General features: G+C 53.0%; 51 protein-coding genes and 1 pseudogene. 43 read left to right on the top strand and 9 right to left on the bottom strand.

Annotated features, from left to right (window positions below; all coding sequences use genetic code 11):
- Positions 1-395: 395 nt before the first annotated feature.
- The 3 genes and pseudogenes from CV944_RS06690 to CV944_RS06680 form a co-directional block, all read left to right on the top strand.
- Positions 396-881, top strand: coding sequence for a hypothetical protein (locus tag CV944_RS06690; protein ID WP_233204975.1), 486 nt, complete (start codon positions 396-398; stop codon positions 879-881).
- Positions 882-962: 81 nt separating this feature from the next.
- Entirely contained in the window at positions 963-1427 is a 465-nt protein-coding gene (locus CV944_RS06685; RefSeq protein WP_100660173.1) for a hypothetical protein, read from the top strand.
- A gap of 100 nt (positions 1428-1527) precedes the next feature.
- Positions 1528-1752 (top strand): annotated as a pseudogene (locus tag CV944_RS06680) (phosphodiester glycosidase family protein); the annotation flags it as partial.
- A gap of 51 nt (positions 1753-1803) precedes the next feature.
- Here the strand turns inward: CV944_RS06680 and CV944_RS06675 are convergent.
- On the bottom strand, positions 1804-2547 hold the full coding sequence (locus CV944_RS06675; protein WP_021321951.1) for a hypothetical protein: 744 nt from the start codon (positions 2545-2547) through the stop codon (positions 1804-1806).
- Between the two features lie 220 nt (positions 2548-2767).
- Between CV944_RS06675 and CV944_RS06670 the strand changes: the two genes are divergently transcribed.
- The 5 genes from CV944_RS06670 (at position 2768) to CV944_RS06650 (ending at position 9027) form a co-directional block, all read left to right on the top strand.
- Positions 2768-4000 (top strand): CAP domain-containing protein, encoded by a 1233-nt coding sequence (locus tag CV944_RS06670; protein ID WP_100659368.1) that lies wholly within the window; start codon positions 2768-2770, stop codon positions 3998-4000.
- 162 nt (positions 4001-4162) lie between these two features.
- Positions 4163-6121 (top strand): phosphodiester glycosidase family protein, encoded by a 1959-nt coding sequence (locus CV944_RS06665; protein ID WP_100663993.1) that lies wholly within the window; start codon positions 4163-4165, stop codon positions 6119-6121.
- A gap of 156 nt (positions 6122-6277) precedes the next feature.
- Positions 6278-6679, top strand: a complete 402-nt coding sequence (locus tag CV944_RS06660) for a hypothetical protein (RefSeq protein WP_100663992.1) — start codon at positions 6278-6280, stop codon at positions 6677-6679.
- A gap of 163 nt (positions 6680-6842) precedes the next feature.
- Positions 6843-7583, top strand: a complete 741-nt coding sequence (locus tag CV944_RS06655; protein WP_100663991.1) for a hypothetical protein — start codon at positions 6843-6845, stop codon at positions 7581-7583.
- A 31-nt stretch (positions 7584-7614) separates the two neighbouring features.
- Positions 7615-9027, top strand: coding sequence for a S41 family peptidase (locus tag CV944_RS06650; RefSeq protein ID WP_100663990.1), 1413 nt, complete (start codon positions 7615-7617; stop codon positions 9025-9027).
- A 172-nt stretch (positions 9028-9199) separates the two neighbouring features.
- Here the strand turns inward: CV944_RS06650 and CV944_RS06645 are convergent, their stop codons facing one another.
- Together CV944_RS06645 and secA2 are read right to left on the bottom strand one after the other, a co-directional pair.
- Positions 9200-10093, bottom strand: coding sequence for an accessory Sec system S-layer assembly protein (locus tag CV944_RS06645; protein ID WP_100663989.1), 894 nt, complete (start codon positions 10091-10093; stop codon positions 9200-9202).
- A gap of 38 nt (positions 10094-10131) precedes the next feature.
- On the bottom strand, positions 10132-12525 hold the full coding sequence (gene secA2, locus CV944_RS06640) for an accessory Sec system translocase SecA2 (RefSeq protein WP_100663988.1): 2394 nt from the start codon (positions 12523-12525) through the stop codon (positions 10132-10134).
- A 266-nt stretch (positions 12526-12791) separates the two neighbouring features.
- Here secA2 and CV944_RS06635 point away from each other — a divergent pair, with 266 nt between their 5' ends.
- The 13 genes from CV944_RS06635 (at position 12792) to CV944_RS06575 (ending at position 26825) form a co-directional block, all read left to right on the top strand.
- On the top strand, positions 12792-13874 hold the full coding sequence (locus tag CV944_RS06635) for a glycosyltransferase family 4 protein (protein ID WP_011232639.1): 1083 nt from the start codon (positions 12792-12794) through the stop codon (positions 13872-13874).
- A 235-nt stretch (positions 13875-14109) separates the two neighbouring features.
- Positions 14110-15228 (top strand): DegT/DnrJ/EryC1/StrS family aminotransferase, encoded by a 1119-nt coding sequence (locus CV944_RS06630; protein WP_021321960.1) that lies wholly within the window; start codon positions 14110-14112, stop codon positions 15226-15228.
- Between the two features lie 118 nt (positions 15229-15346).
- Entirely contained in the window at positions 15347-16084 is a 738-nt protein-coding gene (locus CV944_RS06625; protein ID WP_011232637.1) for a GumC domain-containing protein, read from the top strand.
- Complete coding sequence (locus CV944_RS06620; RefSeq protein WP_011232636.1) at positions 16081-17094, top strand: Gfo/Idh/MocA family protein; 1014 nt, start codon at positions 16081-16083, stop codon at positions 17092-17094. The genes CV944_RS06625 and CV944_RS06620 overlap by 4 nt, the downstream gene beginning before the upstream one ends.
- Before the next feature lie 15 nt (positions 17095-17109).
- The gene (locus tag CV944_RS06615; protein WP_011232635.1) at positions 17110-18423 is read left to right on the top strand and encodes a nucleotide sugar dehydrogenase; all 1314 of its coding nucleotides are present in this window, start codon (positions 17110-17112) and stop codon (positions 18421-18423) included.
- 17 nt (positions 18424-18440) lie between these two features.
- On the top strand, positions 18441-19172 hold the full coding sequence (locus tag CV944_RS06610) for an N-acetyltransferase (RefSeq protein WP_011232634.1): 732 nt from the start codon (positions 18441-18443) through the stop codon (positions 19170-19172).
- Position 19173: 1 nt separating this feature from the next.
- Complete coding sequence (locus tag CV944_RS06605; protein ID WP_100659361.1) at positions 19174-20622, top strand: lipopolysaccharide biosynthesis protein; 1449 nt, start codon at positions 19174-19176, stop codon at positions 20620-20622.
- Between the two features lie 32 nt (positions 20623-20654).
- Complete coding sequence (wecB, locus tag CV944_RS06600) at positions 20655-21713, top strand: non-hydrolyzing UDP-N-acetylglucosamine 2-epimerase (protein ID WP_011232632.1); 1059 nt, start codon at positions 20655-20657, stop codon at positions 21711-21713.
- Between the two features lie 12 nt (positions 21714-21725).
- On the top strand, positions 21726-23114 hold the full coding sequence (locus tag CV944_RS06595; protein ID WP_100659360.1) for an O-antigen polymerase: 1389 nt from the start codon (positions 21726-21728) through the stop codon (positions 23112-23114).
- On the top strand, positions 23115-24230 hold the full coding sequence (locus CV944_RS06590) for a glycosyltransferase (protein WP_100659359.1): 1116 nt from the start codon (positions 23115-23117) through the stop codon (positions 24228-24230). It begins immediately after the preceding gene.
- Positions 24227-25309 (top strand): glycosyltransferase, encoded by a 1083-nt coding sequence (locus CV944_RS06585; RefSeq protein WP_096226139.1) that lies wholly within the window; start codon positions 24227-24229, stop codon positions 25307-25309. Before CV944_RS06590 ends, CV944_RS06585 begins: the two co-directional genes overlap by 4 nt.
- Positions 25306-25572 carry a hypothetical protein gene (locus tag CV944_RS06580; RefSeq protein ID WP_020278882.1) on the top strand — a complete coding sequence of 89 codons (267 nt, stop codon included), beginning with the start codon at positions 25306-25308 and terminating at the stop codon, positions 25570-25572. Before CV944_RS06585 ends, CV944_RS06580 begins: the two co-directional genes overlap by 4 nt.
- The gene (locus CV944_RS06575; RefSeq protein WP_011232627.1) at positions 25569-26825 is read left to right on the top strand and encodes a glycosyltransferase family 4 protein; all 1257 of its coding nucleotides are present in this window, start codon (positions 25569-25571) and stop codon (positions 26823-26825) included. The genes CV944_RS06580 and CV944_RS06575 overlap by 4 nt, the downstream gene beginning before the upstream one ends.
- Before the next feature lie 144 nt (positions 26826-26969).
- Here CV944_RS06575 and CV944_RS06570 read toward each other — a convergent pair whose 3' ends face one another.
- From CV944_RS06570 to CV944_RS06545, 5 genes are all read right to left on the bottom strand, one after another.
- On the bottom strand, positions 26970-28304 hold the full coding sequence (locus CV944_RS06570; protein ID WP_011232626.1) for a SpoIID/LytB domain-containing protein: 1335 nt from the start codon (positions 28302-28304) through the stop codon (positions 26970-26972).
- 3 nt (positions 28305-28307) lie between these two features.
- Complete coding sequence (locus CV944_RS06565; RefSeq protein WP_041467907.1) at positions 28308-28985, bottom strand: SH3 domain-containing protein; 678 nt, start codon at positions 28983-28985, stop codon at positions 28308-28310.
- A 217-nt stretch (positions 28986-29202) separates the two neighbouring features.
- Entirely contained in the window at positions 29203-31650 is a 2448-nt protein-coding gene (locus CV944_RS06555) for an SH3 domain-containing protein (protein WP_100659357.1), read from the bottom strand.
- A 242-nt stretch (positions 31651-31892) separates the two neighbouring features.
- Positions 31893-32900, bottom strand: a complete 1008-nt coding sequence (locus CV944_RS06550) for an LCP family protein (protein WP_011232623.1) — start codon at positions 32898-32900, stop codon at positions 31893-31895.
- A 32-nt stretch (positions 32901-32932) separates the two neighbouring features.
- Complete coding sequence (locus tag CV944_RS06545; RefSeq protein ID WP_011232622.1) at positions 32933-33574, bottom strand: YigZ family protein; 642 nt, start codon at positions 33572-33574, stop codon at positions 32933-32935.
- Positions 33575-33790: 216 nt separating this feature from the next.
- On the opposite strand from CV944_RS06545, the gene CV944_RS06540 reads away from it, so the two are divergent.
- The 3 genes from CV944_RS06540 (at position 33791) to CV944_RS06530 (ending at position 36732) form a co-directional block, all read left to right on the top strand.
- On the top strand, positions 33791-34972 hold the full coding sequence (locus CV944_RS06540; protein WP_100659355.1) for a sensor histidine kinase: 1182 nt from the start codon (positions 33791-33793) through the stop codon (positions 34970-34972).
- Positions 34969-35643 (top strand): response regulator, encoded by a 675-nt coding sequence (locus CV944_RS06535; protein ID WP_100659354.1) that lies wholly within the window; start codon positions 34969-34971, stop codon positions 35641-35643. Before CV944_RS06540 ends, CV944_RS06535 begins: the two co-directional genes overlap by 4 nt.
- A gap of 243 nt (positions 35644-35886) precedes the next feature.
- Positions 35887-36732: a DegV family protein gene (locus CV944_RS06530; protein WP_100663987.1), complete on the top strand. Its 846-nt coding sequence runs from the start codon at positions 35887-35889 to the stop codon at positions 36730-36732.
- Between the two features lie 548 nt (positions 36733-37280).
- On the opposite strand, the gene CV944_RS17270 is transcribed toward CV944_RS06530, so the two are convergent.
- A complete protein-coding gene (locus CV944_RS17270; protein ID WP_155266788.1) occupies positions 37281-37454 on the bottom strand; it encodes a hypothetical protein in 174 nt (57 codons plus the stop codon).
- Here CV944_RS17270 and CV944_RS06520 point away from each other — a divergent pair.
- The 19 genes from CV944_RS06520 to CV944_RS06425 all read left to right on the top strand — a co-directional run bounded on the left by CV944_RS06520 (position 37454) and on the right by CV944_RS06425 (position 57328).
- Positions 37454-38845: an ATP-dependent helicase ComFA gene (locus CV944_RS06520; RefSeq protein WP_100663986.1), complete on the top strand. Its 1392-nt coding sequence runs from the start codon at positions 37454-37456 to the stop codon at positions 38843-38845. The two genes, CV944_RS17270 and CV944_RS06520, sit on opposite strands and share 1 nt — an antisense overlap.
- Positions 38842-39534, top strand: coding sequence for a ComFC family protein (locus CV944_RS06515; RefSeq protein ID WP_100659351.1), 693 nt, complete (start codon positions 38842-38844; stop codon positions 39532-39534). Before CV944_RS06520 ends, CV944_RS06515 begins: the two co-directional genes overlap by 4 nt.
- 72 nt (positions 39535-39606) lie before the next feature.
- Positions 39607-42921 carry a hypothetical protein gene (locus CV944_RS17580; RefSeq protein ID WP_232722030.1) on the top strand — a complete coding sequence of 1105 codons (3315 nt, stop codon included), beginning with the start codon at positions 39607-39609 and terminating at the stop codon, positions 42919-42921.
- The gene (locus CV944_RS06505; RefSeq protein ID WP_100659350.1) at positions 42918-43214 is read left to right on the top strand and encodes an EscU/YscU/HrcU family type III secretion system export apparatus switch protein; all 297 of its coding nucleotides are present in this window, start codon (positions 42918-42920) and stop codon (positions 43212-43214) included. Before CV944_RS17580 ends, CV944_RS06505 begins: the two co-directional genes overlap by 4 nt.
- A gap of 56 nt (positions 43215-43270) precedes the next feature.
- Positions 43271-43693 carry a flagellar export chaperone FliS gene (gene fliS / locus CV944_RS06500; RefSeq protein WP_100659349.1) on the top strand — a complete coding sequence of 141 codons (423 nt, stop codon included), beginning with the start codon at positions 43271-43273 and terminating at the stop codon, positions 43691-43693.
- 21 nt (positions 43694-43714) lie between these two features.
- Positions 43715-46108 carry a flagellin N-terminal helical domain-containing protein gene (locus CV944_RS06495; RefSeq protein ID WP_100659348.1) on the top strand — a complete coding sequence of 798 codons (2394 nt, stop codon included), beginning with the start codon at positions 43715-43717 and terminating at the stop codon, positions 46106-46108.
- Between the two features lie 83 nt (positions 46109-46191).
- The gene (locus tag CV944_RS06490) at positions 46192-46629 is read left to right on the top strand and encodes a YaaR family protein (RefSeq protein WP_100659347.1); all 438 of its coding nucleotides are present in this window, start codon (positions 46192-46194) and stop codon (positions 46627-46629) included.
- A gap of 206 nt (positions 46630-46835) precedes the next feature.
- On the top strand, positions 46836-47246 hold the full coding sequence (locus tag CV944_RS06485) for a TIGR03826 family flagellar region protein (protein WP_100659346.1): 411 nt from the start codon (positions 46836-46838) through the stop codon (positions 47244-47246).
- 71 nt (positions 47247-47317) lie between these two features.
- A complete protein-coding gene (gene flgM / locus CV944_RS06480) occupies positions 47318-47584 on the top strand; it encodes a flagellar biosynthesis anti-sigma factor FlgM (protein ID WP_063210690.1) in 267 nt (88 codons plus the stop codon).
- A 15-nt stretch (positions 47585-47599) separates the two neighbouring features.
- The gene (locus CV944_RS06475) at positions 47600-48067 is read left to right on the top strand and encodes a flagellar protein FlgN (RefSeq protein WP_021321667.1); all 468 of its coding nucleotides are present in this window, start codon (positions 47600-47602) and stop codon (positions 48065-48067) included.
- 12 nt (positions 48068-48079) lie between these two features.
- Positions 48080-49675, top strand: a complete 1596-nt coding sequence (flgK, locus tag CV944_RS06470; RefSeq protein WP_100663985.1) for a flagellar hook-associated protein FlgK — start codon at positions 48080-48082, stop codon at positions 49673-49675.
- 10 nt (positions 49676-49685) lie between these two features.
- Positions 49686-50579, top strand: coding sequence for a flagellar hook-associated protein FlgL (gene flgL / locus CV944_RS06465; RefSeq protein ID WP_100663984.1), 894 nt, complete (start codon positions 49686-49688; stop codon positions 50577-50579).
- A 34-nt stretch (positions 50580-50613) separates the two neighbouring features.
- Entirely contained in the window at positions 50614-51168 is a 555-nt protein-coding gene (locus CV944_RS06460; RefSeq protein WP_100663983.1) for a DUF6470 family protein, read from the top strand.
- 20 nt (positions 51169-51188) lie between these two features.
- Positions 51189-51623, top strand: a complete 435-nt coding sequence (gene fliW / locus CV944_RS06455; protein ID WP_100663982.1) for a flagellar assembly protein FliW — start codon at positions 51189-51191, stop codon at positions 51621-51623.
- Positions 51624-51636: 13 nt separating this feature from the next.
- A complete protein-coding gene (gene csrA / locus CV944_RS06450) occupies positions 51637-51876 on the top strand; it encodes a carbon storage regulator CsrA (protein WP_100663981.1) in 240 nt (79 codons plus the stop codon).
- A 186-nt stretch (positions 51877-52062) separates the two neighbouring features.
- Positions 52063-53046 (top strand): flagellin N-terminal helical domain-containing protein, encoded by a 984-nt coding sequence (locus tag CV944_RS06440; RefSeq protein WP_100663979.1) that lies wholly within the window; start codon positions 52063-52065, stop codon positions 53044-53046.
- Positions 53047-53218: 172 nt separating this feature from the next.
- Positions 53219-53803 (top strand): hypothetical protein, encoded by a 585-nt coding sequence (locus CV944_RS06435; protein ID WP_100663978.1) that lies wholly within the window; start codon positions 53219-53221, stop codon positions 53801-53803.
- A 28-nt stretch (positions 53804-53831) separates the two neighbouring features.
- On the top strand, positions 53832-54839 hold the full coding sequence (locus tag CV944_RS06430) for a UDP-N-acetylglucosamine 4,6-dehydratase family protein (protein WP_100663977.1): 1008 nt from the start codon (positions 53832-53834) through the stop codon (positions 54837-54839).
- Positions 54840-54862: 23 nt separating this feature from the next.
- The gene (locus CV944_RS06425) at positions 54863-57328 is read left to right on the top strand and encodes a 6-hydroxymethylpterin diphosphokinase MptE-like protein (protein WP_233204974.1); all 2466 of its coding nucleotides are present in this window, start codon (positions 54863-54865) and stop codon (positions 57326-57328) included.
- The last annotated feature ends 343 nt before the right edge of the window (positions 57329-57671 follow it).

The raw sequence follows: 57671 nt of genomic DNA, 5'->3' as shown, positions 1-57671 counted from the left end.
AATTCGGGAGTGTGGTATGCTTGTTCATAGAGAGCACCTCTTGGGTTTGTTTGTGTCGTTACTCACATTCTACAGGAAAGGTGCTCTTTTTTCTATACCCTTTGGATTTTATTGGATAATCAACACGCCTGAGTTCATATATATCCTTTGATTTATGAATACCCTCAAGCAGTTTCTCAAATTCTTTCGATTCCTCATCGTTTAAATAAATATACGGTAGTTGGCAGCGTCTATCTTTAGAAACAATGCGATCTGTTTAGTGCAAAATGAAAGTACAGAGTTCTGCAACAAAAAAGTGCAGAGCTTCATGGCATAAAAAAAGGCTTGCCAGTTCCTAACCTTTCCTCTACTGTGGAAGTTGTGAACGCATAACCAAACAGTGGAGGATGGAGAGGATGCTGACAATGCCTGAAGTTAATCGTAGCAAAAAATTGCGTGAAAAGAAAGGAGACGAAAAGATGAAGGTGCTCGAGTACCGCTTTGCCACTGCACCTCTGTTTCACTTCATTGCAAGCAAATCGATGGAAGCAGGCTTGCATGTATGTGATGGACGTGGAAAGCAAACCGTGCAGTTGTTTATGAATGATGCCGCTTCCGAGAAAGGGAAGAAGCGCATCGGGGCTATACAATATGAAGGAAGCAACGATTACGCAATGAAAGAGCCTTACATTGTCAGCTGGAGGTTCGAGCGAGCGCTGCTTCCGGATGGCCTCAAACGAGACTTGGAGGCGATCACAGCGTTTCGCAGAGATCGAAACGTAGGCCCGTCCATCAATCCAAACGCTCAGTCGATTGCTTTTAAGTTTGAAGCGTTGACGGATGGCGCCAAAGAAACGATTGAGGCGATTACCGCCGTTCTTAAGAAGCATGCAAGAAGTTGAAGTGGTTACGCGCCTGTCGCTTTTTGATGGATGGGACGGTGTGGCTAAGGCGGAGGTTGAAAGGGAAACGGGGGATTGGAAATGGCGCATGTATTTCAAATGAAAACGAAACCGCATGGGTTTCAGCGGTACGACGAATTCATTCGCGATCAAGTCATAGGGATTGGCTGGCCGCTGATCGGCAATTTAGACGGCATAAGCAAAGATGAACTGAGAGAGCGATTGCGCAACGTGTACCATTATTCGGGGGCGAAGCTTGGCAACGCTCTTGGCGCGATCTGGGCGTTTGTCAATACAATGGAACAAGGGGATATCGTGTTGGTTCGTAATGGAGCATGGCTCAGCATCGGGATCATTGGCCCCTATCGCTATGTGAAACATCTCGACAATGATATCGATGGGTTTTGCCATCAACGGTCGGTTGAGTGGAAGGTCATGAATGAAAACGTTCGCTTGTATAATGAGAAGGTGCATGAAACATTGCGGCACCGGGGAGTTGTGACAAAAAGCAAATATACGGTACACGAACTTCAACTAGGGATTTAACGGTGAAGCAGGAATGTTTGAGATATATATGAAATGGTTCAAAGGTCGAAAATCGTCATTTCGTCTCACTTCCTCGCGAAGAAAATCACGGTACAATCATCAAACGGTGCAAAAGCCGATCAATCTATGGAAACGGACGAAGGATGGGCGCCTTGTGTTCGTCCGCATCTTACAGCCTGGGGAAGTGTACCGCGTCTACGGGTATGATGCGCGCTTCGGCGGGCAGTACGCGGTCGGCGGCGGGTATTACGTAACAGACATTGACACGCACATCCGCTATGAAACGCCGTCAAAGGAGAAGTTGAAGTTGGTGAATGGGGAGTAAGCAAGAAAGCAAGGCTGTCCGAATGAATGGGGCAGCCTCGCTTTTTGCACGTTATTGTTCACTCGTGACCGTAACCGCCAACCCGTCCGCATCATAGGAAAGGGCAATCACAAGGCCGTCTTTGTGAAATGCGAGTGCAGGCGGGTAGCCTTGGCCAGAATCGGACTGTTCATACTGGTTTCCAAATAGCGTGATGAGCTGTTGTTTCAAATTGTTATAAATCGCTGTGAGCTGATCGTTTGTATACTCCTGGCCGGCATCGAACGAGTAGCCGTAGAAGGCAAGCTTTCCGTTCTCAAATCCATAGACGAGCAGCGTATGATATCCGAAAAGAGAAGTCGAATAGACCCAGGCTTGGCCGCCGTCTATATTTTCTTGTAGGATAAATTTTGCGGTTTCCAACTTCTTGACTTGAGAAGTGGACATGCCGAGTTTTACTCCACGGAACAGCTGTTCCATTTTAACTTGATTGAGTTTTGCTTTGGAAGGAGTTTCGTATTTTACCCGGGCATCGCGATCGACATAATATCCGCCGCCTAAACCTAACATGCCAGGTTTAAACGTGTAAATGCGATAGACTCCGCCGGCTTTTAACGTTTTTATGTAAACTTTCTTCTCTCCTTGTAACTTATAAAGCTCGGTATCTTTCAAAACAGTTAATTTGCCGATCTGTCCCTGCACCAATTCCATGCCATTCCACCAAACTTTTGCTTGCGCATCGTGGGCGTGAAATGGCGACAGAAGGATTCCGGCGCTTAGCGCTGAGACTGCTAGAAATTTTTTCATGATCTTCATAAAGTATGCTCCTCTCTCACGAAAATGGAAGAATAATATGATCCATTTTAACCTATATTTCGCCCCTTAGCCAAGTGGGTGCGAAGCTTGTTTGACGAAATTTCGACATTTGCACAGCCAAAGCGGCCTCTTTTTCGTTGAAATCATTCTTTTTTCTCTTTTCTTTTGACGGAAAGACCTCTATGATGAAAGAAAAAGAGAAAGGAAGGAGCGGGCGGAAGTGAGGAAATGGGTGCAGGCGGTGGCAATCGGAATGCTGTTGGCTGCGGCCGGATGGCTTTGGATGCCGAGTTCATCAATGGTCAAGGCGGAGGATTGCGGGGAGCTTGTCGGAACGGAAAAAGTGTGGTGGGACGGCGCTGAACTGAAGCCCGGACAAATCGGCCGGTTGACGGTCACAGCGCCGACAGAGCTATGGTTGTCGAACAAAGCAGTGAAGACGCTGCCAAGCGGCGCGGTGTATCGCGTGTACGCGCTAGGCGGCGGGTATTTCGAGGTCGGCCGAGGATATGCGATTAAGAACGATGCCCGCGTCCGCTATGAAACGCCGTCAAAAGAGAAGTTGGCCGCTGCTTTATGCGTGCAGCAGGCGAAGGCAAACATGGCGGATGTCACGATGAACGGGGTGGCGATCGGCGACTCACGCGCCAAGGTCGAAGCGATGTACGGCAAGGCGAAGCGGAAGACAAAAAACGCCTACGGCCTATATTGGGAGGCGTATGATCAGGGCGGTTACAAAAACTTTTTGATGGTGAGCTATGACCGTGATCGGGTGGCGGCGATGTACACGAATCAGCCGATTGTCCAAACGAAAAAAGGAACGGGCATCGGAACGGCGAAAACGGCGGTGGAAGCGCGCTACGGCCGGCCGCTCGCCTTCATCCAAAAAAAGGATGCCGTCTACAACATTCAAAATGACGAATACGGGATCTATCTTGTCAACGGCCGCTACGTCACCTTCTTTTATGACCGGTACAACAACAACCGGGTGGATGGCGTGCTTGTCGTCAATCGGGCGCTCGAGGATGAAAAGCCCGGGTTTTACGGAACGCCGACGGAGGAGCTGCGCACGGCCTATGAATATCAAATTTTTGATTTAGCAAACGCGGCGCGCCGCTTGCACGGGCTTCCGGCACTCGCGTGGGATGCGAAGGCGGCGGCGGCCGCCCGTGAACATAGCGAAGATATGGCGGTCCATCACTACTTCTCTCATACGAACTTGCAAGGCCTATCGCCGTTTGACCGCCTGAAGCGCCGTGGCATCGCGTATCGCGTGGCGGGAGAGAACATCGCCTACGGACAATACGATGCGATTTTTGTCCATGAAGCGTGGATGCACTCGCTCGGTCATCGGCAAAACCTTTTATATCCGGACTTTACCCGCCTCGGCGTTGGGGTGGCGTTCAATTCATTTCATCAACCCTACTACTCTCAAGAGTTTTATACTCCGTGACCGCGGATGATGTTTTCGCTTCTACAGGGCGTCCCAGCAGTGCTGGGACGTTCTTTTTTTTTTGGACTAAATAAATGGAAAATGATCCCCCTTTTTGTAGAAGTTTGTCGTATAATAGAATCGATTGCAACAAAATGATAGAAAGAGAGGAAAAGGGGACCAGTGGGAAAAGCGAAGAACATCATACGCATTGGGGTCGGGGCGGTGTTGGCCGCATGGACGGCGCTGCAAGCGCCAGAAGCGGATGCCGGAGCGAATGTCGTCTACTGGGAAGGCATGCGCCTTGTGCAGGGGCAAATTGGAAAATTGGAGATCGTGAAACCGATTAACCTATGGAAACGGGAAAACGGGGCGCTGACGTTTGTCCGCGTGTTGCAGCCTGGAGAACAGTACCGGGTGTATTCGTATGACGAGGCGTTTGGCGGCCAATACGGGGTTGGCGGTGGATATTACGTCACCAATATCAAAGGACATGTTGTGTATAAAACGCCGTCGAGGGAGAAGCTGAAGCTTGTCAATCCGGGGCGGTATGGAGCGAGGCAGTTGGCGGTCGGCACGGTGGTAAAGGAGGTGTCGACGCGCATCGCCTCTGGGGTGGAAAAAGAGGAAATGGAAGTCGTCGGAACGCGCGGCAAGCAGCACGTGTACAAGCTTGACATCGATACGTCGAATGAGAGGCTGGTCATTGAGACGGCGCTGTCCAATGATCAAGTGCTTGGCATTGAACCGGTGCTTGAGCAGGCAAAACGGTACGATGGCCGCGACGGAATCGTACTGGCGGCGGTGAACGGCGATTATTTCAAAGAGGATGGTTCGCCGACCGATTTGATGGTGCACCGGGGAGAGATCGTGATGACGAATACAACGCCGGCGGCGGAACGGACGATTTTTGGCATCAGCGCTGATGGAAAGCCGATGATTGGAAACCCAGATGTTCAAATTGGCGTTCGAATTGGAGAAGGAGGCTCATATCCCGTCGATGGCATCAACAAGCCGCGGCGTGCTCATCAGTTGATTTTGTACACCCCGTATTTCGCTGCCTCCACGAAAACGAACGCTCTTGGGACGGAAGTCGTGCTGACGAATGTACAAGGGGTGTTGAACGGGAATGGAACGGTCACCGGAACGGTGAAGAAAGTGGTAGTCGGTCAAGGCAATGAACCGCTTCAACCTGGAGAGCTCGTGCTATCGGGCCACGGCCGGGCGAGCGACTATTTGCGGCAGGCGAAAGAAGGGGATGCGGTGGAAATTTCCCTTCAGTATGACCAGCCCGAATGGAGTGGGGTGAGAGAAGCGCTCGGCGGCCGATACCGGTTGGTGGCGGATGGACAGGCGCAATCGTTTGCGATTGCTGGGGTGCATCCTCGCACAGCCGTCGGCATTGACCGCAACGGCAACGTCATGCTCGTCGTTGTCGATGGCCGCCAGCCTGCTCATAGCCAAGGCATGACGTTGAATGAGCTGGCCAAACTGATGCATGAGCTTGGCGCCGTCGATGCGATGACGCTCGATGGCGGCGGTTCTTCGACCTTTGTCGTCCGCCAGCCAAACGGGCAGCTCAAAGTCGAAAACAAGCCGTCTGATGGATTTGCGCGTCCGGTGGCGAATGCGCTTCTTGTTGTGTACAAAGAGACGCAAGAGAACGGGGAAAGCGAAGAAGTGCTTGATGATTTTGAGAACGAGTTGAAGTGGAATGCATCGGGCGTCAACTATGTGGGGGCTGCGGTCGAGCGGACGACAGAAAAGGTGAGAGAAGGAAAGCAGGCGCTGAAAATTTCATACGATTTCCGCGGGATGCCAGGGACATCCGGCGTCTATGCTAGTCGGGAGAAAGCGATTTGGATTTCGAAACGGCCGCAAGCGATTGGCATGTGGGTGTATGGAGACGGAAGCGGCCATTGGCTGCGCGCCCAGCTGCGGGATGGAAGCGGGCGCCGCATTTGGATCGATTTTGCCCGCCATGTCGATTGGATCGGTTGGAAATATGTCGAAGCCGCTGTGCCCAGCGATGTCGCGCTTCCGCTCATGCTGGAGATGCCGGTGCGTTATATGGAAACGGAAGCGGGACGGAAAAACGCCGGAGCGATTTATATCGACGGCCTTCGCGCCATCTTCCGCTGATGGGCGCGCCTCCCCTGCTTGCCTAGAAGAGGGAATGAACAAGGGATGTTGCTCACTAATCGAGAAAGTCCTTGCATGCTGTTCTTCTGGGCACTTGCATTTCTCTGAAAAGTATTGTATATATGTGGATAGGCAAACCGCAAGGGAGGCAAAAGCTTGACGATGGACGAACAAACGTTGTTGGAGCAGTTGCGGAAAAACCCGCCGAAGCTGGTCGGAGGATATAAAAAACAAGGATGGGCGATCAAGGTGTTGGAGAGAATCGCCAATCCGGATGTGGAAGAGGAAGGAGGCGGCCGGGTGACAGCCAAAGCAGTGCTGTGGGCGCAAGACGGCACGTATTACCCGGCTTTTTTGACAATTGACCTCAATCAACAAGGAAGAGTCGTCGGCGTCTATTTCATTGCCGAAAACAAGGAACAGTTCGATTTGATTCCGTTCGAATGGGCGAAAGAGTTTCTTGGAAAGCCAGAACAGGCCATCATTCCGTTTCGCTACCGGACGCTGAGCAAAATCGACGGGGATCAGCAGCAAACGAACTGGCCGGACTTTAGTTGATCAAGGCTGGCTCTGACAGTCAAAAAGGTGGCTGAAGAGTCGGCCTTATTTTATGCTTTGAAGGGCTTACGTTCGATTTTTTTCAGAACATATTTTCATTTTGTGTCTTTTCCAGTAAAATTGAAATACATGTTTACTATTTTCATAGATAGCAGGTGAAAGCGTGAGGAGAAAACGGAGAAAAGCATTTTCCATCATCGGATGGCTGGCGGTGTTTTGGTTGTCGTTTTCGCTGTTGGCTGTTCAGGCGGAAGCGGCCCCGTTCCCGAATGTGGAGCGGCTTGAACAGCATGCCGCCCAGCTTGAGCGGGCGATGAAAGCCAATCAATGGTCCAAGCCGTACCGTCTCTTCAACCAAATCAAACGCGATTATGAGGCGGCAAAAAAAGAAGTGGCGCGCGTGCGTCCACAAACGGCAAGGGCGCAGTTGGAAAAACGGATCGCGGCCGGAGAACAGACGATGAAAAAGGCTTCCGCCTATATCAGCGCGGTCGAAAGCGGGGAGCGATTGCGCGCCTTGACGGCCAACGTCGACCGGGCGCTGCGGACGGGGGATGTGGATGTTGTGTACGATTCCTACGGTCCGCTGGAATATCAAATTCGCAAAACAGCGATTCTCATCGGCCGCGTTCCGGGAGCGTCGCTGCGCGAAAAGATGGAAGGATGGTTTCAACGCCCGGCTTTGGCTGTCAAGCTGCGTGCCTATGATCCCATCAATATTATGAAAGCCATGGACAAGTTGCTTGATGCGTATGATGAAGGGGATATCGCGCGGGCGGAGCGGTTGCTGTCGCTTTGCGACCGGTGGCTGCCAAACGTGGTGGATGCGGCGACGCGCAAGCAGCTGGCGGTGTATATCGATGATTTTAAAGCGCCGGTTGTCTTAGATGTCGATATCGAATAAACTGGCGCATGTCGGGAGAGGAGAGACGGATATGAAGGTGATTCAGCGATGGGCGGCGGCTCTTCTATTGCTTGCGGCCTCATTTTCGGTTTGGAGTCCGCCGGCGGAGGCGGCGACGGCTCCGGCGTCAACGAAGGTGCTCGAAGAAGTGCGGGAAATTGTCCGCCAGTATTATGTGGAACCAGTGAGCGATCAAGTGCTGAAGGCGAGCACCCCGCAAGATATTGTCAAACAGCTTGACCCGTATTCTGCCTATATGACAAAGGAAGAATACGAGGAATTTTTGAAGTGGATTGATATGGAGTCTGTCGGCATCGGCGTGATGATTGAGGAAGATGAGGACGGCGTCCACATCATGTCTGTCTTGGACAATGGGCCAGCCGCCCGCGCCGGACTGCAGCCGGGCGATGTGATTCAGGCTGTTGACGGGCAGCCGGTAACGAATAAGACAATGGAAAAAGTATTGAGCTTGATCGCAGGGGAAGAAGGAACGACGGTGGCCGTAACCGTTTGGCGGCCGTCGACCGGGGAAACCGTCAGCGTCACCATCAAGCGGGAAAAAATCGACTGGCCGAACGTGGAGTTCAAACGGCTGGCAGGGAATATCGGCTATATTCAGCTATATAGTTTTGATGAGACAGCGCCTGGTGAGATCGAACGCGCCATTCGCTCGTTAAGCGGGGTGAAAGGGTGGATTTTTGACCTCCGAGACAATCCGGGGGGATATGTGGAAACAGCGCAGCAAATCGCCGGCTTTTTCCCGAATGTGAAACAGGCGTTTCAGTTGCGCGACCGTTCGAATCACCCAGAAGTGTATGCCGCTGTCAAACAGCCGGTGCAAATGACGGGACCGATCCGGCTGCTTGTCAACGCGTCGAGCGCGAGTGCGTCGGAAATGTTGGCGGCGGCGGTGAAGGAGCAAAAGGCGGCCGTTTTGTATGGGCAACGGACGTTTGGCAAAGGATCGATGCAGGAAATGTTTGAGCTGTCGGACGGCAGCATGTTGAAGTTGACCGTCGCCCACTTTTTCTCGCCAAAAGGGACGCCGATTCATCACGTTGGGGTGAAGCCGGATGTGCCGACGGTTGTTGGGAAAGAGCTGTATGCCGCTCACCGCGATTTGCTGATTGGCCAGCTGAAAGGGTATCAGTCGCTCGGCAAGCTGCGCAATGCGCCGGTCGATAAGACGTTTGTCGTCCGCTTCTCTCGTCCGCTCGCTAATACCGCGGTAAGCGGAGTAAAATTGTATCAATTAGGCGGACAGGAAGTAGCGGTGACGGCGCAAATCCGCCGGGGGACGGAGCTTTTGATCAAACCGGCAGCGAAGCTGGCCAAAGGGCAGAGCTATTTATTGGTCATTCCGCCGGTGTTGAAAAGCAAAGACGGCGTGGCGATGAAAAAAGGTGCTTACATGGAGATTCAAACCGCTGCTTCTACGAAATAAGGCCCTCCCGTCGAGATGGGTTGGATAGCTGTCGTTCTTGATGATGCAATGTTCGGCTGTTGCGTCTAAGGTTCAACGGACAACGGGAGCGCGGTCGTTTTGAACGGAACGATGCAAAGAAAGCTGGCCTCCATCGGTCGTTTGGCGACCATGGGGGCCAGCTTTTTGCCGGTTACTCCTCGCTTGATTGCGTTTCTTGCTTTTCGCTCTGTGCCGGGGAGGATGGGATCGTCACCTTCCAGGACGTCCAATCCGGTTCTGCTTTGCGCAGCAATTCCGGTGGGAAGAGGAACGTCCATGGTTTGCTGGTGTGGGCTTTCACTTCCAGATGGCACGGAAATAATCCGCGGGCGACGATATCGCCAGCATAATCCCGCACTTCAAGCGGGATTTGTTCAAAATGGATATGTTTGTCGCTGCCGTTGCGAATGAGCAACGTGACGCCTAGTTCACCGGAAGGCAGCTGTTTCGCTTCAATGCCCATGAAGTTCACCTCCCCGGGAGCGGGAGGCGGAACCGAGTCAACGAGGGCTTGCAGATGTTGGCGCTGCTTGGCCGACAGCGTCTGCTCCCAGCTTTCCTCTAGGTCGAGCCGATGCCGCGGTGTCAGTTCAAAGGCGATCTTCCATCCATCTTGAGGCAACTGATCGACGAGCTTGTCCTCGGCGGCGAACAAAAAACGCCACGGGCGGGCCGTCATCGGCGGCAGTTCGCCGAAAGCGCTCATATCAAACTCTTTGCGGGCGATCGCCGTGCCATCCTCGTCAAGCAGCAACAGGCGGATTCGTTCAAAGCGAACCGGCTTCGGCAGCGTGTTGCGCAAAATGGCGACAGCGACAAATCCATCGTTGTATTCGACCAGCTTGACGCCGGAAATGGAAATTTGGTTTGGCTGAAGCGGCGGCAGCTGTTCGTGGTAAAAGCGATAGACGTACGTTTCTTCCGGAGACAGCTGCCAGTCCGGATGAAACGACAGCGTCGTTTTCGTTCCGACCTCCGGCTGTTTGACATGTTGCGCCGGCAGCTCGGCCTCCGGTTGTGTGCGTTGTTTTCGTCGGAAAATCATAGGGAACCTCCTTTACGAGGCGGCGTGCTGCGCCGCGGTTATGGTTCGTTCGCGGCGACGGCCGCTTCGTCATCGATGACAAACTGGCTTTTCAAATAGTTCATGGCTGTGGTGCAAATGCCGGCGTCGATCGCTTGCTGCAGCGCGACGAATTCGCGGTAGGCGTCCATTTCAAAGGCGCGGTACGGATCCTCTTGGCCGTAGCTGCGCAAATGAATCCCCTCTTTTAATACATTCAGTTGATTTAAGTGGCGAATCCAGTGGGCGTCGATGGTTTCAACCATCAAATGCTTAAGCCGCATCGTTTGTTCTTCGTCGCACGGAAGATCGGCGAGCGCCGCTTCAAGCGATTGGTATTCGTCCCAAACAAGTTGGGCGATTTCTTCTTTTTGCTTATGGCGAAGATCATCAATCGGATAGGCAAACCGGAAAAAGGCACGGCGCAGCTCGTTGTGCAGTCCTTCGATGTTCCACTCTTCAAAAAAGACGTTTTCCGGACAATAACGGTCGATCGTTTGCGTGATATAACGCTGAATGTGCCGAAGGAGCTCGGACAGCACCTCTGCTTGCTTCAGCGCCAAGACGCGATCGCGCATATGGTAGATGACTTTGCTTTGTTGGTCGATCACGGTGTCCAATTTCAATAAATGCAATCGCGCCGAATAATGGGCGTTTTCGATCGTTGTTTGCACTTTTTGGACGAACTTGATCGGGTCGGGCGACACGATGAGCCCGGTTTCATCCGTCTTGACTTTGCTTTTCCATTTTTTCAATTCATCTTGATCATACAAGCGGAATAAATCGTCGTCGAGCGAAATGATAAACTGGGAAGACCCCGGATCCCCTTGGCGTCCTGCCCGGCCGCGCAGCTGCATATCAATGCGATGGCTTTCATGGCGCTCTGTGCCAATGATGTGCAGCCCGCCCAGTTCCTTGACGCCTTCCCCAAGCAAAATATCGGTCCCGCGCCCGGCCATATTGGTGGCGATCATCACTTGCCCTTTTTGCCCGGCGGTCGCGATGATGCGCGCCTCTTCTTCCTCCGTTTTGGCATTGAGCAGGTGGTGAGGGATGCCTGCTTTCGAAAACGCTGCTGACAACTGTTCCGACTGAGCGACCGATGTCGTGCCGATGAGAACAGGGCGGCCGATGGCATTCATTTTTTTCACTTCGTCAATAATTTTCCGTACTTTCGCCTCGTACGTCTGGTAGACGAGGTCGTCCCAGTCGGTGCGTCGGGATGGCTGGTTTGTCGGAATCGTAATAACGCGCAGCCGGTACGTTTGCCAAAATTCTTCTTTCGACGGCGTAGCGCTGCCGGTCATCCCGGCCAGCTTCTCATACATGCGAAAATAGTTTTGGATCGTAATCGTTGCTTGGATGTCGTTTTCTTCGGTGATTTCCACACCTTCTTTCGCTTCAATCGCTTGATGCAGGCCGTCGCTGAACGAGCGTCCTTCCATCACCCGGCCGGTGAACGGGTCAACGATCATCACTTTGCCGTTTTTGACGATGTAATCGACATCCCGCCGCATGATAAACCAAGCGCGCAGCGACTGCATCGCATGATGGAGCAGCACGTGATGCTCCCAGTCGTATAGGTTATCGATGCCAAACGCCCGCTCGATTTTTTGCGCCCCTTCTTCGGTGAGGAAAATTTGTTTTGTCTCCAAAGACCGTTCATACTCTTTTCCTTCTTCGAAGGTGCGGACGATGCGTGCCATAATCGGGAACAATTCGGCTCCGATTCCCGATTTATTGGCGATGATGAGCGGGGTGCGCGCTTCGTCGATTAAAATGCTGTCGATTTCATCGATGATGGCGTAATACAGCGGGCGCTGCACTTTATCTTCGAGGCGGTACACCATGTTGTCGCGCAAATAATCAAAGCCGAACTCGGTGCCGGTGCCGTACGTGATGTCGGCCGCGTACGCTTCTTTTTTCTCGCTGGCCGTCATTTGCGACACATTCAGGCCGACGGTTAAGCCGAGAAAGCGGAACACACGGCCCATTTGTTCGCAGTCCCGGCGCGCCAAATATTCGTTGGCCGTAATAATGTGGACGCCTTTTCCAAGGAGGGCGTGCAAGTAGCTTGGCAAAGTGGCCGCCAACGTCTTTCCTTCCCCGGTCTGCATTTCGGCGATGTTTCCTTCATGCATCGCCAATCCGCCCATCAGTTGCACGTCGTAATGGCGCAGGCCGAGCACGCGCCGCGCCGCCTCCCGGACGACGGCAAACGCCTCGGTTTTGATGTCATCGAGCGTCTCGCCGCGTTCGAGCCGTTCTTTGAAGACAACCGTTTTTTGGCGCAGTTGTTCATCGCTCAGCGAAGAAATGGTTGGTTCCCATTCATTGATTTGCGCCGCCAGCTTGGCAAGACGCTGCACGTCTCGCGCGCTTTCGTCAAATAGTTGCTTTACTTTTGCAAACATATGTCCATTCCTCTCCTAGACAGGCATGATTTACACCAAGTGCTCTAAACCTAATTATAGCACAAGATGTTTCCTGTGGAGGGAGGATGTAAAATGTGGAATCGTTCGCCGGATTGGCGCTCGAGCTTCTCGCGGCAAGGGAAAAAGAAATTTTTCATCCTTGGGGACAAAAAAGGGGTGTAAAAAAGGATTGATTTACTCATCGTATATGGTAACATAAAGATGATGTGTGTTTTCTCGATTCTACATGGCCAAGGTGATTGCTCATGAATATAGACGCGTTTGTGGCATGTCTAGCTTCTTTTATAACTGTACTGGTCATCACCCCGTTTGTGATCAAACTCGCGGTCAAAATTGGCGCGGTCGATCGGCCGAACGGGAGAAAAGTGCATACAAAAGTCATGCCAAGGCTTGGCGGATTGGCCATTTTTATCGGTGTCGCCGTCGGCTATTTTGTCGGCGGGGTGTATAAAGAGCAAGTGACGGGGATGACGGTCGGCGCCATCATCATCGTGCTCGTCGGGATGCTCGACGATTTGTACGAGCTGTCGCCAAAAGTGAAGCTGGCCGGCCAGCTGCTGGCGGCGTTCGTCGTTGTCGCTTCCGGGCTGAAGGTCGATCTTTTGACTGTCCCGTTTGTCGGCACGTTTGAGTTGGGGCTGTGGAGCTACCCGATCACCATATTTTGGATTATCGCGATTACGAACGCCATCAACTTGATCGACGGGTTGGACGGATTGTCCGCAGGCATTTCCGCCATTGGAATTGCGGCCATTGCCGTCATGGCGGGCATGGCGGGCAAAATGCTCATTTTCACGCTCTGCTTGATCATCTTGGGCAGCGTCATCGCTTTCTTGTTTTACAACTTCCACCCGGCGAAAATTTTCATGGGGGATACCGGCGCGTTGTTTTTAGGTTATGCCATTTCCGTCCTGTCGGTGCTAGGGCTTTACAAAAGCGTGACGCTCTTCAGCTTCGTCGTTCCGGTGATCATTTTGGGCGTGCCGATTTTCGATACGACATTTGCCATTATTCGCCGCATTGTGAATAAAAGGCCGATCTCGGCGCCGGATAAGTCGCATCTTCATCATCGACTGCTGGCTCTCGGCTTTTCGCATCGCAACACGGTCTTGCTCATTTATGCGTTTGGCCTGATGTTTGCCATCAGCGCGATTTTGTTCTCCGCCTCGACGTTATGGCAGTCCATTCTCATCGTCTTTGCCTTGATCGTCTTCGGGGAACTGCTTGCTGAACTGATCGGCTTGGTCAATGATCAGTACAAGCCGTTTATGACCTTTATTCGCAAGCTGCTTCGGGGAAGCCGAAAAGTATACGGAAATGACCGATAAATAGCAAATGGGCCGTTTGTGTCATGAAAGGGACAAACGGCTTTTTTCAGGAATTGCCCTTCTTTGGAAAATTATACCCTTCTTTTTCGTTGTTTATGCAGCTTCTGCCGTTCCTTCGCTGATTTTTTTTGCGGCAAGGCCAAGATTGCCACAAAACTGTCATTATATATTGACGCAAATGTGATAAACTAAACATGTTTATTCTATATATTTTTTGGATTTGGAGGAACTTGCGATGAACGTGCCAATGTTGGATTTAAGCGAACAGTATGAACAATTGAAGCCGGAGATCATGCGCGTATTGGATGAAGTGATGCGCTCCTCTCGCTTTATTTTAGGAGATTATGTCAAAAAGCTAGAAGCAGATATTGCTGCCTACAGCCGGGCGAAACACGGAATCGGCTGCGGCAACGGAAGCGATGCGATACATATTGCTTTGCAAGCGGCCGGCGTCGGGCCGGGCGATGAAGTCATCACAACGGCGTTCACCTTTTTCGCGACGGCAGGATCGATTGCGCGGGCCGGCGCCAAACCGGTGTTTGTCGATATCGATCCGGTGACGTTCAACATCGATCCGGCGCAAATTGAAGCGGCGGTGACGGAGAAAACGAAAGCCATCATCCCGGTGCATTTGTACGGGCAAATGGCGGATATGGAGGCGATCGCCGCGATTGCCAAGCGGCATGGATTGGTTGTCATCGAGGACGCCGCCCAGGCGATCGGCGCGAAATACAACGGGAAATGCGTCGGCGAGCTTGGGACGGCGGCGACGTACAGTTTCTTCCCGACGAAAAACTTGGGCGCCTACGGGGATGGCGGCATGATCATTACGAACGATGACGAACTGGCGGAAAAATGCCGGGTCATCCGCGTTCATGGCAGCAAGCCGAAATATTACCATCATGTACTTGGCTACAACAGCCGCCTCGATGAGATGCAAGCGGCGATTTTAAGCGTCAAATTCCCGCATCTGGATCGGTGGACGGAACAGCGGCGCAAGCATGCGGCGACGTATACGCGCCTGCTCGAGGAGGCGGTCGGCGACCTTGTTGTGACGCCGAAAGAAGTCGATGGGCGCTATCATGTGTTCCATCAATACACGATTCGAGCGCCGAAGCGCGACGAGCTGCAAGCGTTTTTGAAAGAACAAGGGATCGCGACGATGGTGTACTATCCGCTGCCGCTGCATTTACAACCGGTGTTTGCTTCGCTCGGGTATAAGGAAGGGCAGTTGCCGGAGGCGGAAAAAGCGGCGAAAGAAGCGCTGTCGCTGCCGATGTTCCCAGAGCTGAAAGAGGAGCAGCAACAGTACGTCGTGGAGAAAATTGCGGAATTTTACCGTCATTCCGCTTGATCGTCCAACCGGCCAAAGGAGACGTCACTTGCGCACAGCAATGGCGTTTTCTTTGGCGTTGGATCATTTGTTTTGTTCACAACACTTTGTTATTTTATGATAAGGGATGGTGGCCGGATTGACGGCGGAAAAACGACCGTTTGTGCTATACGAATATTTGCGCTTTTTTTGGCAGCGAAAATGGTGGTTTCTTCTCGTTCCGCTTGCAACGATCGTTTTGACCGTCATCGCAGGGTGGTTTTTGCTGCAGGGGGAGAAGTATACGGGGAAAGCTGTCGTGTTTACCGGATCGATTGACGTAAAAGAGTTGACGGATCCGAAAAATATAGAAGCGAAGTTTCCTGAGGTGAAAAACTTGGATGTCGTCGTTCCTGAGGAACAGTACGTGCAAATCACTGTCAAAGGCGACGATGAACAAGACGTGAGTCGAGAATTGAAGCTTGTTGTGTCGGAATACAGTCAGGAGCTCAAGCGCCATTCGCAAGAGCGGATTGATGTCACCACGAAATACTTGCATGCGCTGGAAGAACGGGAGCGCGCATTGCAGCAAAAAGTCGATTATTATAGCGAACAAATACAGTCGGGCCGCTTGAATCCAGAACAGCTCAATGACATCAGCGACTTGTTGGTCGAGTCGGAAAACAACTTGACCGAAGTGATGGAGCGCGTCAATCGCATCCGCGGCAATCTTGTCTTTTACGAAAAACCGGCCGTGTTGTCGGAAACGGTGGCGAAATCGAAAACGTATACGGGGCAGCTGATGGCCGTCGGCCTTGTCCTCGGCCTGTTTTTGACGGTCGTTTGGCTCGTGCTTTGGAAGTATATATTGGACGCGAGGAGGTACTATTCTTCATGATCCGTTTTGCCATTGTCGGCATGGGGCATATCGCCAAAAAACATATCGATGCCATTGAAAAGGCGGACGGCGCCGAGCTGGCGGCCGTGTGCGACACGAATCCGGAACGTTTGCGCGACGTGTCGGACGTTCCTGTTTACACTGATATGGAGACGATGTTGAAGGAGAACGAACAGATCGATGTCGTCAACATTTGTGTTCCGTCTGGATTGCACGCGCGGCTGGCCAAGCTGGCGGCCCGCTATCGCCGTCATATCATTGTGGAAAAGCCGATGGCGCTCCGTGTGAGCGACGCCGAAGAGATGATCCGCGCGGCGAAAGAATACGACGTGAAGCTCGCGGTCGTTCATCCGAACCGCTTTCGTCCGGCTATTCGGAAGCTGAAAGAGGCGATGGAGCGCGGGATGTTCGGAAAACTGAGCCATGCGAACGCCACGGTGCGCTGGAATCGAAATCAAGCCTATTATGACCAGGCGGCGTGGCGGGGGACGAAAGAGTTTGACGGTGGCGTCCTGATGAATCAAGCCATTCACAATTTGGATTTGCTGCTTTGGCTGATGGGGCCGGTCAAGGCGGTGCAAGCGATGGCGGCGACCCGTCTGCGCAAGATTGAGACGGAAGATGTCGCGGCGGCGGTCGTCGAGTTTGAAAGCGGGGCACTTGGCGTCATTGAGGCAGCGACGACGATTTATCCGCAAAACTTGGAGGAATCGATCGCCATTTTCGGCGAAACGGCATCAGTGAAAATCGGCGGCCGGACGGCCAACTTTATCGAAACGTGGGAAGCGGAAGGCGTCAGCGAGGAAGAACGGGCAAAGCTCATCGATGAGATCAACGCCGACCCGTTTGGCAAGCCGGGGCACCAATGGATCATTGAAGATATGGTGCAAGCGATTCGCGAAAACCGCGAGCCGATCGTCACTGGTTGGGACGGATTGGCTCCTGTTCGGCTGATCGAAGCGATTTTGCGTTCGGCGGAAACGGGGACAAGAGTGCAACTATCTGAGTAGAAAGGAATGAGAGGAATGAACTACGCGGAACGGCTGTTGCAAAAGTTTGAGAAACGCGACGCGGTCATCGGCGTGGTCGGGCTTGGCTACGTCGGGTTGCCGCTGGCAGTCGAAAAAGCAAAAGCAGGGTTTCATGTCATTGGCTTTGACATCCAACAAAGCCGCGTCGATCAAGTGAACAATGGGATCAACTACATCGGCGATGTTGTCGATGAAGATTTGCATGAGATGGTCAAGCAAGGGCGGCTCATGGCGACGACCGATTACGCCCGGATCGCGGAAGTCGATGCCGTGGCGATCGCAGTGCCGACTCCGCTCGATGAGCATCACCAGCCGGATACATCCTACGTCGAAAATTCGGCAAACGAAGTCGCCAAATACGCCCATGAAGGAATGCTTGTCGTGTTGGAGTCGACCACCTATCCGGGCACGACGGAAGAAATCGTGAAACCGGCGCTGGAGAAAAAGGGGCTCGTCGTCGGGGAGACGGTGTTCGTCGCCTATTCGCCGGAGCGGGTTGACCCAGGCAACAAGCAGTTTAAGACGAAAAATACGCCGAAAGTCGTCGGCGGCGTGACGAAAACGTGCACGAAAGTGGCGGCGGCGATGTATCGTGCGGTGCTTGAAGGCGATGTACACGAGGTGTCGAGCCCGGCGGTGGCGGAAATGGAGAAAATTTTTGAAAACACGTTTCGCCATATCAACATTGCGTTAGCGAACGAGATGGCCATTTTGTGCGAGCGGATGGGCATTGACGTTTGGGAAGTGATCGAGGCGGCGAAAACGAAGCCGTACGGATTTATGGCGTTTTACCCGGGCCCGGGGCTTGGCGGCCATTGCATTCCAATCGACCCGTTTTATTTGACATGGAAAGCGCGTGAATACAACTACCATACGCGCCTGATCGAGCTGGCCGGCGAAATCAACAACGCAATGCCGGAATATGTCGTCAACCGCGCGATGCTCATTTTGAACGAAGAAGGGAAGGCGCTGCGCGGTTCGAAAGTGACGGTGCTCGGCGTCGCCTACAAAAAAGACATTGATGATGTGCGCGAATCGCCAGTGTTGAAAATCGTCGAGCTGCTCGAGCAATACGGAGCGGAATTTGCGGTCGTCGACCCGTATGTTCCGTCGTTCCGGGCGTGCAACCGGGTGATTGAGACGGTCGAGCTGACGCCGGAACTGCTTGCACAGTCAGATCTTGTCTTGATTACGACGGATCATTCCAACATCGACTATGAAATGGTCGCTCGTCACAGCCGGGTCGTGTTTGACACACGCAATGCTATGAAAGATGTGTCGAAACCGGCAAAATACGTCAAATTGTAAGCGAAGGAGACGAAACCATGAACGTTGTCGATCCCTCTGTTGTTTGCGGTGAACGTGTCGAAATGGGCCATTTCACTGTCATCGAGGCGAATGTAAAAATCGGAAACGACGTTAAAATCGGACATCGCGTCACGATTCACGAAGGAACCGTCATCGGCGACGGCGTGACGATCGCCGACGGAGCGGTGCTCGGCAAACCGCCGAAGCCGGCGAAAACGAGCACCGTCAAGCTGTCGGGCGAGCTGCCGCCGCTTGTCATCGGCGACCATTGCACGATCGGCGCCAACGCCGTCATCTATCGAGGCGCGACGATCGGCGCCTACACATTGATCGCTGATTTGGCGAGCGTGCGCGAAAACGTGCACATCGGCCAATATGTGATCGTCGGGCGCGGGGTGTGCGTCGAAAACCACGTCCAAATCGGCGATCGGACGAAAATCCAGTCGAACTCCTACATCACGGCCTACACGACGCTCGAAGACCATGTGTTCATCGCGCCGTGCGTCACGACGACCAATGACAACTACATGGGGCGGACGGAAGAACGGTTCGCCAAAATCAAAGGGGCGACCGTCAAGCGCGGGGCGCGCGTCGGAGGCGGAGCGATTTTGCTGCCGGGCGTGACGGTGGCGGAAGAGACGTTTGTCGCCGCTGGGGCGCTCGTCACAAAAGATACGGAACCGAGGACGGTCGTGAAAGGATTCCCGGCGCGCTTCAGCAAAATGGTCGACGAGCGGGAGTTGTTATAAATTGTTCTCGGCATTCAAGCGTTTAGGAGCGGATTCGCTCCTTTACGCGTTTATGAACGTCGGCACGAAGCTGATTGCCTTTTTGATGCTGCCGATTTATACAAGCTATTTGTCAAAGGCGCAGTACGGGGCGGTCTACTTGATCGACCAATGGACGTCGATGCTGACATTTCTCGTCATTTTCGGTACGGATTCGGCGCTCTCTTTTTACTATTACGACACGGACGACAAAGAGAAGCGCCTTTTGTATGTGCGCAACGTCATGTACTTCCGGCTGTTTGTCGTCGCCATCTTATTTTTGGCTGTCGTTTTGGCCGGTCCGTGGATCGCAGGCGCGCTGTTTCAAGAACCTCGCTATGTCGATTTGCTGTACATCAGTATCGCGACGTTGCTGCTCGATACGATTTTCGTCATGGCGACGACGGTGCTGCGGTTTGAATTTCAGACGAAAAAAGTCGTGATTTGGACGCTCGTGAAAATGCTGCTTGTCGCTGTGCTGTCGTATGCGGCGCTCCGGTGGTTCGCGGCGACGCCGGAAGGGCTGCTCATCGGCCGGCTCGTGAGCAGCGCGCTCGTGTTTTTGTTGATGCTGCATTTGACCGTAAAGTATATGGTGTGGCGCGTGCGCTTTGACGTGTTAAAGGAGCTGCTTGCCTACGCCGCCCCGCTCGTGCCGACTTCGCTCGCCTTTTGGGTGATCGCCAACGTCAGCACGTTTTTCATCCAACGGTTTGCGTCGTTGGAGGAAGTCGGGGTGTTTGGGGTTGCCTTGCGTCTCGCGACCGTGATCACGCTCATCACGAGCGGCGTGCAGATGGCGTGGCGTCCGTATTCGATGTCGATGAAAGACCGGCCGGAAAGCCGTGCGCTGTTTGCGAAAGTGTATATGGCGCTTTTGCTCATTGGAGCGTTTGGGCTGCTTTTGATCGCCACGGCGAGCCCGTGGCTTGTGGAAACCTTTTTCAAACCGGAATATCGCGATGCAGCGTCCTATATCCCGTTTTTATCGGCCGTCACGTTTTTGAACTTTTATTATCTGATTGTTTCCACCGGCTTGTTTTTGACAAAGGAAACCGGCTATATTTCACGGGTGTTCACGCTAGCGGCGCTTCTTCATCTTGCGTTGAACGCCGTGTTGGTGCCGCTTTGGCTCAGCTGGGGGGCGGTCGCGGCCAGCCTCATGACGTATATTGTCGCTGTGGCTTTCATTTTTCGCAAAAGCCAGCAAGTGTATCCTGTGCCAGTGTCATGGAAAAAGATGGCTTTGGTTTTGGTCGGCACATTGCTCGCCCTCATCGTCATCGTCTACGTTCAGCAGGCGTCGCTTGCTGACGGCTGGGTGCTCGCTGGTTGGGGCTTGTTTGCCGCCACGCTCTTTGCCAGCCGGGTTGATCGTGATTTGCGCCGTCCGGTGCGCACGATCGAGGATGAAAATGCGCAAAATACTTGATAACCGCTCATCTGATCTAGGAGGTGTTTCGGATGAAAATCGCCACCGTGTTAGGCGCCAGACCGCAGTTTATCAAGGCTGCCCCCGTCTCGCGCGTCTTGCGAAAACAATATACCGAAGTGCTGATCCATACCGGGCAGCACTATGACCCGAATATGTCGGCCATTTTTTTTGAGGAGTTGAATATTCCGACGCCTGACTACTATCTTGGGGTGGGTTCAGGCAGCCATGGAAAGCAAACGGGCGAAATGCTGATGAAAATTGAAGAAATTGTCATGCAAGAAAAACCGGATTATGTGCTCGTCTATGGCGATACGAACTCGACGCTCGCCGGCGCGTTGGTCGCTTCGAAGTTGCACATTCCGGTCATCCACGTCGAAGCCGGGCTGCGCAGCTTCAACAAGCAGATGCCGGAAGAAATCAACCGCATCATGACCGATCATGTCTCCGAGCTCTTATTTTGTCCAACGGAGACGGCCGTGGAAAATTTACGAAAAGAAAATATTACGCGAAACGTCTGGAATGTCGGCGACGTCATGTATGACGCCATTTTGTACAACAAGGAGCTCGCACAGCGCCAATCGACGATTTTGGCTGATTTGTCGCTGGCGGAACAATCCTACTACTTGATTACCATTCACCGAGCAGAAAATACCGATGACCCCGACAAATTGAAAGCCATTTTGGCTGCTTTTGCGGACATCGACGGGACGAAAGTGTGGCCGATTCATCCGCGGACGCGGCATAAGCTTGAAGAGTACGGCTTGGACGCTTCGGCGATTCCAGGGCTTCGGCTGATCGATCCGGTCGGTTATTTGGACATGCTTCGGCTAGAGAGCGGCGCGAAAAAAATCATCACCGATTCAGGCGGCGTGCAAAAGGAGGCGTATTTCTTGCGCGTGCCTTGCGTGACGGTGCGCGAACAAACCGAATGGGTGGAAACGCTCAAAGGCGGGGCGAACATCTTAACCGGCACGGACCGCGAGAAGATCGTCGCGGCGGTCCACAAGGAAGTCGCCCCTGTTTATGCGGACGTCTTTGGCGATGGGCATGCGGCGGAGAAAATCGTGGCGGCGATCGGACAGCGATAAGGGTGCGTCGGCATGTTGGACGTGTTGATCTGGTTGATTGTTCTTGTCGCCTCCACCTTGATGTTTCGCTATGCAGCGGGGACGCTTTCATGGAAGGCACCGAATCTCGTGTCGATTGTGTACTATTACTCGTTCCTTCTGTCGAGCTTCATCGGCGCGCTGCTGATCGCATTGGGAATGGATGATTACTACATGATTCGCAAGTTGTTTCGGCCCGAGGAATACCGGCAGATCGGGTTTTTCGTCGTCAGCTTCGTTATGATCGTGTTCCCGCTGTCGATGGTGGTCGTTTCAAGGCTGTGCGGATTTGAAGCCAGGCAGGAGTTTCGCGCCTATTTGCAAAAGCCGCTTTCCCCGTTGGCCGGAGCGACGGGCAGCCAAGTGTTTTATGCGTTTTTGGCGCTGTCGCTGCTCAGTTTTGCCGCCATTGCGTATATGATTTGGAAAACGCCGACGATTCCGGTGTTTGCGCTCTTGACAGGGACGGATGAGAGCTTGGCTGCGTTGCGCATTGAGGCGTCGCGCCATTTTGCCGGAAACGTGCTCGTTCGCAATATTTTTGCCATTACGCTCACGCCGCTTTTGTCGTTTATCGCTTATTTGTTTGCCGAGCTGACGCACGAGTGGCGGTGGAAGCTGCTGTTTATCTGTCTGTTTGTCGGGGCGGTGTTCGTCAATGTGTATGATTTGGCCAAATCGCCGATTTTCTTTTACGTGATGATGTTTTTGCTGATTCGCATCTACATTGGAAAAACAAGGCTGTCGGCGGCGAAATTGGCGTTGTATGGGGGAGTGGGGGCGGCGGTGCTCGTCGGCATGTACATCGTCATTCAAGGGGTGCAAGATGTTGCGACCTTTTTGTCTTACAACAAAGGCCCGATCGGCCGCATGATTTTGGCGCAAATCGCGCCGACGTTTCTTCATTTGAATTTGTTCGGCGAAGCGCTGCCATTTCTTTATGGAAAAAGCTTGCCCTCGATTTTAACAGGGTTGTTTGACGTCGAGAATGTCCGCTCCGCCCGCCTCGTGATGGCGCACGTGTTCCCAGAGCGCATTGAAGACGGGACAGGGGGAGTGTTGAACACCCTTTTTGTCGCTGAGGCGTATGCCAATTTCGGTTATGTGGGGATCGTCATCGGCACGCTGTATGTCGGTGTCGTGACGCAGCTGTTGTATATTGGGTTTCTACGGCTGCCAAAAAATCCTTTGTTTTTAAGTTTGTTCGTTTATTTTTCCATTAACATCCCCCGCACGCTTGTCGGTGGGTTCACCGATTTTTTGTTCAATCCGACCTGGGTGCTGCTCGTGGCATTGTTTGGCGGAATGGCGTTGTGGCTGCGGGTGCAGGGGGATTTACGGGCATGGTTTGCAGCGAAAAGGCGAATCACGGATGAGGGATGAATGATGAAAACCGTATTGATTTATTACCCGTTTTCACTCGTCGCGGAACGAAACAGCGGGTCAAAGCTGCGGCCGTATGAAATGCATCAGGCGTTTTTGCGCTGGGGAGCGAAAGAGGGAGTGGACGTTCTTCTGATCGCCGGCACGTCAGCCGAGCGGGAGAAGCAATTTCAAGAGCTCCGCAGCCAAGGCAAGCTCGATGATGTCTGGTTTTGCTATATGGAAAACCAGACGATTCCGCTTTGGCTCACGGACCCAGGACACCGGCCGCAACGTCCGTTCGTCGACCGGGACGTTCTCCGCTACTTGAAAGCCCGCAACGTTCCGATCGGCGTCTTTTACCGCGACGTCTATTGGAAGTTTCCTGATTTGTATCCGCTCCGTGGTTGGAAAAAAGCGGCCATGCAAATGATGTACCGTTGGGAAGAACGGTTTTACGAGCGGTACTGCGATGTCATCTTTTTGCCGAGCCTCGAAATGGGAACATATGTCGCGATCCGCCGCCCGATGGTTGATTTGCCGCCGGGTGGGAAGCAAAAGCCGTTTCAGCGGTTCGGGACGGCGAAACAGCCGCTGAATGCCATTTATGTTGGCGGCATCAACAATGCCGACTATGGGCTTTTGCTCCTGCTCGAGGCGATTCGCTTGGCAAACCGCCGCAAGCCGCTTGTTTCGCTCACCGTCGTCTGCCGAAAAGACGAGTACGAGCGGCAGCCGCTTGCGGTGAAAGAAGAGCTTGCCGCCTTGCAAGTGCGCGTCGAGCACGTCAGCGGCGAAGCGCTCGACCGTTTGTATGCGGAGATGGATTTCGCCTTCATCCCGCGGCGGCGGAGCGAGTACAATGATTTTTCCGTTCCCGTCAAGCTGGTTGACTATCTGTCGAGCGGCCTGCCGATTGTCGCCACCGCTTGCTCAGCGCAAAAGCGGCTGATTGAAGCGGATGGGTACGGCGTCATTTGCGACGACAACCCGTCGTCGATGGCAGAAGCGATCGCCAAGATGGCGGACATGCTCGAGGAGTGCCGCTTGCGCATTGAGCAGACGTTTATGGCGAAACATTCGTGGGAAGCGAGAGTGGAAAAGGTGAAAGAAACGTTGGTGGGGGGCCTCCGATGAAAGTCGCCTTATTGGCTCCAAGCAAATCGATCCATACGCATAAGTGGGCCCGCTTTTACCAAACGCAAGGCATTGATGTGAAAGTCGTGACGTTTAAAGACCATTACGGGCCGGAGCAAGCGAAAGAAGTCGAGACAGTCGTGCTGCCGAAATGGCTGCCGGGGAAGTTGTCGTATTTTTCCACTGTCTTTTCATTAAAGCGGCTGCTCGCTTCGTTTCGACCAGATATTTTGCACGCCCATTATGCCTCCAGCTACGGGTTGATCGGGGCGCTTGCGGGGTATCATCCGTTTTACGTCTCCGTCTGGGGGCGCGACGTGTATCAGTTTCCGAATGCCAATCGTTGGAACCGACGGATGCTTGAATATACATTCCAGCGTGCGGATGTCATTTGTTCGACAAGCCGTGTGATGGCGAAAGAAACCGGAAAGTATACGGACAAACCGATCGAAGTGACGCCGTTTGGTGTTGATGTCGCCCGCTTCAAACCGTTGCCGAAACAGCCGAAACGGACCGTGACGATCGGCACGGTGAAAGCTCTTTCCGACAAGTACGGGATCGCCGATTTGATTCGGGCGTTTGCCATTGTGCACGAGCGGCATCCGCGAACGGAGCTGTTGATCGTCGGCGACGGGCCGCAGCGGAGTGAATACGAGGAGCTGTGCGCCCGCCTCGGCATCCAATCCGTGACGACGTTTGCCGGCAAAGTTCCGAACGAACAAGTGCCGCTGTATATCAATCAAATGGATATTTTCGCCGTGCCTTCGACGGAAGACAGCGAAAGTTTTGGCGTTGCCGCCGTCGAGGCGATGGCGTGCGGCGTTCCCGTTGTCGTCTCCAACGTCGGCGGGCTGCCGGAAGTCGTCCGTGAGGGAACAACGGGGTTGATCGTGCCGAAAAACAGTCCGGAAAAGCTGGCGGAGGCGTTCGAACGGCTGCTGCTTGATGAGAGGCTGCGGCAACGAATGGGGGAAAACGGCGTCAACCATGTCCATGAACATTACGATTGGACGGAAAATGCGATGCGCATGATCCGATTGTATGAGCAAACGTTGAAAGGCGGTGGAGGGAGTCGATGAGGAACAAAGCCGTCATATCAGCCGCCGCGGTTGGTGCTCGTTTGTTGCCGAAAGCGGAGGCTAAGTCGCGAAGCCGGCGGCTTTCCGTTGGCAAGCTCATGATGACCGTCGGTTCGCGGCAACGATTATACATCCAAGGACAGCGGGACGATGCCAGGGGGGCGTTTCCCCTTTTCCACGCCTCGTTTGCGCTCGCCTCTTGGCGCTCGAAATGGAACGTTCGTTTGCGATTTTTTGGGAAAGTGGTGTGGAGCGGGCCATGAGGATCATTTACCTATGCCAACACTTCCCGCCGGAAACAGGCGCACCGCAAATTCGTGTGTATGAGGTGAGCAAGGAGCTGATCAAACGGGGGCATCAAGTGGAAGTGCTCACGGCGTTCCCGCATCACCCGCACGGCGTCATCCCCAAGCCATACCGCGGCCTGTTTTATTTGTTCGAACAATGGGACGGCATTCCCGTTCATCGGACATGGATTTATCCGTCGCCAAAGGGGAGCTTTTGGAAACGGCTCGCTTCGTATTTTTCGTTTACGTTCAGCTCGTTTTATTCGCTGCTTGTGAAAGCGAAGCCGACGGATGTGATCATTTGCAATTCCCCGCCGTTGTTTTTAGGGATCACCGGGTACGTGGGCGCGAAGTTGAAACGGGCGAAGTTTGTTTTCAACGTCGCCGACATTTGGCCGGAATCGGCCGTTGAGCTCGGCATTTTGAAAAATCGGCTGTTCATCCGAATGGCGAGATGGCTCGAGCTGTTTTTATACCGGAAGGCGTGGAAAATCGCCGCCGCGACGGAAGGCATTCGCGATTATATGATTGAGCAAGGGAAGGCGCCCGAGGATGTCTTTTTATTGCCGAACGGCGTCAACACGGATGTGTTTCGCCCGCTGCCGAAAAACAAGAAGCTGCTTGCGGAATTAGGGCTCGAAGGAAAAGTGGTGTTTACGTACGCCGGAACGATGGGATACGCCCAAGGGCTCGATTCGGTGCTGCGGGCGGCGGCCATCGTCAAAGCAAAAGATGAACGGGCGCATTTCCTGTTTGTCGGCGACGGCCAAGAGCGAGAAAAGCTGATGGCGTTAAAAGAAGAGCTCGGCCTTGACAATGTGACGTTTTACGGATCCGTTCCGGTTGAGAAGATGCCGGAGATTTTCTCCATCACCGATTACAGCATCGTTTCGCTGCGCAACATCGATTTGTTTAAAGGGGCAAGGCCGTCGAAAATTTTCCCGGCGATCGCCACCGGAACCCCGGTGCTGTATTGCGGCGAAGGGGAGAGCGCCGAGATTTTAGAAACATACCATTGCGGAAAAATCGCTCCTCCAGAAAATCCTGAACAGATCGCTGCAGCGGTTCTCGAGTTGCTTTGCCTTCCGAGCGAGGAATACGAAAAGATGGCGGAAAATGGGCGCAAGTTGGCGGTGGAGCAATACTCATGGATTCGCATTGTCGACGATTTGCTTCACGCCCTTGGCGATGAAACAAAACGCGAATCCGTTTGGCCGACGGAACAATAAAAAAGAAAAGGGTGTCCCGCTCATAAGCAGGATGCCCTTTCCTTTATGTGAAAAGCGGCTATGTTTCCATTTGGAAAGATATTTTCCGACCGCGTCGGGAGTGTTGGAATGCGAGTGATGTTTTCCTTCACAATCGTCATGCTTTCACTCGAACGAGACTTCCGCCCCGCGGAAGTAATGCTCTAAAATTTGCTCCGCCGTCCATCCACGCTCGGCAAATGCTTTTGCTCCGTATTGGCTCATGCCGATCCGGTGCCCCCATCCTTTTCCAGTGACAGTGATCGAGCTAACCCCTGACGGCGAGGCGGAAAGCGGCACGATGCCATCCGTTGTTTGCACCTTGATTCCTTCGACGCCGGCGAGCGAAACGGTTCCGCTCCCTGTTTGGACGGAGTAAGATGACAAGGAAGAGGCGGCGATGTTGCCGCTGGCCGTTTGAATCGACACGGATGGACCGCTTTTTTGCACTTGAATGTCAAACCAGTTGGACGGCAAGATGCCGTAAAATTGATTGCCGTCTAGCGGGAACAGTTTGCGGATGGTCGTCTCATTGCCTTTCACCGTTTTTTCGCCTGCCGAGGTTTCAATCGTGACGGCACCCACTTCTCCGTTCGCGCCGGTTTTGGCGATCGAGACGTCGTATAAAACAACCGATGGATCGGTGAACCCGAACGAACGCAGCAGCACAGCTGGGGAGAAGGTGAATGACCATCGGCTGTACGGCGATGATTCATACGGGTCATCGACGCTCGCCAAATATGGGTAGGCGGTTTGCGACGAGTTCCAGACGTCGCTTACATTGGCGGTTCTGCCGCCGCTTGTCGAGTGGTAATACGTTTCAATGATATTGCCATTATATTTCAGATACAATCCTCTTGTTGCATCCACTGCCGCGTTCGATCGTGGAGATTCTCCATCATATCCTTTATACGTCTGTGTGTTTGGATTGGTCGTCAAACTTGTTTTATGTTTATAGGCATAGTTTCGGGCCGCAATGGCTTGCGCCTTCAGCGCTTCGAGCGGCCAAGAGGCGGGCATCTCGCTCGGCACGACTCCTTTTAAATAATCTTCCATATCTAAAATATTGACAGCATACAAGACGTTGCTTTGCCGGCGAATGTCGACGCTGCCGCGATAACGGGTTTGATTCACTTTCACAAGCGACAACGGCGCAGCGCCGATCGTTTCTTGAATGGTAAATCCGGTGCTTGAAAAATCCGTCTTTCCATTGTACGTGACAAACACGGTCGAAGAGGAAGACTGAAATGTCAGATTTGTCCCGCTTGGCAGCGGGGTGATCGTCAACGTCTCTTTATTGACGATTTGATAGTTTCCTTCGACGGCGACTGTCACCGATGTCCCTTTATATAAAAGGACTTGCACGGGATTGTTGTACGTTTTCACCCCAGCGGCGTTCGACGCGGAAGGAGAGACGATGAGCAAAAACAGGCCGACGGCCAACCACGCCAATTTTTTCACCGTCTACTTCACCTCACCAAATTCAGCGTCCATCCAACCCCGACGCCCATCAGACAGTTGCACGTTGTACCATTTCTCCCCTTTGCTGTTGGTAAACGGCTGAATATAGACCATCTCTGTCCCTTTTGGAACGGTCGCAATAATCGGATAAGAAGTCGTCGCTCCTTTTCGAATATTGACCGCGGCCGTGGCGATGACGTGCTTGGTGCTGTCGCTGCTGACGGCGGATGTCGAGACATCGCCGGAATAAATCCAACCTTTCAACGATGAGGAGAGGATGATGTTGTACCACAATCCTTGGGAAGTAAGGTGCGCCCCGACCACTTGCAGTGAAGCCCCTGCCTGTTTATAAGTGATGACGCGGTAGCTCGTTGACGCTCCGCTGCGGACGGCCGCATTGTTTTTCACTACATAGACGACAGAAGGCAAAGAAGGCGAAGCGGGTTTGCTGGCAAGTTGTTGTTGAAGTTGTTGAATTTGTTGTTGCTGGGCGGCCAGTTGTGCTTTCAGGTTGGCAATGTCGTTTTTCATCGGGTTGAGCTGGGAAGTCACCCAGTCGACGCTCGCTAACACGACTTCTTCCGATGCTTTCATCGCCGATGGCGTAAACAAGAGGGCGCCTGCCGTCATTCCGACCGCCAGGCTGGCAGCAACGGCCCATTTGGCTTTTCGTTTCATCATGTTCATCTCCCCCGTTTTTGGATATGGAAAGAAAGGAGAATAATAGCTTTCCTAAAAGGCCGGTGAAAAACAACGGATTCGCTCGGTTCATGAGGAATCGCAAGGAATGAAAACGCGATGCTGCCATGTTTCTCAGTTTGACGAACTCCGTCGTAAAGCTTTGCAATCCGTTGCATTACCAGCCTTCTCATGCTATTATTCTCCGAACGCGAACAAACTAGAATTGGCTGAAATACTCTTCCAGTCCTTCGCGAATGCCGACGGCCGCTTTTTGGCGGAACGCTTTCGTTTTGAGCAGCGCCTCTTCATTTGGATTGGAGAGGAAGGCGAGCTCAACGAGAATGCTCGGCAGCTCGTTTTTCCGGTTGACGTAAAAGTCTTGCGTTTTATGGCCGCGGTCATATGTTCCGAGCTGTTGGACAAGATGTTTTTGCACGATGGCGGCCAACTGCTCGCTTTTTGGCCCATTGAAGTTGCTCGATACGTTGTAGTACGTTGTCGTTCCGCGAGATGTCCGCGAGTACGAGTCGGCGTGAATGCTGATAAAGGCGTCGTAGTCGGAACTGTTGGCGATCCATGTCCGTTCAGACAGCTCCAAAAAGATGTCGGTGCTTCGCGTCAATTTCACGATCGCTCCGGCCCGCTCCAATTCTTCTTTTAGCAATAAGGCGGTGTCGAGAGTAATATCTTTTTCCCGCGTGCCGCCAGGGCCGATCGCCCCGGTGTCGTGCGCCCCATGCCCTGCGTCAATGATGATTTTTTTGCCCTTGAGTCCGGTCTCGAGAATTTTCAGCGCCAATCGGTCGCTGTAATGGCGCAGGGTGAACGTGTACCCCGGTTCAAAGGTGATGAGCAGGCTGCTGCCGTTCCACTCCACCGTTTGTATGCCTGGAATGTCGGTCGACGGGACTTCAGCGTAGGAAAACGAGCCGGTGATTTTCAGACGATTGCCCGGCAACAACGAATAGGAGACGCGGAAATTAGAAGTTTTTTTCCACGTCAAATAGGCATCTTCGTTGATGGTCGAAAACGTCGGTTCAACGAGACTATTTAAGGCGACGGTAGAGGTGCTTGATTCCTCCACCCATCCGCGGACGCCATTGGATGTTTCGACATTCAGCCATCCATGATATTCGTAAAGGACAGCAAGCCGCTCATTCGCTGCCAACGCCTTCAACGATTGATAGTTCGAAGAGGCACCTCGGCGCAGCGGAGTGCCCGCCTGTTTGACGTATACGTAGGATGGGGCTTTTACTTCAAACACCGGCATCCATCCCGTTTTCCCCGATGCAGAGGTGACTTGCACCCAGTCGAACGGAGATGCTTCTGTCGTCTTCAAAACCGTGACCGTTCGGTTTTTCGCAATCCGCTCGATGACGGCGGCGCTCAACGAAGGTTCGGCAAACAGCGCCGCATTAGCGGTTGTCACCTGCTTTTGCATCCCCTGGCTGGCTGGTGGGGAAAGGTAGGATTTGGTTACGACCGTCCCGTGCACCCAGCCGAGCGTTTTTCCATTGAGGGACACTTTGTACCAAAGCGCTCCCGACGCATCTTTGGCGCTTGACAGGCTGTTCAGTTTGGTTCCTTTTTTCAGTTGGGTGACGACTTTTGCTTTTAAAGATGGAGCTTGCCGCACATTGGCGACCGAAACGCTGACCGTCAGCGGCTGGCCTGAGACGCTGGACGTATCCGAGACACCGCTTGGAACCGACATGGTTGATGACATCGTCAACACTTTTTCCGACACCCATCCCCGGACATGTCCGAGATCAACGCGGCACCAAAGTTCCTGACCATTTGTGACGAACAAATCGATCACTTTGACAGATTGACCGCGTGACACTGTGGCGACGGCGCGGTAATGGACGCTCGCCCCGTGGCGAACCGGGGAGGACTGCACAACGTTCATGAATGTCGGCAAAAGTGTCGGAAGCTGTTTGGGTATGTAGATCTGTTCCGTTTTCACCCATCCTTTGACTCCCGCCCACTCCACACGCACATACTGTTCCCCGAGCGAATTGGTGAACTCGGCAATGATGGAGACGACATCGCCGTTAGACAGTGTTTTGACGACCGGATAGTAAGGGGATGCCCCCTTGCGCATCGTGATGTCGTTGGCGGCGATCACCGCACGCTTTCCGACGAGCATGGAAGGCGGTTGGTTGGAAAAGCTGTCCGCACGCGTCCAGCCGGTGACGCCTCCGTACTCGATGCGGTACCACGTTTCACCATAGGCATTTTGAAACTCGTCTATGACTTTCACTTGTTGGCCAGCGGGAATCGAACCAACGGACCGATATGAATCGGTTGCCCCTCTTCTCAGCAACGAGTCTTGCTTGGCGAACATCACGTTAGGGAAGGCGGAAGAGACATGCGCTTCAGAAAAGTCGTCTGCCCGCGCCCAGCCCGTGATGCCCTTATATTCGATGCGATACCACGTTTCGCCAGCAGCGTTTTGGAACTTGTCGATGACCTTTACTTGTTGGCCAGCGGAAATGGATTCGACGATTTGATAGGAATCCGTCGCTCCTCTCCTCAGCAAAGCGTTATGCTCAGCGACCATGAGTGTCGGTGAGGATGAGGACGGACTTCCATCGGCGGCCAAGGCGGCCGACGGCCACAGCGGGCAAGTCGCCAACAAGACGGAAAGAAGCGTTTTTTTCAAGGATTCGATCCCCCCCTTTTTTCTCAAGTTTGCGTTTTCTATACTATCATAGCGAATTTTGCCGTTTTATCCAACCCGAATTCAGTCCTATTATGAGAAAAAATGAAAAGTTTTGTTGAAAAAGAGAGAAAAAAAGCAGAGGACATGAAAAGTTGTGTTCTTTCATCATCATTGCGGCATGATATACGCTGTAAATGGAAAAAGGCGCCCCATTGCTTTTGGGAGCACCTTCTTTGTGATCGTTAATTTTGGCTTTGTGTGGATGGTGAATCGCTGCGCGTGAGGGAGGCGTTGGACGTCTCGAGCGCTTGCCGCAGCGTTTCATTGATGGAGCTGACCGATTGCTCGTCGGGGATGTAGTAGTACACGCCGTTGATCGTTTCATCGTATCCTTCTAGATGCAGATTTTGTACGTCCACGTTTTTCATTTTTTGATAGACATAGATGAACGACAACAAATCGGCCGGAGGGATGTTCGTCCGCACGTGATCCCCTAAATCGGCGATGATGTCATCCAGCTTCGGCAGCGAGGTGATGGACGTGCTTTTGTCAATAATGGCGCGAATGACTTGTTTTTGCCGCTCGTTTCGGCCAAAGTCGCCGCGGGGGTCCGATTTTCTCATGCGCACATAGGCGAGCGCTTCATTGCCGTTCAACTCTTGTTTGCCTTTATGGAACGTATGCCATTTGAGCGAACCTGTCAGCTGAGCTTTGAATGTAAACGGAACATCTACCGTGACGCCGCCGAGGGAATCGACAATTTTTTCGAACCCTTCAAAATCAGTCGTCACGTAATAGTCAATCGGTACATCGATCAGCTCATTGACGGCTGCAATCGTCGATTGAATGCCGCCGTAGCTGTAGGAATGGGTGATTTTGTCTTTCCGCCCTTCGCTCGGGATGTAAACGCGCGTGTCGCGCGGAATGCTCAACAAATACACTTTGTTCGTCTTCGGATTGACGGTCAAAAGCATGACGACATCAGACCGCCCCTCCTCGTCGTGGTACTGGTTTTCCACTCCGACTAACAGCACGGTAAACGGATCTTTGCGCATTTCAATATTTTTTGCAGGCTTGCTTGATGGATCAAGCGCTTGATAAATTTTGCTTGACGCCTGTTTCGTCTCGGAGTAAATATTGTAGCCAAAGGCGCCGACACCCCCGAGCAAAAGAAGAAACACGAGCAAAAATAATCGGCGGAGCCGCTTTTTTTTCTTTCGCTTTTTCACCGTTTTTCTTGTATGATTCATCGTTTAACCCTTCTTTCCTTTACGGTGTCGTTTTAGGAAGACGGAAGCAACCGTTCGGCATACTCCATCGCTCCCGCCTGAATGTCCGCCCTTCCGTTTGTCAGTTCGGTCATCCAATCGCCAAACGGTAGCTGGCCGTCCTCGGGAACGAGGATGTCAAAGGTGACACGATCGGCATAATGGATATTTTTAATAGTATATACTGAGGACCGTAGTTCATTTTCCACTTTTCCAAGCCATGTGTAGTCGACCGTCACGTGTATGACGCGCATGAGCCGACGCTCGACGATGCCTGCGGCGTTCAGGCCTTCTGAGACGGCGCGGCTGTATGCACGCACCAACCCGCCCGCACCGAGCTTGATGCCGCCGAAGTAGCGGGTGACGACGGCGACGGTGTCTTTCAATCCTTTTTTCTTCAGCACTTCAAGCATCGGCACCCCTGCGGTGCCGCTCGGCTCGCCGTCATCGTTCGCTTTTTGGATTTGGTCATGCTCGCCGATCAAATAGGCGGAGCAGTTGTGGGTGGCATCCCAATGCTTCTTCTTGATTTGTTGAATAAAGGCGACGGCCTCTTCTTCCGTTTCCGCGCGGTTGACATAGCAGATAAACCGTGATTTTTCAATTACGATTTCGTGTTCACCGTATCCTTTAACCGTGTAATATTTTTGCAACAAAACGAAACACCTCAACGATCAACATCGTGCAAACGGTTTATTTGTTCATTTTTTTGCACGAACGGCTAGCGCTCTGTTCTCAATATGGTAAACTAAAAATAAAAGAGCAATAGATAGAGCATGCTTTTATTATTATAAATCGACAACTTTTTTCCTTCAAACAAATTTTGCTGGCGCCCATGCGCACCGCTTGGCAGCGCTGTTGGAGGTTGGCAAATGGCTAAGGCAAAACAGTGGGACGTAAAGCAGTTAGATCGGATTGTCGAAAAAATGATCGACACCGTTCAACACAGCAAAGACGAAATTTTCCGCATCGGGGAGCAGTCGCGTCAAGAGCACGACCATTTGCTTCGCGAACTTGAGGAGGTGAAGCGGCTGACCGTGCAGGCGATCGAAGAAGCGGATCAGCTGGAAATGAAGGCGCGTCAGGCGCGCCGCCGCCTGTCGGAAGTGAGTCAAAACTTTTCCACCCACTCGGAGCAAGATATTCGCGAGGCGTATGAAGCGGCGCATGAGTTGCATATGAAGCTGACGATGGTGCGCGAGCGGGAGAAACAGCTGCGGCTGCGCCGCGACGAGCTCGAGCGGAGATTGGCGAGCCTTGCGCAAATTATCGAACGCGCCGATTATTTAGTTGGACAAATTACGGTCGTGCTCCACTACTTAAACAGCGATTTCCGCCATGTCAGCGAGCTCGTTGAAGGGGCGAAGCAAAAGCAAGAATTCGGGCTGAAAATCATCGAAGCCCAGGAAGAAGAGCGGCGGCGGCTGTCGCGGGAAATCCATGACGGACCGGCGCAGCTGCTCGCTCACGTCCTTCTTCGGTCTGATTTGGTCGAAAAGGTGATCAAAGAGCGGGGGACGGAAGCGGCGATCGCCGAGATTCGTGATTTTCGCAAAATGGTGCGTTCGGCTTTGTCCGAAGTGCGCCGCATCATTTACGATTTGCGGCCGATGGCGCTTGATGATTTAGGATTGGTTCCGACGCTAAAAAAATACTTGCAAACGACCGAAGAATATAATAACGGAGTCCACATTTCCTTTGTACATATCGGCGAAGAAATTCGGCTGCCGTCGCGGATGGAGGCGGCCGTGTTTCGGCTTGTCCAAGAATCGGTGCAAAACGCCTTGAAGCATGCCGAAGCGCGCCATATCGACGTCAAAATGGAAGTGACGTGCCACCATCTGCTTGTCAGTGTCAAAGACGATGGCAAAGGATTTGATCCATCGGTCAAAAAAGAAAATGCGTTCGGCTTGATTGGAATGCGGGAGCGGGTGGAGCTGCTCGGCGGCACGTTGACGATTCGTTCGAAACCTGGCAGCGGCACGACCGTGTTCATTCGCGTTCCGATTGACCGTTCAGCCGCAGACATGACCAAGGAGGAGAGGAAACGATGAAAACACGCATCGCGATTATCGACGATCACCAGCTGTTTCGCGAGGGCATCAAGCGCATTTTGGAATTTGAGGGCGATTTTGAAGTCGTGGCGGAAGGAAGCGACGGAAGCGAAGCGCTGTCGATCGTCGAAACATACCGCCCGGATTTGGTGCTGATGGACATCAATATGCCGGACATCAACGGCGTTGAGGCGACGAAACAGCTGATTGAAGCTTACCCTGATACGAAAGTCGTCGTCCTGTCGATCCATGACGATGAACACTATGTGATGCGCGCCTTGCAGACGGGAGCGACCGGGTATTTGTTGAAGGAGATGGACGCCGATACACTCATTGAGGCGGTGAGAATCGTCGCGGAAGGCGGATCGTATTTGCATCCGAAAGTGACGCACAACTTAATTCGCGAATACCGCCGCTTGACGTCGGAAAAAGGCGGCGTGGCGGTCAAACAAGAAGTGCGCCGCCCGCTCCATTTGTTGACGCGGCGCGAATGCGAAGTGCTGCAGCTGTTGGCCGACGGCAAAAGCAACCGCGCCATCGGCGAAGCGCTGTACATTAGCGAAAAAACGGTGAAAAACCACGTCAGCAGCATCTTGCAAAAATTAAACGTCAATGACCGGACGCAAGCCGTTGTGGTCGCGATCAAAAACGGCTGGGTCGAAGTGCGCTGAACGGAACGGGGGCTCTCGCCAGTCTTTGCAGCGGTGCGTTGACGATCGAAGCGGCTTCCTGTGGCATCGATGCGCCGTTTGGCGGCGAAGGAGCGGCTTGGGCAAAGCGTTGCATGAGGATCAACGATGTTCCGCTTCACGGCCTGCCTGCGTTCTTTGCCTCCTCATGCATCGAGCGGTGGTGGACAACGAGTCTTTTTGGTATAATGGCAGAAAAGGCTGAATCAGGAAGGAATGGCGCCTGTGAAAATTGCGATTGTCACCGATAGCACGGCTTATTTGCCGAAAGACGTGCGCGAGCGGCTCGGCATCCGGATGATTCCGCTCAGCGTCATTTTTGGGGACGAAACATATCGCGAAGAGATCGATATGACGGCGGATGAATTTTTTGTCAAAATCAAGCAGAATCCTAAGCTGCCGACGACATCGCAGCCCTCAGTCGGCGAATTTGTCGACTTGTTCACTGCCATTCGTGAGGAAGGGTACGACGCTGTCATCAGCATCCACCTTTCAAGCGGCATCAGCGGCACCTACCAAGGAGCGGTGACGGCGGGGACGATGGTCGAAGGGTTGCGCGTTTACGCCTATGATTCGGAAATCAGCTGCATGGCGCAAGGGTTTTACGCCATCGAAGCCGCCGAGATGGCGAAGGCGGGGAAAACGCCGGAGGAGATTCTCGCCCGTCTTGATGAGATGAAGCGGACGTTGCGCGCCTATTTTATGGTCGACGACTTGTCCCACCTGCAGCGCGGCGGACGGCTCACTGGCGCGCAGGCGTTCATCGGCGGCCTGTTGCAAATCAAGCCGCTCCTTCGCTTTGAAAACAAAGTGATCGTGCCGTTTGAAAAAATCCGCACGCGCAAAAAGGCGGTGCAACGCATCGAGGAGCTGTTTGACGAAGATGCGGACAAAGGCGTTCCGCTCAAAGCCGCTATCATCCATGCCAACCAGCCCGATGAAGCGAGCCGTTGGCGCGATGAGCTGGCCGCCCGCTATCCGCACGTTGAGTTTCTTATCAGCTATTTCGGCCCCGTCATCGCCACGCACGTCGGCGAAGGGGCGCTCGGGCTGACGTGGTATCAGCCATAAGTCGAGGCCGCAAAGCGCCGCCTCGAGGCGCTGCAGCCGAGCACAAGGCGGAACGGTGTGCTCCGCCTTGTGCGGCGGCGAATTTGTTTTACATTCGTTTTCTCACCTCCTTATGAAACGGACCGGAGATGTGGGGCTGGCCGAACTTGTCGAACCGTTTTCCTTTCCTGAAAAATTTGTCGCTATTTCCCCGGGAATGTTGTCGAAACACGTTGTCGATCGACTCGATGACTCTCTGTGGATCTTTGATGTTGTCGGATTTCGCTTTATCCTTTTCTTTCGAAGGTCGATATGTCGTGAAAAAGAGGGTCAAACCACATCTTGACTCCATTGGGAAGCCCTTTTTGCCTCCACTTTCTTTGCCGATCGAAGGCTGCCGTTTTTTGCTTCCTCCCCATCTTTTCATCATTTTGTTAGAAGGGCGGTGATTTGCTAGCACAACCGCTTTCTCGCTTCGTTTCTCAACTAGAAAAACCTTGTAGCGTCGTTCCTTCTTTTCACACATTCAACTCATCGATCAAGGGGAACAGCGGTTTTCCACCCGCCTTTTAGGGAAAAACATCGTCAGCTCTGCTCTTTCTCCATAACACTGGCTCATTGATGCGCTCAAAGCCTTTCAACCTGGGGGAGCGCGTTTTTACCGCATCACTGCGCCACCCGCTCTTTTTGGCTCCCAGCTCGGGAACATGCTTTTCTTGAATTTCAAAAGGAGTGATGCTCATTGTACATTCTCCCATCTTCTGTTGCTTCGCCGCTCGTTTCCTGGCTGAACGGTCAGCGTCTCCCGCGGGAGCAGCTGCCGTTTCCCGATGGAGAAGTCGCTGCCGCCATCCAGACCGGTTTGCTTCACGAACAGCCCGGGCTCATCAAAACAGCGCGCGCCTGGCGCTGCGTCCGTTGCGGAAATAACGATCCTCATCTTTTTGCCGCGTTTCCGTGCGCCCGCTGCGGGGCAGATTGCGCGTATTGCCGCAAGTGTCTCGTGATGGGGCGCATCAGCTCCTGCACCCGCCTTGTGCACGTGACGATGCCGCTTCCGTCCGAGCCGCACGAAGCGCCGCTCGCTTGGGACGGGGAACTGTCCGCCGCTCAGGCGGAGGCTGCCCAGGCAGTCCGCCAAGCGGTGCTGGACCGAAGCGAGCTGCTCGTTTGGGCCGTATGCGGGGCAGGGAAAACCGAGATGTTGTTTCCCGCCATCGCTGCCGCCTTGGAGGAAGGTTGGCGCGTTGGCCTCGCCACGCCTAGAGTGGACGTTGTCCGCGAACTGGCTCCGCGCTTCCGCCAAGCGTTCCCGCGCGTTTCGCTCGCGGTTTGGTACGGAGGAAGCGAGGAGCGCGGGCGAATCGCCCCGCTCGTTCTTTCCACTACCCACCAACTGTTGCGCGCGTACCGCGCGTTTGATGTCATGATCATCGATGAAGTCGACGCCTTCCCGTATTCGGTTGAACCGATGCTTGAATACGCCGTCAGTCAAGCGCGGAAAGAACGATCAAGCCTCATCTATCTCACCGCCACTCCCTCCCGCGCTTGGCAGCGTGACATTGCGCGTGGCAAACGGAACGCCGTCGTCATCCCCGCCCGCTATCACGGCCATCCGCTCCCCGTCCCCGTGTTCGAATGGTGCGGCAATTGGCGCAAGCGGCTCGAGCGCGGCCGCTTGCCCGAAAACGTCCTTGCGTGGGTTCGCCATCGTTTGGAACAGAGAAAGCAGGCGTTTTTGTTCGTTCCTCATATCGATGAGCTTGAGGCGGTCGTCCGCCTGTTGCAACGAGTCGATGCCCGCATCGTCGGCGTTCACGCCGAAGCCCCGGATCGCGCCGAACATGTGCAGGCGTTTCGCGACGGGCGCGTTCCGCTGCTTGTGACGACGACGATTCTTGAGCGCGGCGTGACGGTACCGAACATCGATGTCGCCGTCCTTGGCGCCGAAGACCGCATCTTTACGGAAAGCGCTCTCGTGCAAATCGCCGGCCGCGTCGGCCGCCACGCGGCGTTTCCGGATGGCGACGTCCGCTTTTTCCATCACGGGAAAACGAACGAGATGGTGCGGGCGCGCCGCCACATTGTCCGCATGAATGAGACAGCAAAGAAAAGGGGGTTGCTGCATCGATGAACTGCCTCCTTTGCCATTCTCCGTACAACCCGATCGCGAGCTGGCGCCAACTGATTCTTCTTGAAGACCCAGACGTCCTTTGCCCACGCTGCCGCGGGTCGTTCAAACTCATTGACGGCCGCCTTTGCGAGATGTGCGGCCGCCCGCTCGAGGAAGCCAAGCCATCGCTGTGCGCCGACTGCCTTCGGTGGCAGGATGATGAACAATGGGGGAGGGTGCTCGTGAAAAACCGATCCGTCTATCTATACAACGACTGGATGAAAGACGTCGTCGCCTTATGGAAATTCCGCGGCGACTATATCGTTGTCGAGGCGTTCCGCCGTCCGTTTGTCCACGCGTTTTTCCGCCATTTCGGCCGCGATTGGTGCATCGTTCCGATCCCGCTGAGCCGCGAGCGCCTCGATGAGCGCGGCTTCAACCAAGCGGAAGCGCTCGCCCGCCTGCTTCCGTTTCCATGTTTCCCTTGGCTTTCTCGCAAGCATTCCGAAAAACAATCGAAAAAATCGCGCCGCGAGCGGCTGAAGACCGACAACCCGTTTTTTCTCTCCGGACATCCGCCGATTGACGGAAAACGAATCGTTCTCATCGATGACATTTACACGACGGGCATCACCGTCCGCCACGCGGCCCTTGTTTTGCTTGAAGCGGGGGCGGCAGAGGTGGGGGCGTTGACGTTGGTGCGGGCGTGAGCAGGCTAAACATTTGTCTGCAGGATGCCGATATAAACAGTAGCAACCGAATGGAGCGGAAGGTGAACGGGGATGGAAATTCGCAACGTTTTGACTAGACAATCGATAACGTCGCCAAATCAAACGCTGATAGTGCAAAAAGGAGAAACATACGATGCGGTCATCAAGGAAAGCCAAGGCGGCGCTGCCGTTGTCGTGATCAAAGGGATCGAAGTGCAGGTGCGAACGGAAGGGGAATGGCCGCAGGAAGGGCGTGTGGCCATCAAGATCGTTGGGGAACAAGACGGCGTCCCGGTGGCGCGAATCGTTCCCCGCCCTCCTCAAGAGACGGACAAACAACCGGTTTATTTTTCTGCTTCGGAACCGTTATCGTCTGAGCTGAGACAGGTTGGGGACTGGCTGCAAAAACATGGTCAATCGCTCACAAAAGAGATTGTTTCCACCTTGCGAACGTTTTTCACCGAAGCCCCAGGCACCGTAGAGCAAAAACTTGATACCGTTCGCGCGGTCATCAATAAGCATTTAGAACTGACAGACGTTCATCTTGCAGCTGTCCATGAGGCGCTGCATGGGAAGCCGTTAGGGGAGCAATTCGCGGAGATTGCCAACAAACTCGATCCAGCCTTTACACTGGCTCAGCGAGAAGAACAAAGCGCGATGAAAGAAACGCCGCACCATTTGGCCGTTGCGGCCGATCAGTTCGAGCGCCAAGCGTGGCGGACGGGAAAAACGGGAGAATTGTCCAGCGCGCCTCCTTCATTGGCAGCCGACCAGTCCGCCAAAGCGGGATCAACAGAAGGAACGAAGTCCTCAGAAATCAGCGGACGTAAAGCATTGGGGCACCGTCCCCTCGTACCGACATGGGATCATCTAGAACGCACGGTTCAGATGGAAACGGCATCAACTACCGAAACATCCACCCTCCTCCAACAAGTACGTGAACAAGTTGTCCGAGAGCCGAGCTTGTCGAAGGCAGTGGAATACGTCCGTCAACAGGTCGTTGATGCGCCCAATGTAGACCGGGATGTGGTGGAACAAGTGGATCGTGCGTTGCGCGAGGTTGCTCAACTGCAGCGTCAAGGGCGGGAAAGCGAAGCCCGGGCGCGGTTGAATGAGGTATCGACGCGGTTAGAACAGACAGTTCAAACAGAAAAGATGCCATCAATCGAAACATCCACCCGTCTCCAACAAGTACGTGAACAAGTTGTCCGAGAGCCGAACTTGTCGAAAGCAGTGGAATACGTCCGTCAACAAGTCGTTGATGCGCCCAATGTAGACCGGGATGTGGCAGAACAAGTGGATCGTGCGTTGCGTGAGGTTGTTCAGCTGCAGCGGCAAGGGCGGGAAGGGGAAGCCCGAGCGCGGTTGAGTGAGGTGTTGGTGAAGGCGGAACAAGCGGCCCGTGCTTTGGAAGCGACCGTTCAATCCGTGAGTGACGCCTCTCAACCGTCTCCAGAGCTACCGAAGCAAATTCGAGCCATTCGAACGGAAGCCGTTCGTGCGCTAAATTTGTCGAATACGCTGTCCCGAGTTCAAAAGCTGCTCGCTGAACACAGCGAGTTGCCAGGGGATGTCCGACAAAAAATAGAAGCGGTGTTAAAAGAAACAATGTGGCTGCAACAAGCTGGCCAACATGCGGCAGCGAGAACTCATCTTGTCCGTCAACTCGATCAAATCGAGTCGATAACGGCTAATACACGATCGTCAGTTGTCCAACCGCCGTCTCCTGTTAATAAGACGACAGCTCCATTCAAGATGCCAGCGGTGGACCATATATCGGTTTTATCGGAGATGGCAGAGGGAGCAGGACAGGGAGGAATTTCACAGCGTTCCACCGCTCCAGTGGTCGAGCAGTCAGGTGATGACGCGATTGGAAACGGGGCGCGGCAGGCTATCTCTTCGGCGGGCAGCCAAAACGAAGTGACAGCTGATGCGGCGAACGACACTCAACCGATCGAACAGCTGCGTGAGGCCATGCGCCGAGCAATCAAATCGTTGCAGCAAGAGCCCCACTTGGAAAAAGCGTTGGACGCCGTTGGAGCGGATATCGCGGAAGCGCTCCGCACCCACCCTCACTGGGAACAGGCATGGGCCGACTCGTCTGCCAGTGCGCGAACGCTGATGGAAAAAGGGCGGGAGCTCGCTGCAAGGCAGACGGTGTTGAAAACGTTAAATGAGATCGAAGCGTCACTCCCGTCTGTGCCAACTGATCGCTCGCTGGATGTTGACAGCCTATTTGATGGGGCATGGCAAGCGGCTTTGTCGCTTGAATCCAAACAATTTTTCGTGCAAACGGTCACGAAAAAAATGGCGCAGGCTGCACTTGATTTTAAAACGGTGAAGCGCGATGTGATGCGCCAGTTAGAGACGGTGGCGCAGGTGGCGGAAAACAAAAGCCCCGCCGCCCGCTTGCAAGCTACATCGATGTTGGAAATGGCGATCAAACAATTGGACAACGCCATTTTAAAAAGCGACATCATGCTGTTTACCGATATGGTGATGGAAAAACAGTTGATGAAAGCCAGCTCCGCGCTCGCTGAGGCAAAAAAACGGCTTCGCCAAGGTGACGCGGCTGGGGCACGGAACATCGTGAACGAAGTGAAGAACATGTTAGCGAATATCGTGTTCAAACCGTCCGAGGCGAAGGTGAAACATTTTGTGAGGATGCAAGGTGAAACAACAGCCGATTCATCCAAAGCGTTTCTTGAGCAAGTGAACCAGGTGATGCAACCGCCAGTGGATGGTCCATCAGCAAGGCACGTGTTTGACACGATTCGCCGTCTCGGCTTGATGCACGAGTATGAGGCCGCCGAGCGGCTTGTATTGAAAGGAAATGAAGAGGAGTCGGCACTGCCAAATATAAAGGAAGTGCTTTTGCGGCTGGCGCAAAGCGGAAATGAATCGGTTGCGCGGCAAGCGGAACAAGCGTTGACGAACTTGACCGGCCAGCAGCTGTTAAACAAGTGGGATGGCATGATGGGGTGGCAAAGCTTTTTCTTCACACTGCCGCTGTTATGGCAACATGAGGTGCGCAACGTCAACGTCTATGTCAACGCCCGCCAAGATGGCGAGCGAATCGATTGGGAAAACTGTCAGCTCTATTTCTTGCTGGAGACAAAAAAATTGGGAGACCTCGGCATTTTGCTTCAGGCGAATGAGCGAAACTTATCGATTACCCTTCGCAACGACCGCGATGATTTTGCCCAAAAAGCCGCGCCGTTCATCGAGATGGCGAAAAAGCGATTGGAGGAGATCGGCTATCACGTCAAAGCGATCAACGTCGACAAGCTGACGAATGAAACGAAGCGGGAGGAAGAAGAAAAACGGGCGCCATCCATTCGCCCGTATGGATCGTTTACGGAAAGAGGGTACAATTTCACGATATGATAGCGAACTATTTCAACCAAAAAAAGCAGAGACACATGAACGGCCCGACGGCGGCCGTCATCCGCTATGATGAATCATCGGGTCGGTCGCCGACCGTCGTTGCCCAAGGGAGCGGGCATGTGGCGCAGAAAATCATTGAACTGGCGAAACAGCATCACATCCCGATTCAAGAAGACCCATTGCTCGTGCAAAACTTGCTGCAACTGGATCTGGGCGACCGCATCCCGCCGCAGTTGTACGCGGTGATTGCCGAAATTTTGATTTTGATTGAAGAAATTGAAAAAAATGCTTAAACATTGTCGACTCATCGCCGATATAAAAAACAGAGGGCAAATGGGGGTGCACGGCGTTGGACTTTTTAACCGAGGAATGGATTTACCAAAAAAACTCGCAACAGTTGACGGGGTTGTTATATGAGGGATTGATGGAATGTTTGGAAGAGGCCATCGCGGCCATGAAACAAAAAGACCATTGGAAAGCGAACAAACAGCTGCAAAAAGGAAACGACATCCTTCGCCGCCTCGGCGTTGGATTGCGCTATGATGTCGGCATTATCGCCCATCAATTGGATGCACTCTATAACTATATGGCGGAGCGTCTTATTGAGGCCAATATGAAAAAAGACGCTGCAGCCGTCCAAGAAGTGCTGCAGCTGACAACCACGATCGCCACGGCGTGGAACGAAGCGCTAAAAAGCGGCGTTTCGCCAGTGCAGCCAGCGCACAAACAAAAAGCAGCGGCCTACGAACAATTCATTACCTATGAGAAATAAAAAACAAAGGAGCGAATGTCCATGCGAATCAACCATAACATTCAAGCGCTCAACGCCTACCGCAATTTGGCGGCCAACCAATCGAGCATTTCGAAAAACTTGGAGCGCCTCTCCTCCGGCTTGCGCATCAACCGCGCCGCTGATGACGCGGCGGGGCTTGCCATTTCGGAAAAAATGCGCTCGCAAATTCGTGGCCTGCAAATGGCAGAACGGAACGCGCTCGATGCGATTTCGATGATCCAAACGGCGGAAGGGGCGTTAAACGAAGTTCACAGCATCTTGCAGCGGATGCGCGAGCTGGCTGTGCAGGCGGCGAATGATACGAACACGGCCGAAGACCGAGAAGCGATTCAAAAGGAAATCAATCAGTTGACATCTGAAATTAACCGGATTGCCAACTCCACCGAATACAATACGAAAAAATTGCTCAATGAGTCCGTTTCCAGCCAAGCGAGAAGTGTGCAAATTGCCGCGGGCAGCTTCTCAGCAGGCAGCACAGCCATCGATGGCACAAGTCTGCAGCTAGACCCAGAAAGCACGATCGTAGCCGGGAACTATAAAGTGAAAATTGAGGACGTTGCGACGAAATCCCTTCAAAGCACAGGACCGATTGCCGGGGGCGTGCAACAAATCACACTGGATGCAACATCAAACTTGACGATCGGTAATACATACGGGGTGAAAATCGAACAGCAAGATGTGAAAGTTATTACAAACAATCCGGGGTCGTCGCCGGCCATTGATACGGTATCGATCGCGCCGAACTCCCCGTTAAGCGATGGAACAGTGAATCTCGTGATCCGTCGCACGAATGCTGTGAACAACTTCCAATCAGGTGGCACGGGTCTGACAGGAGTGCAAGTTTCGGCCTCTGCAGATCTAGATCCAAATAATACGTTTGTGATAGAAACAAAGTCCCAAGCTTCTGGTGTGCAAAACGGGATGGCCAATGGTCTATATATTACGAATGTCAATATTGACTCTAGCAAATTTTCACTAAATGGTGAAGATTTCCGTCTCGTCTATGCAGAAACGTCACCATCGTCTGGCCAGTTTACCGTAACGTTACAAGATAAAAACGGGAATGATTTATCCCAAGCGGTCATCTTAGATAATAACCAACAAAACTACGAGTTTTATGATTTATCTGGCAACAAACTTGGTGTTTCCTTTACGACGATTTCCGGTATTAACAGAACACTAGCGGCAGCAAGTGAAAACGGAAAATACAATGAATTTGATATTGATATTGCGCTGTCTTTAAAGAAAAATGGCACGCAAATCGGAACGGCTGTCATCACTCCGACAGATGGGACGGCTGGCAATGTGACCATTAACGGTTCGGATGGGATTAGCTACACAATCAATCATAACGGATATGCCAGCACGAACATCAATCGAACAGCAACGTTCGGCATACAGAGTATGCTTTCATACTCGACCGATGGAGCGACGTTCACGACGTTTAATGCAGGTGACAATCTGACCTTAAATGGCGGCATTTTCGTTGATACAGCCGACAATATCACTGATTATACGACAGGGGATACGACCGTGCAGATTGACGTTGGCACGACGTCATCGTATACAGCCACGCTGGTTGATGACGTGGGAAACGCACTGTCCGGCGTACCGATGCTCGTCGTTGACAATAACGGCGTGTATTCGTTTGGCAGCGGCACAGGCGTTTCGTTTACGACTGACACATTGTCAGCAGGAACACGGATGTTTACGGTAGGGGCGACGGTCACAACGAAAGCAACGTTGAGCACGAACGGTGTCGATGTGGAAACATTAAACAACATTGCCCCGAATACGACATTGCGCTTCCATAACGGCGATCTCACGATGAACATTGGCGCGCTGACAAATGGCGAAGCTTCCTTTACGATCACAGGCGGAACGAATGACCAGTCGCTGAAAATTCAAATCGGCGCGAATGAAGGACAAATGCTCAGTGTTGGTATTGACGATATGCGTGCGCTCGCGTTAAAACTTTCCGGCAACAGTGCCAGCAGCGCTGTTTCATTCACCAATCATTTAGGAGAAACGGTCACTGCCTACTATACGAATGCTGCTGGTGTCAATAATGGCGACGCGACAGAATACGCTCTTGACGTGACAACGCATGAAAAGGCGACAGCGGCGGTAAAAGTCTATGACTATGCCATCGCCCGGGTATCGGAACAACGGTCGAGTTTAGGGGCTATTCAAAACCGTCTTGAACATACGATCAACAACCTAAAGACAGCAGAGGAAAACTTAACCTCCTCCGAATCCCGCATCCGCGATACGGATATGGCGATGGAGATGGCGGAGTTTACGAAAAACAACATCTTGACGCAGGCGGCGCAGGCGATGCTCGCGCAATCGAACCAGCTGCCGCAAGGGATTTTGCAGTTGCTGAAAAGCTGATTGAATCCGCATCGGGCGGGGCATAAACGCCTCGCCCTTTTGCTATGGTTGTGCGATAATGGGGGTAGCGAGAGGTGATGGCGATGGAAGTGCAAAAAGTGACGCGTACAGGGCTGGCGAACGTGGGCCGCAAGGATGACGTCCCGATGGAATCGGTGTCGTTCACCGAAGTCATGGCGAAAACGCGCCGCGATGTTGTATGGGAGCGAATCAACGAACAAGTCCGGCAAATCGAGGAGCAAGGGAAGAAGCTTGCCGAGTCGCGGACGGTGGAAGATTTGCGCAAATACAAGCAGCTCGTCAAGTCGTTTTTGGACGACGCGGTGAAAAACGGCCTCCAGCTCGAGGAACAACGCGGCTTCAGCCGCGGCGGGCGCGCGCGCATTTATAAGCTCGTGAAGGAAGTCGATCAAAAGCTCGTTGAACTGACGAATGAAGTGTTGCAAAAAGAACAGCGTGGACTCGAGATTTTGCGGCTTGTCGGCGAGATTCAAGGGCTGATCATCAATATTTACACATAACCGCTCCGTTTATGTGGGCATCAACATAGACCTGTGGTCGACCTGCTTGCGGCTGTAGAAGATGGCTAACGGCGCCGCATGCAGAGATGCGGCGCTGACAGGGGGATGATGTCGGCCCCGAGCGGGTGATCACGAGAAGACGCCGTTATTCAACCTAATCGCTTTTATAAGGCGGCTTCATAGGCCATGACCGGGAGGGATGCACGATGGCGGAACTAGTCAATTGTTCAAAGTGCGGGCGGTTGTTTGTGAGATTATCGACACGTGACGTGTGCGAATCGTGCTATCAAGAAGAAGAGCGGCAATTTGAACGCGTTTACGCGTTTTTGCGCAGACGGGAAAACCGCATGGCGACGATGGCGCAAGTCGTTGAGGCGACAGGCGTGGAGGAGAAGCTGATCATCAAATGGATTCGCGCGGGGCGGCTGCAGCTTGTCCATTTCCCGAATCTCGGCTATCCGTGCGACTCGTGCGGCGCGCTGATCCGTGAAGGGCGGTTGTGCGCCAAGTGCCTCGGCCAACTGCAAGCCGATTTGCGGCGGGCGGAGGGGGGAAAGGAAAAAGAAGCTCGTTCCCGCCGCGCCACTTATTACATTCAGGACGATCAAGAACGCTAAACATTTTCCCTAACATTCCGATATAAACAGTAGCGCGATGTGAACTGTGTCTCTCAAGCGAGGTGAACGCGATGAAAATCCACCATATCGGTTCGATGAACGTCAACCCATATCAACGTCAGTTCGCCAAAACGGAGCGTCTAGCGGCAGGGAAGACGAAGGGCGATCAAGTGGAGATTTCCAAAGAGGCGAAAGAGCTGCAAGAAGCGGCAAGCTGGGAACGGGCGCGGCAGGCGAAGCTGGAGGAGCTGCGCCAACAAATTGAAACCGGCGCCTACCAAGTCGACCCGCGGGCGGTCGCCAAACGGATGATCGACTATTACCGAAATCACCGATAAAGGAAGCGGATCGTGATGACATTTGCCCCACTCATTCATCTATTGCGGGCGCACAGTGAGCTTTATGAAAGCTTGTTGGCGCTGTCGAGGAGAAAGACGGAAGCGCTGAAGAAAAACGACATCGAGGCGCTGTCGGCTTTGCTTGCCGATGAACAGAAGCATATTTTGGCCATCCGCCAGCTCGAGGAACGGCGGCGGCGCTGGCTGAAGGAGGCGCTCGGCGATGAGGCGGCGACCATTTCTCAATGCGTCCACCTGGCGACAGGCAAGGAGCGCGAGGAGCTAAGAGAATGCCAAGCGCGGCTTCAGACGGCCGTGAAGGCCGTGGCGGAGGCGAATGAGCTCAATCGCCAGCTCATTGAACAGTCGCTCCAGTTTGTCACCGCGATGATCGAGACGTTCGCCCCGACGCTGTCCACCTACAGCCGCACGCAACAATATGCCCCTTCGCCCGAGCGACCGCTGTTTGAATCGAAAGCGTAAGGAGGAAGAACGATGCTCTCGACATTCCATGGCCTTGAAGCCGCCCGACGCGGCATGATGGCCCAACAAGCCGCCTTGTACACGACAAGCCATAACATCGCCAACGCCAATACGGAAGGGTATACACGGCAGCGTGTTCAACTGCAGCCGACGCCGCCGTTCCCGACGCCCGGACTCAACCGCCCGAACATCCCGGGGCAGATGGGGACAGGAGTGGAAACGTCGTCGGTCGAACGGGTGCGCGAATATTTCCTGGACATCCAATACCGCGGCGAAAACAGCAAGCTCGGCTATTGGGAAGCGCGCGCGGATGCGGTGGCGAAGATGGAAGATATCATGAACGAGCCGTCCGACAGCGGGTTGGCGAAAACGATGGACCAGTTTTGGCAGGCGCTGCAAGATTTGAGCACCCAGCCGGAGAACGAAGGGGCGCGCTCCGTCGTCCGCCAGCGCGGGTTGGCGGTTGTCGAGACGTTCCACTATTTATCGAATTCACTGACGCAAATCCGCACGGACATCGGCACGCAAATCGGCACGACGGTGACGGAAATCAACTCCCTTCTCAACCAAATCCGAGCCTTAAACGAACGGATCGCCGAAATCGAACCGAACGGCTATTTGCCGAACGACTTGTACGACGAGCGCGACCGGTTGATCGACCAGCTGTCGCAGTATATGGAGATCGGCGTGGAAAAGCATCCAACCGGCGGAAACGCTTTGCCCATGGCCGAAGGAACGTACGATGTTTACGTGATGAACGGGAGTGCGAAAGTGTATCTCGTTCAAGGCCGAACGGCGTCTGTCGTGTCGTTTTCCGATGGCAGCGATGTCGACGGCGACGGGGTGAAGGAAATGCCCCCCGCTTCAGGCGTCAATACGCTTGATGTCAGCGGGACGACCATTTCCTTTTCCTCTCTTCCGAACGGCAAATTGCGCGGGTTGATCGAAGGATACGGCTATCAAACCGGAACCGACGCCAGCGGCCAGCCGATCGTCAAAGGGCTGTACCCTGACATGCTCGCCAACTTGGACAAGCTCGCCTATACGTTCGGCACGGTGTTCAACGACGTTCATCAACAAGGCTACGGGCTAAATGGAAGCACGAATCACCCGTTTTTTGACGGGATCAGTGCCGTAAGCGGTGCGGCGAAAACGATCAAACTCGCCGCCGACATCGACGATTTGGCGAACATCGCGGCGTCGACGAAAAGCGGGGAAACAGGGAACGGCAACAACGCCATCAACCTCGCCAACGTCCGCAGCCTGCTTCTGTCCAATGCGACCGTTTCGCTGCAAGACGGCATCTCCGTCAACTTGGCGTCCCTGAATTTGCCGCTTGCCTCAGGCACGGTCGAAACGAACTATCAAGGCTGGATCGGACAGCTTGGCGTCGACGGTGAGCGGGCGAACCGGATGAAAAGCAATAGTGAAATTCTGCGCCAGTCGGTGGAGGAAAAACGGCAGTCGGTGAGCTCCGTGTCGCTCGATGAAGAGATGATGAACATGATCAAATTCCAGCACGCCTACAACGCCGCGGCAAGGCAAATCACGGTAATTGACGAAATGCTCGATAAACTCATCAACGGCATGGGCGTCGTCGGAAGGTAGGTGAACGGTGATGCGCATTACGCAAAGCATGTTGGCGAATAATATGTTGAAACAAATCACCCGCAGCTACGAAAAGTTAGATCAATATCAAACCCAGCTTTCGACGGGGAAAAAAATCACCCGCCCGTCGGACGATCCTGTGGTGGCGATGAAAGGAATCGCCTACCGTTCGAATTTAGCCGAAGTCGAGCAGTTCAAACGCAATTTCTCGGAAGCGTACAACTGGGTCGAAAACTCCGATTCGGCGCTTGACAAGGCGACGCAGGCGCTGCAGCGCATCCGCGAGCTCGTCGTGCAGGCGAGCAACGACACATACGAAGAAACGCAGCGCCAAGCGATCGCCAAAGAAGTGCGCCAGTTGACCGAACATTTGGTCACGATCGCCAATACGAAAGTCGGCGACAAATACATCTTTAACGGCGCGAAAACGACGGAGCCACCTGTGACGGTGAACCCGGACGGCACGATTTCCGTGTCGACGAACAGCCAACAGCTGAACATTGAGCTCGCCAAAGGCATTTACATTCCGGTCAACATTCCGCCGAGCACAGCGTTCGGGGCGGGCAGCGGATTGTTTTCCGACTTGCAAAACTTGGCCGCTTCCCTCGAAAATCCGAGTACGACCGGCGATGATGTAACGGGCTATTTAGACAAACTCGACAGCCACTTGACGAATTTGCTCGGCGTCCGCGCCGAACTCGGCGCGCGCATGAACCGGATCGAGCTGATGGAAGACCGCATCGACAGCCAGCAGGTGATCGCGGAAAAAATGTTGTCGGACAACGAAGACGTTGACCTTGAAAAAGTCATCACCGACTTAAAAACGCAAGAAAGCGTCCACCGCGCGGCGTTGGCCGTCGGCGCGCGCGTCATTCAGCCGACGCTGGTTGACTTTTTGCGTTAAACTAGCGTAACGCCCGCCGAAAGGAGCGATGGCTGTGCGCATTCCGCAGCTTAAGATGGAAGCGACGTACGCCAAACTGGCGATCTCAAGCGAACGGGCGCGGCTTGACATCACCCAGCCGCCCGCGGAGATGACGATCGAGCAACCGCCCGCTGACATGCGCATCGCCGCCATTCCCGCCCGTCTGACGATCGACCAGACCGAGGCGTGGGCGGCGGTCAACAACAAGCACGTGTTTCGGCTGATCGAAGACGCGGCCGCTGACGGACGGCAAGCGGTGCTCGACTTCATCGAGCGCGCCGCCATTCAAGGCGATGAACTGATGCGCATTGAACACGGCGGCGATCCTCTCATGGAGCAGGCGGAGGCCAACAGCGAAGGCCCGCCGCTTGAGTTGGAGATCGCCCTCGTCCCGCCGCCGTTTAGCGTCAAGGTCGACTATGAACCGGGAAGGCTGGCGATCGACTGGAACACCTACGCGCCCCGCATCGATGTGAAACCGCATGCGCCGATCATCCGCTGCCAGCAAGGGGCGGTCAAGATCGATCTCGCCCAGCGTCCGTCGCTTCACATTGACGTCGTCATTTGAGAAAACAGGAGGAACGATTCATGAATATCGACACGAAATACCACGGAACCGTGGCGGTGAAGGAAGAAGACATCATCTGCTTCCCCCACGGCCTGCCCGGATTCGCAAACGAGAAGCGGTTCGTCCTTCTCCCGCTTGCCGACACGCCGTTTGTCATCTTGCAGTCGGTCGACACGGCCGCGCTCGGGTTTGTGCTGATCGAGCCGTTTTCGTACTTCCCGTCGTACGAGTTTGAACTCGACGAAGCAACGGTCGAACAGCTTGAGATCGAAAGCGAACGTGACGTTGCAGTGTATGTCATCCTTACTGTCGCTGATCCGTTCGACCATACGACCGCCAACTTGCAGGCGCCTGTAGTCATCCATGTTCACAAACGGCTCGGCAAGCAAGTGATCTTAACGAACACCGCGTACCAAACGAAACATCGCCTCTTCCCAGATAAAGTGGCGACATAAAGGAGGCGGCCTGATGCTTGTCTTAACGCGCAAACTCAAAGAAGCGATCCAAATCGGCGATGACATTGAAATTACCGTTCTCGCCATTAGTGGAGATCAGGTAAAGCTTGGCATCAACGCGCCCAAACACATCGACATTCACCGCAAAGAAGTGTACCTCGCCATCCAAGCGGAAAACAGCGCCGCCTCCGAAGCGCCCGAAGCGTCACTCGCCGCACTGACCGCCAAACTGAAACAATGGAAACATCCATAACGCCGAAGCGCCCAAACGGCGCTTTTTTCGCTCCAACGACAAAAAATTAAATTTCCCTATTAAACTTCCAAAAAACGCGCCGATATAAAAAGTGAGCGCGGCATATGGCGAAAGGCGGCCGACTTTCGCCATAGCCCCGCCGTTCCACAAGGACGTGGAAAACATCATTTCAAGGAGGAAGAGAACATGAGAATCAACCACAACATCGCGGCGTTGAATACGTATCGGCAGTTGACGACCAATACGACCAACGCTTCGAAATCCATTGAAAAACTTTCGTCTGGCCTCCGCATCAACCGCGCGGGCGACGATGCAGCAGGTCTTGCGATCTCGGAAAAAATGCGCGGCCAAATTCGCGGACTGGAGCAAGCGAGCCGCAATGCTCAAGACGGTATCTCGCTCATTCAAACGGCAGAAGGTGCGCTGAATGAAGTGCACTCCATCCTGCAGCGGATGCGTGAGCTGGCAACGCAGGCGGCCAACAGCACGAATACGCAAGCAGACCGCGAGCAGCTGCAAAAAGAGTTCAACCAACTGACGTCCGAAATCAACCGGATCGGTAATACGACGGAATTCAACACGCAAAAATTGTTGAACGGCAATGTGAGCGGCGCGAGCCCGATTAAACTGCAAATTGGGGCGAATACAAATCAATCGTTTGAAATTAAAATTTTCGACATGCGCGCCCAAGCGCTTGGATTGGCTGGCACAACCGGTGGTGGGTCTGCCAGCGGTACCGGTGCAGCAACCACGTCAAACGGTACGAGCGTATCAACCGAGCTCCAAGATGGCATTAAAAATGCGAAATTTACAAGCGGTGCTACCAATCAATTGACTGATGTCAGCAAGACAGGTACTGCTGAGTATGCCTTGAGCATTATGACCTTCAGCGGTGCAACAGCCGCCATTTCGAAAATCGACATCGCGATCAACACCGTTTCGACGGAGCGCGCCCGCCTCGGTTCTTATCAAAACCGCTTAGAGCATACGATCAACAACTTGGATACGTCGGCGGAAAACTTGACGGCGGCGGAATCGCGCATCCGCGACGTCGATATGGCGAAGGAAATGATGGAATTTACGAAACAAAACATTCTCACCCAAGCGGCCCAATCGATGTTGGCGCAAGCAAACCAACAGCCGCAGAGCGTGCTTCAGTTGCTGCGATAAAGGAAAAGCGAAAGGCCTCTTCTCGTGTAATCGAGAGGGGCCTTTTCAATTAGGGGAAGCGCTGGAATGATTTTTCTGTTTGATTCGCTTCACATCGACAAAATGAAACCGATAATAATAGTAGAGGATGTCGAATGATCACGAAACCATCTCGTTTAGGAGAGTGCGAGACATGCAGCTCAACATTTTCGGACAGACGTTTGACTATCGCAATGATCGATCAGAGCTTGAAGCGATGTTCCAAAAAATCTTCTCCATGATTGACGAGGCGGATCGGCAATTGAGTCATCTCGTCATCGATGGCGTCGAAGTATATGACGATTTTGAAACCTATGTGGAGGAACGAATCGATTTCATCCGCACGATTGACGTGGTAGCGGTGACGATCGAAGAATACATACAAGATGTACTCCAGACGATGCATTCGTATTTGCTGCGCGCCTTGCCAGAGATTGAGCGCATCATTGATGAGTTTTACCAAACGCCTTCGGAAGATGCGTGGATGCGATTCGAGCAAATGCTGGAAGGCATCCAATGGATCGACCAAGCTCTTTATTGGCTCACCGAACACCCGAAACATTCGCTTGATCGCCAAGCGCTCGCTCGCATCCGGGAAACGCTGGCGGAACAATTGCGGCAATTGCTTCAAGCTGTAGAAGCAGGCGACGCGATTTTGATCGCCGACTTGATCCAGTATGAGATCAAGCCGCTATGGAAGAAAATGACCGAGCATGTCCAAACAAACGTGGTCAACTAAACAGAGACAGCAAAGGCAGTGAACCGAATTGAGCATTTACACAGGAAAAAAAATCTTAATTATCGGCGGCACGGGGACGATCGGGCAGCATCTCACCAAAGCGCTCTTGCAGCATGACCCGAGCGTCATTCGCATTTTCAGCCGCGATGAGCATAAACAGTTTGAACTGGCGCAACAATTCAAACAACATGCCAAAGTGCTTCGCTATTTAATCGGAGATGTCCGCGACGAAGCGCGGGTGCTGCGGGCGATGGAGGATATTGACTACGTCTTTCATCTCGCCGCCATGAAGCATGTGCCCGCTTGTGAATACAATCCGTTTGAAGCGGTGAAAACGAACATCATCGGCACGCAAAATGTCATTCAAGCCGCTTTGAGCGCCGGAGTGAAAAAGGTGTTATTCACTAGCACGGATAAGGCCATTTCGCCAACGAACACGTACGGCGCCACAAAGTTGGCAGCGGAACGGTTGATCGCGGCGACCGAATATCAAAAAGGGCCGAAGCAAACGATTTTCTCGGCGGTGCGGTTCGGCAATGTCATGGGGTCGCGCGGTTCGGTCATTCCGTTGTTTAAAAAGCAGATTTTAGAGGATCGGGAAGTGACCGTCACCCATATGGACATGCTTCGCTACATGATGACGCCGTCGCAGGCTATTTCTCTCATTCTAAAAGCGAACGAACTGGCCGTGGGCGGAGAAGTGTTCGTGCTGAAAATGCCGGTGGTGGCGCTAAAGGATTTAGTTGAGGTGATGATTGAGGAAGTCTCAAAAAAATACCACATTACCGAAACGATTAAAATCAAAGAAATTGGCTTGCGTCCAGGGGAAAAAATGTACGAAGAGCTGATGACAGAAGACGAAGCGCATACGGCGTGGGAGACGGAAGATATGTATGTGATTGGGCCTCCCTTTGGCTGGAAGCCGCATGCCTATCCGAAGGAATGGAACATCCGCCCGTGCCAAAACCCGTTTCAAGGCGAGATGATTGATAAAGAAACATTGCGCCGTTGGATTTTGGCAGAAGGCTTAATATAGGAGAAACGGTGAGTGATGGAGCAATGAGCATCATGTTGTTGACAGAGAATGAACAATTTTTGCAAAACCGCTACCCATCCATTTGGCAGCTATGGAAGCAAATTGAGCATGCTCCGATTTGGTCGCAATATGAAATCGTCCGGTCCCATGCTGGGCCGCCGACGATTCAAGTTCATGTGGATGGACGCCCTCTGTATTTGCACAGCAAATACAATCCCGAACAGGAAGCCGAGCGCCTCGCCCAGCAGCTCAAAGACCAAGTGGAGCAATGCGACCATTTATTTTTTTACGGCATCGGGCTTGGGTATCATGTTGAAAAACTGTTATCCATGTTTCCTGATAAGTCGTTCACCATTTATGAACCGAATCCATGGATCTTTTTCCGCTTTCTGTCGTACAAACGGGTGACCGAATGGCCGCTTCATCGGCTTCGCTATTTGTATGTCGAAACGGACGAGGAATCGCGCAGGCAGTTTTTTGCCGAGTTTGCCAACGCGCTCGAGACGAATGTGGGGCTTGTGGCGCTGCCAAGCTATGAGCGCATTTTCGTCGACCAATATCGACAATTTGTCCAACAGTTTCGAGATATTCTCCAGTCGAAGCGCATCAATTTGGCGACCGAATTTGCCTTTGCCAAGCGCTGGACGTTGAACAGCTTGATGAACTTGCCGACAACGTTGCGATCGCCGAGCATTTTCAGCCGGAAAGAACATTTTCGTTCCAAGCCGGTCTTGCTCGTGGCCGCTGGGCCGTCGCTGCAGGAGGAATATGACAACCTTCGCTATATAAAGGAAAAAGGGCTGGCCTATATCTTTGCCGTCGGATCGGCGAATCGAGCGTTAGTGGCGAACGGCATCCTTCCTGACGCTGTTTGCACGTATGATCCACAGGCTCATAATTTCGCTGTGTTTTGGGACATGATTGACAAAGGCATTGACGCCCACGTGCCGATGATTTACGGGACAAGCGTCGGATACGAAACGATTCAAAAATACAAAGGGCCGAAGTTTTACGCCGTGACATCCCAAGATACGGTCACGCCGTACTACTTGGACAGCCTTGACCGCAGTGAAGTCATTGATGATGCGTTTTCGATCGCCATCATTACATTGCAAATCTTGGCGAAGCTGGAGGCGAATCCGGTCATTCTTGTCGGGCAAAATTTCGCCTTCCGCGACAATTACTATTATGCGAAAGAAATCAAACGGGGAGAAAAGCAGACCGCTGAAGTGCTCGAACATGAGCGGCGCGGCCTCATGCAAGTGAAGGACGTATATGGACATCTTGTCACGACGAATGAATCGCTCAACCAAATGCGACTGCTGATGGAGCACTATATCCAGAAGTATGCTCAGATCGAGGTCATCAACACGACAAAAGGCGGTGCGGATATTGCTGGTGCCCCATTCGTTCCGCTGGAGGCCGTCATTCAAACCCGGTTGACGAAGAAAGTCGTGAATGAAAACTGGCATGCCGGCCAAGAAAGCAACCGGATGCAAGGGATGGAAGACAAAATCGGGAACATGAAGCGTGCGATGACCGATTTCATCAAGAGATATCATGAGCTTGAAGCCATGTTTCATGAGTTGGAGCAAGCCGCTATTCGAAAAAAAGAAGACAAATTGCACAAATTATTCGCCCGCTTCGATGAGCAGTTCCGCCGCTTGACCAAAAACGACTTTTTTGACGTATACGTCCGGCCTGTCGTTCGTGTCTATACGGAAATGTTGCAAAAGGAAGCGCACAACATCCGCAAAGAGCAAGACCCCGTGGTGAAAGCGGGCAAGGTGGTTCGGGCGTTCCGCAGTTATTTGCATCTATGCCAACAAGTCTACAACGACATGGCGCCGTTGGTGCAAACATGCTTGCACCCCGCCCTGAAACAGAAGGACGATGGCTGGAAGAGACGCGAATGCACATCTAGTGAATTTCAATACATCGGCCAATGGCGGAAAAAGGAGATCAGAATTGAAAAACAATCGTCCGGGGAAGCGGAGGTGATCAGCGCATATTACGAAACGAACGAACCGAATGCCACGATTAAGTTTACGTTTAAAGGGACGGCGCTTCGGGTGATTGGGGCGAGGCACGCGGAGTGTTCGGATGAGATTCAAATTGTGATTGATGGGTATAAAGAAAGGCTCTCAGCAAAAGATAAACGCTTTTCACCTCCATTTCCTCCAGCTTTTCGGGAAGTATTGTTTGAGAAAAGCGGTTTAAATGATGGTGTACATGAGGTTGAAATTGAATTGCAGAATGCGGGAAAACTGCTTTTTGAAGCTATTGAATTGCAAGCAGATGAAAGTGTGTTCTTGCATGTGAATGAAGAAGGACAAGGGGAGGTTGCTGGAATGAATAGGCCTATTGCTTATGTTGGAGACTTCACTGTGTTAACAAAATTAATAGAAGGTCCAAAGATTTATAGAAAAGGGGGATTTTCATCCCTGGGTGGAGGGCAAACCATTGCCCATGGATCTTTTCTATATTGAAGAGGCAATTTGTAAATTTTGAGGGGTGATGAATTGTGGAATGTAGTTATCGCAATGTAGAGATGAAAAGTGCGTTACAACATCTTTGTAGACAATTGCAAAAAATTATACATTCAAGTTTCAATAATGTACCTTTCTCCGAATTAAAGGATTGTAAAAACATACTTATTGTTAGATCAGCTAGTATCGGAATTTTAAGGGAATTTATTTCAAAGTTAGATAATGTAAATGATAATACAAGAAAATATGTAACTATTCAGCCACATCATAAAGTGAGCTGAATATTTTCTTCTTTCCTTGTCTATGATGTGAATATTGATAGACAAGGAGGTGAATCGCATGT

This window comes from Geobacillus sp. WSUCF-018B (assembly GCF_002809985.1).
Taxonomy (GTDB): Bacteria; Bacillota; Bacilli; order Bacillales; family Anoxybacillaceae; genus Geobacillus; species Geobacillus thermophilus.
Note: the sequence above shows the minus strand (reverse complement) of the source record. Positions and strands in the feature narration are given on the sequence as shown.

What these genes read in the sequence shown, in the direction of transcription:
- flgK (WP_100663985.1), top strand. Translation starts at nt 48,080, where the DNA reads ATGCTCTCGACATTCCATGGCCTTGAAGCCGCCCGACGCGGCATGATG.
- CV944_RS06540 (WP_100659355.1), top strand. Translation starts at nt 33,791, where the DNA reads ATGGCTAAGGCAAAACAGTGGGACGTAAAGCAGTTAGATCGGATTGTC.
- CV944_RS06685 (WP_100660173.1), top strand. Translation starts at nt 963, where the DNA reads ATGGCGCATGTATTTCAAATGAAAACGAAACCGCATGGGTTTCAGCGG.
- CV944_RS17270 (WP_155266788.1), bottom strand. Translation starts at nt 37,454, where the DNA reads ATGAGCATCACTCCTTTTGAAATTCAAGAAAAGCATGTTCCCGAGCTG.
- CV944_RS06515 (WP_100659351.1), top strand. Translation starts at nt 38,842, where the DNA reads ATGAACTGCCTCCTTTGCCATTCTCCGTACAACCCGATCGCGAGCTGG.
- csrA (WP_100663981.1), top strand. Translation starts at nt 51,637, where the DNA reads ATGCTTGTCTTAACGCGCAAACTCAAAGAAGCGATCCAAATCGGCGAT.
- secA2 (WP_100663988.1), bottom strand. Translation starts at nt 12,525, where the DNA reads ATGTTTGCAAAAGTAAAGCAACTATTTGACGAAAGCGCGCGAGACGTG.
- CV944_RS06435 (WP_100663978.1), top strand. Translation starts at nt 53,219, where the DNA reads ATGCAGCTCAACATTTTCGGACAGACGTTTGACTATCGCAATGATCGA.
- CV944_RS06595 (WP_100659360.1), top strand. Translation starts at nt 21,726, where the DNA reads ATGTTGGACGTGTTGATCTGGTTGATTGTTCTTGTCGCCTCCACCTTG.
- CV944_RS06610 (WP_011232634.1), top strand. Translation starts at nt 18,441, where the DNA reads ATGAACGTTGTCGATCCCTCTGTTGTTTGCGGTGAACGTGTCGAAATG.
- CV944_RS06575 (WP_011232627.1), top strand. Translation starts at nt 25,569, where the DNA reads ATGAGGATCATTTACCTATGCCAACACTTCCCGCCGGAAACAGGCGCA.
- CV944_RS06425 (WP_233204974.1), top strand. Translation starts at nt 54,863, where the DNA reads ATGAGCATCATGTTGTTGACAGAGAATGAACAATTTTTGCAAAACCGC.
- CV944_RS06645 (WP_100663989.1), bottom strand. Translation starts at nt 10,093, where the DNA reads ATGATTTTCCGACGAAAACAACGCACACAACCGGAGGCCGAGCTGCCG.
- CV944_RS06490 (WP_100659347.1), top strand. Translation starts at nt 46,192, where the DNA reads ATGGAAGTGCAAAAAGTGACGCGTACAGGGCTGGCGAACGTGGGCCGC.
- CV944_RS06440 (WP_100663979.1), top strand. Translation starts at nt 52,063, where the DNA reads ATGAGAATCAACCACAACATCGCGGCGTTGAATACGTATCGGCAGTTG.
- CV944_RS06590 (WP_100659359.1), top strand. Translation starts at nt 23,115, where the DNA reads ATGATGAAAACCGTATTGATTTATTACCCGTTTTCACTCGTCGCGGAA.
- CV944_RS06635 (WP_011232639.1), top strand. Translation starts at nt 12,792, where the DNA reads ATGAATATAGACGCGTTTGTGGCATGTCTAGCTTCTTTTATAACTGTA.
- CV944_RS06535 (WP_100659354.1), top strand. Translation starts at nt 34,969, where the DNA reads ATGAAAACACGCATCGCGATTATCGACGATCACCAGCTGTTTCGCGAG.
- CV944_RS06585 (WP_096226139.1), top strand. Translation starts at nt 24,227, where the DNA reads ATGAAAGTCGCCTTATTGGCTCCAAGCAAATCGATCCATACGCATAAG.
- CV944_RS06495 (WP_100659348.1), top strand. Translation starts at nt 43,715, where the DNA reads ATGCGAATCAACCATAACATTCAAGCGCTCAACGCCTACCGCAATTTG.
- CV944_RS06690 (WP_233204975.1), top strand. Translation starts at nt 396, where the DNA reads ATGCTGACAATGCCTGAAGTTAATCGTAGCAAAAAATTGCGTGAAAAG.
- CV944_RS06630 (WP_021321960.1), top strand. Translation starts at nt 14,110, where the DNA reads ATGAACGTGCCAATGTTGGATTTAAGCGAACAGTATGAACAATTGAAG.
- CV944_RS06580 (WP_020278882.1), top strand. Translation starts at nt 25,306, where the DNA reads ATGAGGAACAAAGCCGTCATATCAGCCGCCGCGGTTGGTGCTCGTTTG.
- CV944_RS06565 (WP_041467907.1), bottom strand. Translation starts at nt 28,985, where the DNA reads ATGATGAAACGAAAAGCCAAATGGGCCGTTGCTGCCAGCCTGGCGGTC.
- CV944_RS06475 (WP_021321667.1), top strand. Translation starts at nt 47,600, where the DNA reads ATGACATTTGCCCCACTCATTCATCTATTGCGGGCGCACAGTGAGCTT.
- CV944_RS06620 (WP_011232636.1), top strand. Translation starts at nt 16,081, where the DNA reads ATGATCCGTTTTGCCATTGTCGGCATGGGGCATATCGCCAAAAAACAT.
- CV944_RS17580 (WP_232722030.1), top strand. Translation starts at nt 39,607, where the DNA reads ATGGAAATTCGCAACGTTTTGACTAGACAATCGATAACGTCGCCAAAT.
- CV944_RS06485 (WP_100659346.1), top strand. Translation starts at nt 46,836, where the DNA reads ATGGCGGAACTAGTCAATTGTTCAAAGTGCGGGCGGTTGTTTGTGAGA.
- wecB (WP_011232632.1), top strand. Translation starts at nt 20,655, where the DNA reads ATGAAAATCGCCACCGTGTTAGGCGCCAGACCGCAGTTTATCAAGGCT.
- CV944_RS06550 (WP_011232623.1), bottom strand. Translation starts at nt 32,900, where the DNA reads ATGAATCATACAAGAAAAACGGTGAAAAAGCGAAAGAAAAAAAAGCGG.
- flgM (WP_063210690.1), top strand. Translation starts at nt 47,318, where the DNA reads ATGAAAATCCACCATATCGGTTCGATGAACGTCAACCCATATCAACGT.
- CV944_RS06650 (WP_100663990.1), top strand. Translation starts at nt 7,615, where the DNA reads ATGAAGGTGATTCAGCGATGGGCGGCGGCTCTTCTATTGCTTGCGGCC.
- CV944_RS06615 (WP_011232635.1), top strand. Translation starts at nt 17,110, where the DNA reads ATGAACTACGCGGAACGGCTGTTGCAAAAGTTTGAGAAACGCGACGCG.
- CV944_RS06505 (WP_100659350.1), top strand. Translation starts at nt 42,918, where the DNA reads ATGATAGCGAACTATTTCAACCAAAAAAAGCAGAGACACATGAACGGC.
- fliW (WP_100663982.1), top strand. Translation starts at nt 51,189, where the DNA reads ATGAATATCGACACGAAATACCACGGAACCGTGGCGGTGAAGGAAGAA.
- CV944_RS06675 (WP_021321951.1), bottom strand. Translation starts at nt 2,547, where the DNA reads ATGAAGATCATGAAAAAATTTCTAGCAGTCTCAGCGCTAAGCGCCGGA.
- flgL (WP_100663984.1), top strand. Translation starts at nt 49,686, where the DNA reads ATGCGCATTACGCAAAGCATGTTGGCGAATAATATGTTGAAACAAATC.